The following is a 54224-nucleotide window of genomic DNA, read 5'->3' on the forward strand; positions in this document are numbered from 1 at the left end:
GCGAGCAGGTAGTAGGGCAGGAAGCCCACCACGGAGCCGAGGCTGACCAGCGCCGTCGCCTCCGGCGCGCTCAGGCCGCTGCGGCGCAACGCCAGCGTGTAGCCCGCGGCCAGCCAGGATGCGCTGACGAGCATCGCCGGCCCCGCGAGACCGTCCGCGCCGAGCGCCGGCGGACCCGCCACCAGCAGCACGGAGCATGCCATCAGGCCGAGGCCGAGCCGCTGCGCCGGCGCAGGCGTCGCCGATCCGGCGCGGCCGGCCAGCAGCGATGCCGCGGCCACCCAGAGCGGCATCGTGCCGGGCAGCAGCGCGCCGGCATCCGCGGCGGCGGCTTCGCGCAGCCCGGCGCCGGCCAGCAGCACGAAGGGCGCGCCGCCACCCGCGAGCAGCAGCGCGAGGCGCGGCAGGTCGGCCCGGCGCAGCCGCGCCAGGGCGCGCCACGCCACGGGCAGCAGCAACAGCGCCGGCGCAAGGAAGCGCAGCAGCACGATGTCGTGCGGCCCGAGCGCGGCCGCTTCCGCTGCGACGCCGAGCCGCGTCATGGCCAGCGCGCCGCCCCAGATGGTCGCGGCGGCGAGCCCGGCTGCGAGGCCGAGCGCTCGGTCGCCGGGCAGGCTGAAGGCAAGCCCCGGCCGATGCGCGGATTGCGCGAGATGAGCGAACATGTCGGGTTCTCCCGCCGGCCAGCGCCTTGCGGCGCGGCCGGCCGCGTCAGGCGATCCAGAAGGGTTTGCGCGCCTCGGCGAAGGCGTCGCCCGGGCCGATGCCGATGTCGCGCCATTCGCGATGGCCCATCTCGGCCAGCGCGCGCCGCTCCTCGCTGCGGGCGCGCCAGAGCGCGACGGCATGGCGTAGCCGGCGGCCGATCGGCATCGCGGCGGCAGTCGTGGTGGAGCGGGTCATCCTCGTCGTCCTTGCATCAGGGGTCGCGCCGCCTCTCACGGCGTGTCCCCTTCTGCCCGCGGCGCGATGCGCGCGCTTGGCGAAGGCCTGACGACGATCTTGAGATTGCATGGAAATGCCGCCGCTCGCGCCCCACCTTTCGCAGGGAAGGTTGGACGCGACGCCGCGTGTTGCGGTATCGCGGCATCCGCGAAACAGGCGGGAGGCAGGGCAGGCGCATGCGGCTCGGCTTCGGCGATGTCGAAGTGGATCTGCGGCGGCAGGAGCTGCGCCGCGGCGACGATGTCGTGCATGTCGAGCCCCAGGTCTTCGACCTGCTGGTTCACCTGCTGCGCAACCGCGACCGCGTGGTCGGCAAGGACGAGCTGTTCGACACCATCTGGCAGGGCCGCATCGTCTCCGAGGCGGCGCTGAGCAGCCGGATCAACGCCGCGCGCAAGGCGGTGGGCGACGACGGCGACCGGCAGGAGGTGATCCGCACCGTCCACAAGCGCGGCTTCCGATTCGTCGCTGCCGTGCGCGAACTGGAGGACGCAGCGGCAGCGCCGGACACGCCGGAGGCGGAGCCCGAAGCGCCGCCCGCGCCGGCCGAGGCGCAGCCGTCGCGCCGGCCCTCCATCGTCGTGCTGCCCTTCGCCAATCTCAGCCCGGAGCCGGACACGGAGTATTTCAGCTACGGCCTGACGGAGGACATCATCCGCCTGCTCGCGCGGCACCACTGGCTGGAGGTGCTGAGCCGGCATTCCGGCGCGCCCTACAAGGGCCGCGAGGTGGATGCGCGCGAGATCGGCGTCGCGCTCGGCGTGCGCTACCTCGTGCAGGGCAGCGTGCTGCGGCATGGGGAGCGCGTGCGCATCACCGCCGACCTGGTCTGTGCCGAGAGCGGGCGCCAGCTCTGGTCAGACACGCACGCCTTCACGCTGGACCACCTGCTCGACATCCAGCAAAGCATGGCCGAGCAGATCGCCGCGACGATCGAGCCCGAGCTCGGACGCATCGAGCGCGAGGCCGCGGTGCGCCGCCCGCCACGCAGCTTCGACGCCTGGGATTGCTACCAGCGCGGCCTCTGGCACCTCTGGGGCTTCACCGTGCCGGGGATGGAGGAGGCCGCGGCGATGTTCCGCCGCGCGCTGGAGATCGATCCGGGCTTCGCCCGCGCGCATGGCGCGCTCGCCTATGTGCATCTGCAGAGCGCGGTGCTGCGCCCGCCGGAGGATCGGCCCGCGCTGATCGCGGCGGCGATGGCGGAGGCGCGCACCGCCGTCGCGCTGGACGACCAGGATTGCATGAACCTCTGCGTGCTCGGCCGCGCCCACACCTTCCTGCAGGACTACGAGGAAGGGATCGCCCGGCTGGAGGAGGCGCTGGAGCTGAACCCGAGCTTCGCGCAGGCCTGGTACGCACTCGGCTTCACGCTCACCTGCTGCGGGCGGGAGGAGGAGGCGCTGGCCTGCATCGAGCGCGCGACGGAACTCAGCCCGCGCGATCCGCACATCGCCAGCTTCCACGCCACGCGCGCGCTGGCGCATTTCTTCCTGGGCGACCTCGATGCCGCGGTGGCCTTCGCGCGGCAGGGGATGCGGGTGCCGAATGCGAAGCACTGGCCATTCGCGGTGCTGGCCGCCGCACTCGGGCTGCTGGGACGCAAGGAGGAAGCGGAACGGGCGGTCGCGACGTTGCGCGAACGCCATCCCGGCTACGACATCGCCACCGCGCGCGGGGATTTCTTCTTCTGCCGCGACGCGGCGAAGATCGAGCTCTTCGCGGAGGGTCTGCGGCGGGCGGGCTTGCCGGAAGGCGCGCCCGCCGCCGCGTCGCGCGCCGGTCTCACCCGCAGGGGATGAAGGCCTCGAGCAGGCGCCAGGCGGCGTCCTGCGCCGCGCGCGCCTCCTCCGCCCGCTGCCGTTGCAGCGCGTGCCCGGCGACGTGGCGCATCCACTCGGCACCGTGCCGGTGGCGGAGCACGATCGGGTTATGGATCACGAACATCGTCTGATCTCCTGTGTCGTCGCCGACCCTGTTATCGGCATGGGCAAGCTAGGCTTGGTGCTTCTTCGTCGCTTGGAGGCCGGCTTCGGGCGCGCTTGAGTCTTCCTGGAGATTGCGCAGCGGCGCGGTCCAGGTGACGGCCGTGCCGACCAGGCAGTCCTCGCCGGCCGCGTTGCGCACGGTGGTGCGTAGCGTGCAGATCGGCTTGTCCTCGCGCAGCGCTGTGACCTCCACCTCCGCCTCGATCGTCTCGCCGATGCGCACCGCCTTCACGAAGCGCCATTCGGTGCCGAGGAAGACGCTGCCGGGTCCCGGCAGCTCCTCCGCGACCACTGCGTTGAGCAGGCCGGAGGTGACGCCGCCCTGCACGATCAGCCCGCCGAAGGGCGAGCGCGCGGCGACCGCAGCGTCGAAATGCAGCGGGTTGCGGTCGCCCGTCATCGCGGCAAACAGGTCCACGTCGCGCGCGCTGGTGGTGCGGCGTCGCGCGGCACGCTGGCCGATCCGTGGCCTGCCGGCGAGCGTCATGGCCCAAGGATCGCCGCGATGATCGCCGCGCATCACGCGGCCTCCCGAAGCGCGGGGCCGCGCGCGCCGAGCATGTGCTCGACCTCGCGCTTCATGGCCTGGTTCAGCGCCTTGTGCAGCGCCTGCACGCCTGGCAGGTCCCAGTCGAAGGCGGCGATCGCGTCCGTCGCCTCGAACAGCGGCAGGGAGAGCGCGTCGCGCGTCGCGGCGTAGTCCGCGAAGGCCGCGGGCGTGCCGCGCGCGGCGGCTTCCGCCAGCGCCTCGGCGTCGCGCAGCGCATCGGTCATGCCATGCGCGGTGATCGGATCCTTGAAGTAGCCGGCATCGCCGACCAGCGCCCAGCCGAGCCCCCAGGGCTGCCGCAGGAAGCCGCGCCGTCCGGCGAACACCGACAGCGCGCCGGCGCGCACGCCTTGCTCGGTCCGCGCGGCCAGCGCCGGCGCCACCTCGCGCAGCGTCTCGGCGAAGGCCGGGCCCGGCGCGCCGCGGAAGCGCGCGCGCCATGTGGAGGGCGGGACGGAGACGAAGACGCAATGCAGCCCGGCATTGGTCGGGATGGCGCCGGCGCTGGCGCCCGGCACGTAGTGCCAGTGATAGCCCTCGGTGCCGATGCCGGACCAGTAGCCGAAGACGGTCGCGGTGGCGTGCCGCGCTTCCCGCAGCATCGGCGCCTCGGCGAGCCGCGCGACGGCGGAGCCGATGCCGTCAGCGCCGACCACCAGATCGGCCGCGATCTCCTGTCGGTTGCCCTCGGCGTCGAGCGCGACGACGCCGGTGACGCGCTCGCCGCGCCGGTCCAGCGCGAAGACGATCTCGCCGTGGCGGATCTCGGCGCCGGCCTCGATGGCTGCATCCACCAGCGCCGCGTCCAGGACCGAACGCCGCGGCGCATAGAGCGCGTCCACGCCGGCGCCCGCGCGCAGATCGATGGCGATCTCCTCCGCGCCGTAGTGGAAGCTCGTGCGGCGCACGGCAGGCGTGCCGGCGGCAAGGATGCGCGGCAGCACGCCCCAGCGCGCCAGCTGCAGCACGCCGCCGCGCATCAGCGCGTGGGTGGATAGCGTGTCGGTGCCGTAGGCGCCGCGGTCCAGCACCAGCACCCGCATGCCCTTGCGGGCCATCAGCATGGCCGTGGCGGCGCCGGCGCAGCGCGCGCCGACCACGATGGCGTCGTAGCGTCGTGTCGCGGACATGGCATGTCTCCTCAGGCCGCCCTGCGGCCGCTTTCGCGGAAGGCGTGCTGGGCGAGATGCCCGGCCGCCTGCTGGGCGATCGCCGCCGCATCCGCGCCGACGCCGCCGATGAAGTTGGAGCTGCGCCGGCGCAGGAAGCGCAGGCCGAGCAGGTAGAGGCCGGGCGCGGCCGTGACGCCGCCGCGGTGGCGGACCTCGCCCGCCTCATCGAGCAGCCCGGGGATGCGCAGCCAGGTGTTGTCGCGGCGATAGCCGGTGGCCCAGACGACGCCGCCGATGCGCTCCGTCCTCAGGTCGAGACGCTCGGGCGCCGGGCCGAAGCCGGCGAGCGGCACGGGCCAGTCCTCGCGCGGCGCGTCGAGCGCGTCGGCCACGGGGTCGATCCGCGCGAGCAGGCTGTGCAGCGGCTTCTGGGCGCCCGCGACATTCTCCGCCAGGTCGTCGCAGAACTGCGCGAGCCGTCCCGCGGCGCCGCGCATCCGGCCGACCACCCGCACACCCATCTCGCGCAGCGTACCGAGATCGATGTCGCGTGGCGGCGTGCTGCCGACCAGCTGCAGCGAGGGCTGCGCGCGTGCGCGGGCGAGATCCGCCTGATCCTCCGCGCGGTCCTCCGGCACGCCGGCCCGGTGCATCCACCACCAGATGTCGCGGCCACGATAGCGCCGCGGCAGGCGGGTGTGCCGCCCGGCCGAGAGGATCACCTTCCGCCCGGCGGCGGCGATTTCCTCGGCGATCTGCAGCGCGGAGGCGCCGGCGCCCACCACCAGCACGCCGCCTTCGGGCAACTGCCCCGGATTGCGGTAGCTGGAGGGCGTGAGCTGGCGGATCGCTGGCGGAAGGCTCGCGGCGAAGCGCGGCACCGCGGGCAGGCCGCAATGGCCAGTGGCGACCACGACCACGCGCGCGCGCCAGGTGCCGCGGCTCGTCTCAAGCAGGTACGCGCCGCCGAGGCTGCGCAGCGCGCGCACCTTCGTCTCCGTCTCGACCGGCGCGCTCGCGGCATAGGCGTCGAGGAAGCCGATCACCTCCGGCATGGTCATGAAGCCGTCGGGATCGGGGCCGGCATAGGGCTGGCCGGGCAGGCCGTTCATCCAGTTGGGCGTGAGCAGCCGCAGGCTCTCCCAGCGCTCGCTGCGCCAGCGTTCCGCGACGCGGCCGCGCTCCAGCACGACATGCGCGATGCCGAGGCGCGTGAACTCATGGCTGATGGCGAGGCCGGCCTGGCCCGCGCCGATCACGACGGCGTCGGTGCTGCGCATGGCGATCTGTCCTTGGAAGGGAAGGCGCCGGCCGCCGATGCGGCCGGCGTCGCGTGTCAGGCCTTCGCCGAGACGGTGACCGGCAGGCCGTTGGTCAGCATGTCGAAGACCGCGGAGCGGGCGACGGACTGGCGCACGATCTCCTGCAGCTTCTCCGCCGGCGCATCGCCGGCGATGTCGAAGCTGATGCGGATCTCCTCGAATCCGTTCCGCACCTCGTCGGACAGGCCGAGGATGCCGCGCAGGTCGATGTCGCCCTCGACCGTCGCCTCCACCTTGGTCAGCGTCACGCCGCGCGCGGCGGCGATGTTCGCGATGCCCGCGGTGAGGCAGCCGGCGAGCGCGTGCAGCAGCCACTCCACCGGCGTCGGCCCGGCATCCTCGCCGCAGAGCACGGCGGGATGGTCGCTGTCGGCCACGGTCGGCGCCTTGTGCGCGTGCTCGCCGCCGGCACCGGCGAAGCTCTCCATCGTGCTCCGCATGTGGGTGCCGGACTGCCACGCGCTTTTCGCGCGGAACTGGAACTTGGCGAGCTCGGGCTGGCCCTTCACCACGTTGATGGTGGCGAACAGCGCGGGCGTGTTCACGCCGTGCCGCGGCGGCGGCGGCGCCTTCGCGGTGACGGGAGCGGCGGTTTCGGCGGTGGCGGACATGGAGCGTCTCCTCGCGGGGTTGCAGTCCCGCCCCGCCGCGTTGCCCGGTGCCGCGCACCGGCCCCTCGGCGGGACGTGGCGGCATCCTGGCCATGCGCGGCCGCGCCCGCTTGGAGGCGGCCTTGAGGAGTTCTGGAGAAAGCGTGGATTCAGCGGCCCGCGCGCCGCCGCGCGATCACGGCCCTGCGAGCATCCGCGCAATCGCGGCGTCGCGCGCCGCCGGCGCCGCGCCTGCGTCGAAGGCGTCGCCACGGATCGCGGCAATGAAGGACGCCGCAAAATCCTTGATCCGCCAATGCGCCGCGTTGCCGATCGTGGCGTCCTCGCTGCCGCCGTAGCGCAGTTCCCGCCCGTCGCCGAGCAGCGGACGCAAGCGCGGGATGGCGGCTTCGCCGAGCGAAAGCAGGTTCCGTGCGGCAGGCGTGTCCAGCGCGCCGGGCAGGCCCCACACATTGCCGAGCCGCGCGGCCGCCAGGGCCGCCGCATAGGCTTCCGCCAGCAGCGGCGCCGGTGCGCCCGGCAGCGCGCCGCCTCCGGCGGCCGTCACCTCGGCGGCCAGGAAGCGCGCCTCCGGCTGCGCCGCGGGATCGGCCGCGAGGGCCGCCAGCGCCGCTGGCGCGCCCGGTTCCCGCCACAGCCTGGGTGCTTCCGGCGGCATGCGCAGGAAGAGCCCCTGGTAGCCGAGGCCGGTCAGCCGTGCCGCGAGATCGCCCATCCTGGCGTCACGCGAACTGCGTGTCGCCGCTCGGCATCGGGAAGTCGCCCATGCGGGTGGTCAGTTCCCGCCGCAGCGCCGCTTCCTCGAAATCGAGCGTCTCGGTCGTGCGTGGCTCGCCGAAGCCGAAGGCTGCGACCATGTTGTTCGCGACCGCGTCCCGCCGTTCCTGCGCGATCTGGCGCAGCCGGCTCAGGATCTCGTTCGTCGTCATGTCGCGCGGCAGCTTGCCGCCCGAACTGCCGGCCGCGACCGGAAGCTCCAGCGTGCTGGCGCCGCTGGAGGTCGGGTTCTCGTTCCACAGGTCGGAGGCGATGCGGAAGCTGGCGCTCGGCACGCCGACGCTGATGACGGACAGCGGCAGCAGCGTCGCGTTGTTCGACGCGTCGGATTGCCAGCCCCAGCGCACCGATCCGTAGAAGGTGCCGGCCTGCGTGCCTTCCACCGCCAGTGCGGTCGTCTCGAAGATCTGGCTGGCATTCGGGCCGTGGCCGGGCAGCGCGGGACCATCATAGAGCGTGGCGTCCTGGTGCGCGACGAAGCCGAGGTCGAAGCCGAAGATGGACGGACGATAGTGCCAGCCCCATTGCGCATTGCTCGCCGCCGTGGAGTCGCCGAGCGTCGGGTTGGCGTTCGTCGGGTCGTCCATGCCGTAGACCGGGTTCCGGCGCGACGCCATGCGGTCGATGTGCAGTCCCTCATCGGTCTCGCCCGCCGGGATCGACCGCGCCCCCGCGGTCGCGTTGATCGCCGTCGGGCTGCCATTGTCGCGTGACGTCACGGCCTGGACCAGGCCGATCTTCGTCGCATCCACCGGGTCCTTCGGGGTGAACCGCAGCCGGTTGATCTCGCAGCCGTCATGGTTGCCGGAGCCGTCGAAGGTCAGCGTGTAGCTGTCCGTGTCCCAGGTGCCGCCAAGCGTCTCCACCGCGCGCTGCACGCCGAGCGGCGCGGCGCCCAGCCCGGCGAGGGGCGAGCCGCCGGCCTGCTGCGCCACGTGGGCGAGTTCATGGCCGAGCAGGCGCCGCCCGCTCTCGCTCTCCGGCGCGTAGCGACCGGGGGCGAAGGCGATGTCGCTGCCGAGCGTGTAGGCCGAGGCGCCCATCGCCCGCGCCGTGGCGCCGGCCAGGGGGCCCGCATGCACCCGCACCCCGCCGAAATCCCGGCCCAGCCGTCGCTCGAAATAGGCGCGCGTCGGCGCCGGCAGGGGCTGGCCGGGGCTGCCGAGCGCACCGGCCATCAGGCGCGGTCCCTCGCCGACCGGGCGTGGCGCCGCCTGCTCCGGCTCCGGGCCGGTCAGTGCCTGCTCGGCGGCGCGGTGGGCGCTGTGCTCATGCGAATCATGCGCGGGGCGCACCGGAATGGAGCGCCGGTGACCGGGTGCCGGGCCGGCATGCCGCGGGGCAGGGGACGCGAACATGCGCGAAGCCTACTCCCGCGCCGGGCGGCGGGGCCAGGAAAAGCAGCGGACGGAACGTCTGGCCTCACGCAGGCGTAACTTCGCGACCCGGCCGGGCGAAGAACAGCGCGACCCCGCCGTACGGGACGGCTCGCGCGGAGGCCGGGGATCGGGATAGTCTGCCATGTTAGATGCCGCGCTTCGTTCCTCTGCGGCCGGTTTCCTGCTCGTGAGGGCGGAGCGGGCTTCCGATGCTGCCGACCGCGACGCGCGCGATGCGCGCTGGTCGGAGCTGATGGCGGCTGCCCAGGCGGGCAATGCGCGCGCATACGACATGCTTCTGCGCGAATGCCTGCCGCTGCTGCGCGCCATCTGCCGCGCCCGGCTGCGCGATCCCGCCGATGTCGAGGACGCGGTGCAGGATGCGCTGCTGACCATCCACCGGGTGCGCCACACCTACGACCCCTCGCGCCCCTTCCGTCCCTGGCTGGCGGCCATCGCGGAACGCCGTGCGCTGGATCGCGGCCGCAGCCGCGGCCGCTCCGCGGCGCGCGAGGTCGAGATCGAGGCGGCCGGCGAGGTCGCCGCCCCCGGCCGGGACGCCGAGGCCGAGGTCGCCCTGCGCATGCAGGCCGCGCATCTGCGCGACGCGGTCGGCGAGTTGCCCACGGCGCAGCGCACCGCGCTCGGCCTCACCAAGATCGAGGACCTGTCCCTGGCCGAGGCCAGCGGCCGGTCCGGCATGAGCGTCGGCGCCCTGAAGGTCGCGACGCACCGCGCACTCCGCTCGCTCCGGCGGCGGTTCGGCGTGGAGGAATGACCGGGCCATGCGTACCGAAGACCTGATCGACCAGCTCTCCACCGGCCTGAAGCCGGTCAAGCGTGTCTGGAATCCCGCCTTTGCGGCGATGGTCTGGCTCTGCCTCGCCGCGGCGGTGATCGGCGCGGGCGTCGCCTTCTTCGGCTTCCGCCACGACCTTGCGGCGCGGCTCGCCTCCGGCTTCGACACGCCGCAGCTGCTCAGCGCCGCGGCGACCGGGATCCTGGCCGCCTTCGCCGCCTTCCAACTCGCCCTACCCGACCGCGACAGACGCTGGGCGCTGCTGCCGCTGCCGGCGGCGGCGGCCTGGCTCGCCACCATGGGCTGGGGCTGCCTGGCCGACCTGTTCCGTGCCGGGCCGGAGGCGCTGCGGCTGAGCACGAGCTTTCCCTGCCTCGGCTTCATCGTCGGCTTCGGCGTGCCGCTGACCGTCGGCATGCTGTGGCTGACGCGGCATGCGGCGCTGATCCGGCCGACGCCGGTTGCTGCGCTGGGCGGTCTTTCCGCCGCGGCGCTCGCCAGCGTCGGGCTCAGCCTGGTGCATCACCTGCAGGCGGCGGCGATGGTGCTGGCCTGGCACGGCATGGCGATCGTGATCACCACGCTGATCGCCTCGGCGATCGGGCCGCGGCTGATGCGCGCGGGGCTGTCTGCGCGCGCGGCCTGAGCACGCGCATGCGCCGCTTCTACGGCTGGGCGACGCCGAACTCGCAGCGCGTCTCGATCATGCTCGAGGAACTCGGCCTGACCTATGCGGTCACGCCCGTGAACATCCGTGCGCGCGCGCAATTCGCGCCGGAGATCCTGGCGCTCAATCCCTACGGCAAGATCCCGATCCTGGAGGAGGACGGCGCGCCGCCGCTGTTCGAGAGCGGCGCGATCCTGCTGCACCTGGCCGAGGCGCATGGCCGCTTCCTGCCGGCCGCCGGACCGGCGCGCGGCGCGGCGCTCTCCTGGCTGATGGTGGTGCTGACCTCGCTTGGTCCCTTCACCGGCCAGGCGCATCACTGGACCGAGCTGGCGCCGGAGAAGCCGGAGGCCGCGCGGCGGCATACGGTCGCGTTGGTGGCGCGCGCCTATGCCGTGCTGGAGACGCGGCTTGGCGCGTCGCCTTTCCTTGCCGGCGACGAGTACGGGCTCGCCGACATCGCCGCCTATCCCTGGATCGCACGGCATGGATGGGCGGAGCAGCGGCTGGAGGATTTTCCCGCCCTCGCCCGCTGGTTCGCGATGGTCGGCGCGCGCCCCGCCGTGCAGCGCGGCATGCAGGTGCCCGCGGGCGCCCGGCTGGAGTAGGGGCGAAACCTTCGCCGCGCGCGCGGCGAAGCCCATCCCGCAGGGCCGCGCCATTCCGCGCGCCTGCGGGACGGATGCGATGGACCTGCGAGAGATCGACTACTTCCTGACCGTCGTGCGCACCATGAACTTCACCCGCGCGGCGGAGGCCTGCGGCGTCGCGCAGCCGACGCTGACGCGCGCGATCCAGCGGCTGGAACGCGAGCTCGGCGGCCCGCTGCTGGCGCGCGAGCGCGGGAACACGCACCTCACCGCGCTCGGGCGGCTCGTGCACCCGCAGCTCGAGGAGATCGTCGCGCGCAGCCGCTCGCTCCGCCAGCAGGTCTCGCTGCACAGCCGGCTCGAAGGATCGGACCTGCGGCTCGGCGTGATGTGCTCGATCGGGCCCGCCCGCTTCGGCGGCTTCCTGAGCCGCTTCCGCGCGCGCCGCCCGGGCATCGCCATCACGCTCTCCGACGCAACGCCGGACCAGCTCTGCGAGCGGCTGCTGCGCGGCGAGCTGGACGCCGCGCTGACCTCGCTGCCCGAAGGCCCCGGCGACAGGCTGCGGGCCGAGCCGCTCTACACCGAGAATTTCCGCGTCGCCTGCGCGCCCGGCCATGACTTCGCGGCGCGGCCCGCCATCCGCATGCGGGACATGGACGGGCAGGTCTATCTCTCGCGCATCAACTGCGAGCATCGCGAGGTGTTGGGCGAAGCGCTGCGCGCGGTCGGCGCGAAGCTCGTGCATGCCTGCCGCAGCGAGCGCGAGGACTGGATCCAGAGCCTCGTCGCCGCGGGCATGGGCGTGTGCTTCCTGCCCGAGTTCAGCGCCGCGCAGCCGGGGCTGCTGCTGCGCCCGATCGAGGATTCGCCGCCGGCGCGCAGCGTCTGCCTGGTCAGCGTGGCCGGACGGCGCTGGTCCTCCTCCCTCGGCTGCTTCATCGAGGCCGTTCGGCGGGAGCGCTGGCAGGCGGCGTGACGCGGTGTGCGATGCCGCGCGCGCATCGAAACGATGCGCGCGTCGTCGTGGCGGCCCGGCTGCCGGTTTCAGATACTTTTCCTGCCTGGTGCATGCGTGAGCCGCATCACCGCGGCGAAGCAGAGCTGACATAGAAGCTGCAACAACCCGCTGCGTGCATGGCCGCGACCTGCTGTCGCTTCAGGTGAAGCGCGGTCACGGCCGGCTCATCCAGGCTTGGTCGTAGGAAGGGAAAGTGACGATGTCGAATCCGTTTGGGAAGCTGCTTCTCCTCGCCGCCGTCGCCGGCGGCGCGCTGGCGGTTGCCGCCGGCCCCGCCGCCGCGCAGTCCTACCCGCGCGTGGTCGGCACGGGCGAGAACATGACGGTGGATTACGGCCCGATGGCCCAGGGGAACCTGGTCGGCGGCGGCCGCGTGATGGTCACCGAGCCGACGGGAATGGGGGACATCCGCGTGATGCACCTCGATTCCGTCTTCGCCCAGCAGCCGCGGGAGGGCTTCGTCCCCGTCGTGATCGGCATGGGCCAGAACATGACGACGATCTACGTGCCGCAGGCGATGGCGGAGCGCATGGCACGCGCCGGCACGGGGCGCTGAACCAGGCGGCGGGGCCGGCCTGGCCGGTTCCCGCCATCCCAGTGCGAAGCGCCGGGCGTCCCGTCGGACGCCCGGCGCTGCGCGTTGCAGGGCAGCGGAAGGCGGCGCCCGTCGCGGCGCCGCCTCGGCGTCAGGCGAAACGCTTGCCGATCACCGGCAGGCGCCGCAGCCAGCCCGGGATCTCGTGCCGGTGCAGCACCAGGATCAGCGCCGCCATGCCGAGGGTGAACACGGCTTCCTTGAACAGCACGCCGCCATCGCCATAGGGGTCGATGCCGAGCGGGCTCACCACATGGAAGAAGATCGCGCCCGCCATCGTCGCGAAGGAGAGGGCCGCGCCTGGCACGCGCGTCCATGGCAGCAGCACCAGCACCGCCGCGACGATCTCCTGCGTCGCGACGAACAGGCGGAAGGGCTTCTCCCCGCCCGGCGTGCCGAGCCAGTCGGAGAGGATGGTGAAGAGATGCACCGAGCCTTCGTTGCCGGTCAGCTTGTACTGCTCGTAGTAGCCGAACTCCCAGGCGATCCAGCCCGCGGCGAGCCAGGAGGCGATGCGTGCCGCGCGCGGCATCGCCGCAAGGCCCGCCGCGCCGATCGGTGCGGCCTGCGCCGGTAGCGGCCTGCCGGCGACGGAGGTGACGGTGGCGTTCATCGGGCGAGCTCCTCGCGCCGCCCCGCCAGCGCCCCTTGCGCCCGATGGACGGCCCGATCCTGCTTCGCCGTGCCGGCGCGGAGGTTACGCGCGCGGCGCGGCGGGCAGCGGGCCGCTACAGGATCAGGTTCGCCGCGGTGATGCCGGCCGTGTAGTTGTTCAGCGTCACCATGAACTCGGCGTTGTTCACGTTGCCATCGGTGTTGACGATGATGACCGTGTTGGCGCCGGAGACATACCAGGCGACCTGGTCGTCCGCGTCGAAGTTCGCGCCCGGGTCGGTCTTCAGCGTAAGCCCGCCGAAGGCGCTGAAGTCCAGCAGGTCCGCGCCGCTGCCGAAGTCGGTGATGATGTCGTTGGTGTCGGCCGTGCTGAGGAATACGAAGCGATCGGCGTCGGTGCCGCCGCTGACGCTCCCCGACAGCGTGTCCGCGCCGTAGCCGCCGATCAGGATGTCCTCGCCGCCGCGGCCGCGGATGGAGTCGTTGCCCGAGCCGCCATAGAGCGTGTCGGCGAGGCTGGTCGAGCCGGTCAGCGTGTCGTTGCCCGAACCGCCATAGAGCAGCGGGCTGCCGTTCAGCGAGTCGTGGTCGTTGCCGCCATACAGCGTGCCGCCGCCGGAGGAGCCGGTCAGCGTGTCGTTGCCGTCGCCGCCGATCAGCACGTCGTCGTTGCCGCCGCCGGACATGATGTCGTTGCCCGGCCCGCCGTCGATCCAGTCGTTGCCGTTGTTGCCGGTGATGTTGTCGTTGCCGCCCTCGCCGAAGACGGCGTCGTCGCCGGAGCCCGCCGTGATCGTGTCGTTGCCGTCGCCGGCCCTGATGAGCTCCGACCCCGAGGTGCCGGTGATCGAGTCGCCGCCGTCGCCATAGGTGACGTAGGTGCCGGTGGGGGCGGCCGGTGTGGGCGGGTTGTCGTTCGGGTCGCCGGCGCCGCGGAAGGGGCTCGGCAGGAAGGGCTCGTCGGCGCCGGCGATGTCGATCACGATCGTCGTCGTCCCGCCGTCGAGCGCGGTGACCAGAAGGCTGTCCTGCACCGTCGTGCCGGTGGTCAGCGCCTGCACCGCCAGGTCGCCGTTGCGCAGCGTGTAGGTCCATGCGCCGGTGGCGAGCACGAAGGTGAAGTCGCCATAGCTGCCGGCAAGGCCGCCCGTTTCGAGGAAGCCGGCCTCGCCGGGATCGGGATCCACCACCGTCAGCGTGCCGGACGCCAGCAGCGTGCCGTCCTCGGCGACGTTGCCGGTCGCCTTGCCGGTGAAGCTCGCCGGATCGGCGACCGGGTTGACGGTGATCTCGACGAGCTGCGTGGCCGTGCCGCCCTTGCCGTCGCTGATCGTCACCGTGAAGCTGTCGCTGCCCGAGAAGTTCGACTGCGGCGTGTACCAGAAATTGCCGTTGGAGGAGAGCAGCAGCACGCTGCCATGCGCGGGCCCGTCGCCGTCCAGCACGGTGAAGCTCAGCGCGTCGTTGTCCGGGTCGCTCGCCTGCACGTCGCCGACGATCGAGCTGTCCTCGTCGCCGACGCCGCCGGTGTAGCCTTCCGCCACTGGCGCGTCGCCGACCGGCGCCACGGTGACCTCGACGAGCTGCGTGGTCACCCCGCCGCGGTTGTCGCGGATGGTCACGATGAAGCTGTCGGTGCCGAACCAGTCGGGCTCGGGCGTGTAGGTGAAGGCGCCGGTGTCGGCGTCCACCAGCACGCCTCCGTTGAAGGGCGCGTCGCCGGGCTCGACGGTGAAGACCAGGTCGTCGCCGTCGATGTCGAGCGCGAAGACCTGGCCGAGGATGGCGCTGTCCTCGTCGCCCGACCCGCCCTCGAAGCCCTCGGCCAGCGGGGCGTCGTTCACCGGCGCGACGGTGACCGTGACGGTCTGGACGGTGAAGCCGCCCTGGCCGTCGCCGATCGTCACGACGAAGCTGTCCATGCCGGAGAAGTCCGCATCCGGCGTGTAGGTCACCTCGCCGCTGCCGGCATCGATCTGCACATCGCCATGCGCGGCGCCGTCGCCGGGCGCGATGACGAATTCCAGCGTACCGCCGTCCTTGTCCGCGGCGAGGATGGTGAAGGTGAGCGGCTGCTCCTCGTCGGTGTCGACGGCGCGCGTTGCCGCGGCGTCCGGGCCGTCGTTCACGGATGCGACGGAGATTTGCACCAGCTGGAAGGCGAAGCCGCCCTTGCCGTCGGTGATCGTCACCGTGAAGGCGTCGTCGCCGTGGAAGTCAGCGTCGGGTGTATAGAGGAAGCTGCCATCGGCCTCCAGGGTGACGCTGCCATGTGCCGGACCGTCGCCGGGCGCGACGCTGAACAGCAGCGTGTCGTCGTCGCCGTCGCTCGCCAGCACCTGGCCGGCGATGCCGGTGTCCTCGTCGCCGGTGCCGCCGGTGAAGCCCTCGGCGAGCGGCAGCGCGTTGGACTGCGCCGGATCGTCGGTGGAGAGCACGAGGTCGTCCGCCGACCAGCCGATGCCGCCGCCGACGCGCGAGCCGAGGGTCAGGTCCTTGAAGCCGCCGTCGCTGAAGGCGTCGAAGAAGGCGTCCGTCGCGCCCTCGAAGGCGACGTCATTGATGCTGATGGACCGGGCGAGGTAGTCGATCTTCACCCGCGTGCCGCTGGCCAGGAGGCCGAGGTCGAGCTCGCCCGCCGAGGCGTCCTGCACGAAGCCGCCCTGCAGGTCGCCATTGGTGTCGCGGATCGTCGCCCCGTCGCTGTCGATCACCACGCCGGCGCTGCCGGCATTCGCGACGCGCACGGTGAAGCTCGCCTCCACCAGCACGCGGCCCTGCTTGATCTCGAAGTTGATCGCGTCGCCGTCGTTGAGCCGGGTGGCGCCGCCATTCGGATCGAAGCCGCTGCCGTTCAGGAAGCCGAAGCCCGCATCGTTGGAGAAGACCACGCGGTTGCCGGTCTCGCTGCCCTCCAGGCTGGCGCCCGAGAGCTTCGCGGCGTTGGCCTTGCCAAGGCCGGTGATCGCGATGGGATCGTCGGCGCTGTCGAGCGTGTTCGTCACGTCGAGCAGCCGGCCGCCGCCGCCGATGTCGGCGACGTTGTGCGCGACGACGCCCTCGCCGACGCGCAGGTCGCCGGTGGTGGTCACCTGGCCGGCGAGCGCGGTGTCCACGCCATCCTCGAGGTTGATGCCGAGTGCCGCCTGCTGCTCGACCGTGCCGGTGAAGGCGAGCAGCTGCTGCCACTCGCTGCCCGTGTAGTCATAGGTGCCGCCGGAGACCGTGCGGGAGGCGAAGTCCGCGGCGGAGTCCAGAAGCTCGACTTGCGGCCCGGTGCTCCCGCCGTTCTCGAAGCGCACCGCGCGGGTGCCGAACCAGATCTGCTCGATGGCCATGGGGTTGGTTCCTGGTGGGGCGAGGCATCGCCGATGCGCGATCTATCCGCTGCATCCGTTGTAACCGACCACCAACCGGAAATTGTGGGAACGACGGCAGGCACAACGCTTTGCTCTTGCCCTACAATGCAGCGCCCTTCGTGCAAGGCTGGCGCGCAGAAGCGATCCGCACCGCGGCCGATGGCGTGAAAGGCGGCTTTTTCCGGGCGCTTGCGCCCGCCGGGCCGCGCCGCGCCGGCGCGCGGCCCCTGACGGCGCCCGCGACGCGGCGTAGGGCTGCACCCGGTCTGCGCGGCTCAAAAAATCATCCAATTCCAGACAGTGTGGAAGGCGCCTACCCGCCCAGGTTGGACAGCACGCGGGCCGCGATGAGCAGCAGCGTGGCCACGAACAGGCCGCGCAGCATCCTCTCCGAGAGCCGGCGCGCCAGCCTTGCGCAGTAGGGTGCGACGAGCATCGCCGGCCCGGCCAGCAAGGCGGCGGCAACCATCGCCACGCGCCCGACCGCGTCGCCGGGCAGCCCGTCCGGCGGGCCGGACTCCAGCGCGAACACCAGTGCGGAGGGTAGTGCGACCACCAGGTTGAAGGCGGCGCCCGCGCCCACCGCGCGCAGCAGCGGCACGCCGAACAGCCCGAGCACGGGTCCGCTGAGCGTGCCGGCGCCGATGCCGAGGCCGGCGGCGAGGAAGCCGACCAGCGCCGGCGGCACGAGTCCCAGCAGGCCAGTCGGCAGGTCGGCGCCGATCCGCAGCCGTCGCCCCGCGAGCATTTGCGCCGCCAGCGCCAGCATAAGCGCCGCGAACACGACAAGGGCGAGCGCCGGCGGCACGACATGCGCCGCCAGCAACCCCAGCACGCCGCCTACGGCGAGAGCCGGCAGCCAGGCGCGCAGGATCGGGCGATCGAGCGTGCCCGCGCGCGCATGGCCCCACAGCGCGGGCGCCGCCGCCAGCGCGACGACAAGATGCGCGGTGCCTACGGACACCGGCAGCCGCGCCTCCTCCGCGACGCCGATCGCGGCGAAGACGTCGAGCAGGACCGGCACCGCGATCACGCCGCCGCCGATGCCGAGCAGCCCGCCAACCGCGCCGATCAGTGCACCGGCCACGCCGAGCGCGAGGATGGCCGGAAGCGCGTATCCGGCGATGGTCTCGAACACGCCCCAGGTCTCGCGCCGCGGGCGGTGGCTGGCAAGGGTCAGCGGCGCGGCAAGCCGAACAGCGGGCGCAGCCTGATCCCGATCCAGCAGCCGGGCAGCACGGCCAGGAACCAGACGAAGCCGTGCAGGCTGGCCGAGCCGACGCCGCCGATGAAGGCGCCCACATTGCAGCCGAAAGAGAGCCGCGTGCCGATTCCCATCAACAGACCGCCCAGCGCCGCCCCCACCGCGCCGCGTCGCCCGAGCGGCGCACCGTGCCGGAGGCCGCCGCCCGCCGCTGCGGCCAACAGCGCGCCCAGCAGCAGCCCGATGTCGGCCAGCGACGAGTGCACGGCCAGCAACGGGCCGCGCAGCGCCTCCGCTGCCCAGGGCTCCATCCAGAAGGCGGTGGCCGAGAGCTCGAAGCCGAGCGCCTGGACCACCTTCGCGCCCCACAGCGCCAGCCCGGTGGTGATCCCCCAGGGCATCCCCGACACGAGGAAAAGCAGCGCGACCAGCACCCCGATCAGCACCCCCGCCCGCAGCCGCGCCGCCTCGGGCCGCGCGCCGCGCAGCAGCGCGAGCGCACCGAGCGCGAGCACCGCCTCCACGACGAGAAGGGCGCCCCAGGGGCCGAGCAGGGCGAGCAGGTCCACCGTGCCGAAGCCCGGCAAGGCGAGGCCCATCGGCAGCAGCAGGCTGCCGATCACCCCGCCCAGGCAGAAGAAGGGCAGCGCCACCCACATCCGCCGCGAGCCCTGGCCCGCCGCGACCAGCACGCCGGAGCCGCAGCCATTGGCGATCTGCATGCCGATGCCGAAGACGAAGGCGCCCAGCAGCAGCGGCAGCCCGATCGGCGCGACGAAGCGGCCATGGCCCGGCGCCAGCGCCGCCACGGGCAGGATCACCGCGGCGGCAATGGCGGGAATGACGAAGCTCGCTGCGACGGCGCGCCCGTCGCCCCCTTCGAGCAGCGCGCGGAATCCGCCGGCGAAGCCAAAGTCGAGCCGGACGAAGGCGGCGCCGAGCAGCAGCGCGACGATGAAGACGCCGGGCAGCGCCGGGTCGGGCAGCGCCGGCAGCATCGCCGTGATGCCGATGACAGCGGCGACTCCGAGCGCCAGGACGCCAAGGCTCGCGCGCGCAGGCGGCGCGACGGCGGCGCCGCGCATCCGCCTCAGCCCGCCGCCTGGCGGACGAGGCGATCCAGGAGGGCCTCGGTGCCGGCCTGCTGCTCGGGCGGCACCGCGATCCCATGCCGGGCGAAGACGCGCGCCGCGATGTCGGCGCCGGTGCTGCGGGTGATGAAGACCCGGCCCGCATCGTCCTGCCAGACGAGCACGCGCATCGGCAGGTCCAGCGCCAGCGTCGGCCGCCCGGCCATCGCGCCGGTGCCGGCGCGGGGATTGCCGAACAGGATGACCGTGCGCGGCGCGAGCGAAAGGCCCGCCGCGCGCGCGGCTTCGGCATGGTCGACTTCCGCGAAGACGATCCAGCCCGCTTCGCGCACTGCGGCGGCGAATCGCTCGATGGTCGGCCGCACGGCATGGGCGCTCGGCACGGTGACGAGGCCGTCCTGCTGTGCGGCCGCGGGCAGGCTCGCCAGCAGCGGCGCGAGCCCCGCGGCGGCGAGCAGCGGGCGGCGGCGGATGAGGCCTGGGGGGCGGATGGCTGGGTTGGGCATGGCGCGGCGTCCGGTGATGGTGCGTCTGGCCGGCGCTTCGCCGCGAAGGGCGGAGAGGTTACGCGCCCGGTCCGGCCCGCGCCGCATGCGTGGCGATTTCGCGCTTGCGCCCGGCGGTCGCGCCGCGCTATCCGCGCGCCTGCATCAGGAGTTGGGCCGACGCCCAACGCCAACCGGCCTTCCCGGGCACGGTGGCGCCTCCGCAAGGGGGGATGCGGCCATTCCGGCAAACATTCGGGAAGCGCCGCCGTCGGTCACGCTCCACAGAGGAGGGTGACATGTTCGATACGGCGGGCACCGCCCCGGATCTCTCGCTGCTGCTCGGGCCGCATGATCGCGCGGTCTTCCTCGGCATGGCGGATTGGCGCACGCGCAGCGGGCGGGTGGAGAGCTCGCTGTTCTACGTCGTGCTGCACCGCGCCGGTGCGCAGCACTGGACGCAGGCCTGCCGAATCGTGCCGGATGGCCGGCCAGGCCATCTCAGCGTGCATGTCGAGCGCATCGCGGAGGGCGATCGCTGCGTGGAGCTCGCCGCCTGGTTCGGCGAGCGGCTGCATGCGCAGCGCGGCGGAGCGTAGCAACCGCCGCGCGGACGCGAAGTTCAGCCGGTGACCGGGCCGAATTCGCGCGCGGCGCGCGGCGGCAGGAAGTCGCGGCGGAACACGTCGCCATTCGCCGGCGTGCGCGGCAGGCCGAAGACCTCGACGGCCTGCGCGATCGCACGCGTCAGCCGCGCATCGTCGAGGTCGCCCGCGCCGAGGCGGCGGCCCTCGGGCGTCGCGATCAGCGTGCGCCACGCGAATTCCACGCGGCCGATCTCCATCGGAGCGTTGATCGTCGCATCCACGCGCCGCATCACCTCGGCGGCAAGCGGCGGATTCGCGCCGATTTCCAGCATCGCGCGGTTAATCGCCGCGACCATGCCGCGCACGCCGTTCGGGTTGTCGCGCAGCAGGCGCTGCGAGACCATCGTGCCGTTCGAGTAGAGGTCGATCCCGAAGTCGGAGAACAGGAACCAGCGCAGGTCCTTGTCGGGGTCGAGGCCGAGCGCGCGGAAATTGGTGTGCGCCGTCACGGTGAACACCGCGCCCAGGTCGAACTGGTCGCGCAGCAGCATCGGCTCCTGCAGCGCCGGCGCGATGGAGACGATCGGGTTGCGCGGCAGGTCGATGCCGTTCAGCCGCGCGAACAGCGGAAGCAGTTGCATCGTGGTGGAGCCGGGCGAGCCGCCGATGCGCTTGCCGGCCATGTCGGCCACCGTGCGAATCGGGCCGGAGGCCTTGGCGATCAGCGCGAAGGGCGGCGTGTTGTACATCTGGTAGACCATCACCGGCGCCTCGCCGGGACGGTTCGCCGCCTGCTGGATGATCGCATTCTGGTCGCCGAAGCCCGCATCATAGGCACCGGCCATGATGCGCGTGACGGTCGCGGTGGAGCCCTCGCCCTGATCGATGGTCACGTCGAGCCCGGCTTCGCGGAACCAGCCGCGCTCGCGCGCCAGGTAGAACCACGCATGCACGCCCTGGAAGCGCCAGTCGAGCGTGAAGCGGATGGGTGTCAGTGCCTGGGCGAGGGCAGGGGCGGCGAGGAGCGAAGCGGGCGCGGCGGCCAGCAGGGCGCGGCGGGAGAAGGGCATCGGGACAGTTCCTTGCTCGGATCGCGGCCGGGCGGCCGGGTCCAATCAAGCAACCCCCATGCCAGGAATTACGACCGCGTCATGCGCCGGTCAGGCGAGCCTCATGGCGCCCATGCGTCAGGGCGAGGCCAGCCGAGGGCTTGTCCCGCAGCTCGGCCAACAGGGACCAGACCTTGTGCGGATCCATGCGCGTCTCGGGGTCGTTCAGAAGCCGGTCGAGTTCCGCCAGCTTCGCCTCGATCTCGCGCTCGGTCATTGTTTTCATGTCCTGCGGTCCGGGCAGCCGCCCGCCCATTCGCGGTGCCGACGCCCGGGAACCATGCAGCAGGAACGTGGCGGCTCATCAGCGGTTGCGTGGCGTCCGCGTGATCAATTCGACGACAGGATGGCAGGCGCGAGCGCCGCGGACTTCGAGGCCGGGTGGCTCGGGTTGCGGAAGCGCAGCTCGCCCTCCGCCGCGGCGTCCGGCGGGGCCATGCCGAACAGCTCCATCCGGCTGGCGCAGGTCACGGCCACCACGCGCCGGGCGGTCGCCTCCGTCATCCAGCGCCGCGTCGCGCCTTCCAGCTCCATCCTCTCCCGCAGGCCGCGCCACTCGCCGCGGTCCAGGTCGTCGAGGAAGACCGAGAGGATGCCGGGATGCGCGCCCGACAGGCGCTGCTCGGCGGCTGCCGCCATGCGCCGCGTGGCAGCGGTCGCGATGGCATTCTCCCGCCCGGCCCGCGCCGCCATGACGAAGACCGAGCCGCTGTCGGGCGCCGAGGTCACGGCGAGATGCGCCTCCTCCCCGAACTGCGCGCGCAGCTGCGCGGGCAGGCCGCGCACCGCCACCTGGGCGCCGGCCAGCACGAGCGGGTCGAGCTTGAGCACGGCGTCGGCCCCGGCGTCCTGGCGCTTCTGCTCGGCCAGCAGGCCGCTGATGCGGCGGTGCAGCTCCGCCACCTGGTCGTCCGAGACCATGCCCTCCGGCAGGGTCATCTTCAGCAGGTAGCGGCCGGGATGGGCGGCGAGCCAGGTCTGCAGCTCGGGATTCACGCGGTCCACCAGGGCGCACCAGTCGCCGCGATGCACCTGCCGGCCTTCCTCGGCCGAGACGGTCTCGCACGCCACCTCGGCGGTCGCGCCGTCGCGGCTGATGGTCAGATCCCAGGGCGTCTCCTCGGCGAGCCCCGTGAAGGCGACCGTGAAGCCCATCGCGCGGTGGCGCTCCGCCGTGCGCAGCAGGTGGAACAGCGGCATCAGCGTCGCCTCGCCGCTGAGCCCTGCCTCGATCCGGTCGCGCAGCCGCTTGCGCGGTTCCGGCGGCAGCGCGGCCGAGAGCCGCACCGCCTGGCGCGCGAAGGCGACGATGCGCTGCTCGGCCGGCGTCGCGCGCTCGAGGCTCGGCGTCTCGGCGAGCCGGGCGAGAACGAGTTCCAGCGCATGGCGCTGCTGCGCCGCGCGGCCAGCGAGCGAGGGCGCCGCGGTGCGGCGGCCGAGCTCCGTCAGGCGGCTGGTCCAGCGGCGCGCGCCGCAAAGGGCGCGGAAGCGCGCAAGGTCGGCCGGATCCGGCCTGTGGTCGGCGGAGGAGGACATGCGACGACCCGGTTTGTTGTGGTGTTGCGGCGTTCCTATACGCGGAAGCCCGCCCGCGGCAAGCCGGATCGGCATGGCGACCTGCCCGCGCCGCCGCGGCGCGAGGCCGCGGCGCCCAGGCCGAGCACGCCCGCCAGCATCAGCGGAAAGGCCCCCGGCGTCGGCACCGCGCTCGGTGCGGGGATGGCATAGACATAGCTCGCGCCGTCCTGCAGCGCGGCGAAGCCGAGCACCAGCGACGTCGGCAGGGTGTCAGTGAGCGACGCTTCCGGCGGGCTGTCCGGCCACTGGCAGGTTCCGGCCGGCGTCGGGCAGCTGAAGCTGGTCAGGATCACGCGCGGCACCGGCGAAAGGCCCGACAGCGTTATGTCCAACAGGCCCGCGGGGTCGGCGAGGCGCCGGTCGTGATCGGCGGAGAACCGCACCACGATCTCATAGGGCCCGACATCCACGGCGACGTCGAAGCCGAGGCCTTCGCCGGAATGCATCACCTGCCCGGCGAATCCCGTGCCGATGCGGACCGGCGCCGGCGGGCCGAAGGGCGTCGTGACGGTCAGGCCGCCCCTGGCGGTCAGCGAGGCGGCGGCGGTGTCCTGGAACCAACTCGCCTCGGCCGGCCGCAGCGCGGAAAGCAGGAGAAAGCAGCCCGCGAGAAGCCTCTTCGCCCCGCCGCCCATGCCCGCCTCCCAGCTTCCATTACGCCTTCAGCACAGCATGGCCCGCGGACGATCTCAAGCCGCGAACACGCAGGCGTTACCCCTCCCCGGTGTAGAACAGCGTGACCGTGTGGGTCGCCTCCGCGAACATCAGCCAGCGCTCGACCAGCATCGCCGCCAGCGCGACGGCGGCGGCGGGCAGCAGGGCGAGCGCGGCGGCGGCGCCAGGCAGCGGCAGCGCAGCGAGCGCCAGGACGGTGGCGATGGCGAAGCCGCCGAGCGTCAGCCGCCGCAGCTTCGCCCGATGCGCGCGGGCCACGCGGAAGCCCATCTCCCGCAGCAGCCAGTTCTGCTCGGTGTGCGGCGGATCGAGCGGGCGCGTCCGGCCGATCCGCCCGAGGCCCGTCGCGCTCTCGATGCTCGGCGCATCCGCCGGCTTCGGCGCGTCGATCGCGTCCCAATAGGCGCGCTTGAGCGCGATCGCGCCGCCGCCGAGCAGCGCCGCGAGCACCGCCGGCAGATTCGCCTGGCCCCAGGGCGCCGCCAGCGCGGCGAGCAGTGCGGCGCCGCAGAAGGCGCCGAACAGCAGGTAGCCCCAGGGCACCATCGGCTGGTGCCACTGCCGCACCGGCTTGAGCGAGGCGTAGATCATGCCGGTGCACCAGGTCGTCACGACGGCGCCCGCCGCGGCCAGCACGCCCATCACGGCGATCAGCGCCCCATTGCCGGTGAGGAGGCCGAGGCCGAACAGCAGCGCCGGGACATAGGTCAAGATCGCGGCCACGCCCTCCCGCGACAGCCAGGATGAGCGCCATTGCGACAGCGCGCGCCAGGCGCGCTCCGGCCGGCCGAGATGCTTGAGGGAGGAAAGCAGGCCGGCGGTGATCAGCAGCAGCGCCAGCACCAGCGCCGTCAGACCGAAGGCCGGGGAGGTCGGCGTCAGCCCGAAGGCGCGCAGCAGCCCAAGCCAGAACAGCAGGCCATATCCGGCGCCGGATGCGGTGGTGAAGAAGACGATGCTCGGTGCGGGATTCATGCGCGTGTCCGGTGCCGCGTGGTGCGATCATCCCGGAGAGACCGGCCGACCGTCTGCAGGATCGTGAAGCCGGGGTGCCCCCCGGCGTCAAGATCGCGCGGGCGAGATCGCGCGCTTGATCAGCCGCGGCGGGGCGTGCATGCAGGAGGTGGACGCAAGGCCGGGGACCGGGCGATGTGCGATGCCTGCGAGGATTGGGACGCGCGCGAGAAGCGGGAGCCCGGCTCGCATGACGTTGCGTTGCGCGCCCGCGCGATCGAGCGCGCCATGCCGGGCGATGCGGTTCCGGACGCGGCGTGGCGGATCGCGCTCGGCGAGGCGACCGGCGCCATCGCCTGGGCGGATCAACTGCGGATCATGACCGCGATGCAGGCGGCAGCGAGGGCGCCTGCGCCGCAGCCCTTCGGGCGTCGCCGGCGGAGTGCAAGCTTCGCTTGCGCGGCCGCGGTCTGAGGGCGTCGTCCTACCCGCAGGAGGCGCAGGTCAGCAGGCCGCGCCGCTCGCGCGCCGACTCCACCGCATAGCCGCAGCGCATGCAGTTCGCACCGTCGTCATCCGGGTCGAAGGGATCGGCGACCCGGCGTTCCGCCGCGGGCGGCCGGTTGGCGGTGCCGGGCGGGCGGCCACGGCGGGGGCGGGGCGCCTCGGCCGCGGGCGGCGGCGCTTCGGGTTCGGCGCGGCTGCGCTCCCACATCGGCATGACATGCGCGGTCGGCTCGGCGCGGGCGGGTTCCGGCGCCTCGGGTGCCGGCGCGGCGGGCCGGGCGGACTGGGCCGGGAAGCCATCCTCCCAGGTCGCGGCGCGCATCTGCAGGTCGGCGCGTTGCCGGCCCGGCGTTTCAACGGCGCCCTTCGTCGGCAGGCGCACCACCTCCACCGTCCGGGTGGCGGAAGCGCCGCCCTTGCCGGGGATGCGTCGCAACTCGCGGCGCGCGCTCGGGGCGGATTGCCCTCCGCCAAGGCCTGCGAAGACGCGGTCGATTTCGGACATGCTGCTCCGGAAGTTGCGAGAAAGCTCAGGGCACGCCGCCCGACGGGCCTGCCGGCGGCGCTGGATCGTAGCCGGGGGAGGAGCCGCGGCGTCAGGCCCGGCCTGCGTCGCAACGCGACGCCACCGGGCCAGTTTCCGCCCGACGCCGGGCGTGGTCAATGCGGCGTCGCGATGTCCATATGTCGGGCGGGCCGATTCAGGCCTGAGGGGCTGCGCCCCTCCGGTCATCGGACCGCCTCAGCGGGAGAGGGCGCGATCGAGCCAGCGTAGCAGCGGGTTCTTGATGTCCATCCCCGTCGGCGCCGCCTCCTCGAGCGAATGCGCGCGCATCGGCGGCTTCTCGCGCGGGGGGAGGTATTTGTTCACCGGGGCGTAGCCCATCTCCGGCATCAGGTCGTAGCCGCCGCGCTCCGCGACCAGGCGCGAGACCTTGCTGGTCGGGTCGCCGAGATCGCCGAAATGCCGCGCGCCGACCGGGCAAGTGATGACGCAGGCGGGCTGGCGCTGCGGCTCCGGAATGGTCTCGTTGTAGATGCGGTCCACGCAGAGGGTGCATTTCTTCATCACCCCCTCGTCCTCGTCCAGTTCGCGCGCGCCGTACGGGCACGCCCAGGCGCAGAGGCCGCAGCCGATGCAGGTGTCGGTGTTCACCAGCACGATGCCGTCCTCGGCGCGCTTGTAGCTTGCACCGGTCGGGCAGACGGTGACGCAGGAAGGCGTCTCGCAATGCAGGCAGGAGCGGGGGAAGTGGACCGTGCGGCCTTCCTCGCCCTCGCCCGCCTCGTAGGAATGCACGCGGTTGAACCACACGCCCTCCGCGCCGGCGGAATAGGCGTTGAAGTCGGGCAGGGGGCCGAGATGGCCGCCCGTGTTCCACTCCTTGCAGTTCGTCGCGCAGGCATGGCAGCCGACGCAGGTGTCGAGGTCGATGACGAGGCCCAGCTTCTTGGCGGCGGGCGGAGGCAGTTCGGTCACTTGCCGGGCTCCCTCACCAGGTCGGGGGCCGGTTTCAGCCCTGGCGGCCTCTCCAACGCCGCCGGATGCGGGTCCGTCAGCGGGATCTCGTCGGCCGCGCATTTCGTCACGCGCACGCGGAGGTCGTACCACGCCGCCTGGCCGGTCACGGGATCGCTGTTCGCGAAGCGCTGGCCGTCCGCGACCTGCGCGGGCAGCCATTCGCTGATGACATGATTGAGGAGAAAACCCCGCGTCGCCTCCGGGCTGTCGGGCGAGAGGTTCCAGGCACCGGCGCGCTTGCCCACCGCGTTCCAGGTCCAGACGGTGTCGGGGTTCACGCCTTCCATCAGCGCGAGCTGGCCCTTCACGCGGCCGTTGCGGCTTTCCACCCAGACCCAGTCGTCCTGAGCCAGGCCAAGCCGGTGCGCGGTGAGCCGGTTCATGTAGAGCTTGTTGGCGCCGCGGATCTGCCGCAGCCAGGCGTTCTGGCTGCCCCAGGAATGGTAGTGGTCCATCGGCCGCTGCGTGATGGCGGAGAGCGGGAAGGGCTCGGTGTCGTGCTGCTGCTGCTCGAGCGGCGCGTACCAGATCGGCAGCGGGTCGCAATAGGTCGCGATGCGCGCGCGCGTCGCTTCGTCCGGCGGCTGCTTCGCACCATGGCCCTGCGCGGCGAGGCGGAATTTCTGCAAGGGCTCGGAGTAGATCTGCAGGACGATCTGATCGGACTTGCCGATCAGTCCCATCGCCTTGCTGTCCTCCAGATAGGCCTTGTTCGCGTGCTTGAAGTAGAGCTGCTCGGGCGGCAGGTGGTGGCGCCAGAAGCAGCCATTCTCGATGTATTTCTGCAGTTGGTTCGGGTTCGGCTCGCCGACGCCCTTCTTCGTGCCGTCCTCGCCGCGGAAGCCGGCCAGCGGACCGACGCCCGGCATCCGCTGGTGGTTCATGATGTAGTCCGGGTAGTCCTTGAACTTCGGCGAGCCATCCTCCTTCACGAAGGCGGGCAGGCCGAGGCGCGCGCCCAGTTCGATCAACACCTCCTGGAAGCCGCGCACGTCGCGGTCGGGCTGGATCACCGGCTGGCGGATGGCGTCGCCCGGGCCATGCGCGCTGCCGATCGGGCGATCGAGCAGGGAGATCGCGTCCCAGCGTTCCAGATAGGTGGTGTCCGGCAGGATCAGGTCGGCATAGGGCACCGTCTCGGAGAAATAGGCGTCCGAGTAGATGACGTGCGGGATGCGGTATTCGCCGTCCTCGCGCGTCTCCGTCAGGATGCGGATGACCTCGCCGGGGTTCATCGCGCTGTTCCAGGCCATGTTCGCCATGAACATGAACAGCGTGTCGATCTCATAGGGATCGGCCTTGCCCGCATTGCCGATCACCATGTGCATCATCCCGTGCAGCGCCAGCGGCGCGTGCCAGGAGAAGGCCTTGTCGATGCGGATCGGGCTGCCGTCGTCATGCACGAGCAGGTCATCCGGCCCATGCGGGAAGGAGAGAATATTGCCCGCGAGCGGCGTGTTCGGCTTGGCCCCCTTGCCGGCCGGCCCCGGCCCGGGCGGGATCGGCCGCGGGAAGGGCGACTTGTAGCGCCAGGACCCCGGCACATCGATCGCGCCCAAAATCATCTGCAGCAGGTGCAGTGCGCGGCACGTATGGAAGCCGTTGCTGTGCGCGGAGATGCCGCGCATCGCGTGGAACGATACGGGCCGCCCCACCATCGTCTCGTGCCGGCGGCCGAGGCTGTCGGTCCAGGGCACGTCGAGGGTGATGGTGTGGTTGAAAGCGATGTCGGCGATCTCGGCGGCCAGGCGCCGTATGCGGTCCGCGGAGACGCCGCAGGTCGCGGCCACCTTGTCCGGCGCGTAGTCCGGCGAGAGGTAGCGCTGCGCCATCAGCTGGAAGACCGGCACGGCCTTGCGGCCATCGGGCAGGTCGTATTCGCCGACGATCTGCGGCGAAAGCCCGGCGCTGCCGGCATCCATCGCGCCGCGCGCGCGGTCCCAGGCGAGGGGCTTGCCATCCGCGTCGCGCGCGAACAGCCCGTCATCGGCGCCGCCGGGGTTCTTCACCACCAGCCAATGCGCGTTGGTGTAGCGGACGAGGAAGTCGAGATCGACGCGGTCGGTGCGCAGCAACTCGTGGATCAGCGCCATCACGAACAACCCGTCGGTGCCCGGCCTGATGCCGACCCACTCGTCGGCGATGGCGGAATAGCCGGTGCGCACCGGGTTCACGCTGACGAATTTCGCGCCGCGCGCCTTCAGCTTGCCGAGGCCGATCTTGATCGGGTTCGAATCATGGTCTTCGGCCACGCCGAACATCACGAAATACTTCGCGTGCTCCCAGTCCGGCTCGCCGAATTCCCAAAAACTGCCGCCGATGGTGTAGAGGCCGGCCGCGGCCATGTTCACGGAACAGAAGCCGCCATGCGCGGCGAAGTTCGGTGTGCCGAACTGCGCGGCCCAGAAGCCGGTCAGGCTCTGCGACTGGTCGCGACCCGTGAAGAAGGCCAGCTTGCGGGGATCCGTGGCGCGCACGTTGCGCAGCCAGCCGGTGGCGATCTCCATCGCTTCGTCCCAGGAGATCTCGGCGAACTCGCCCGATCCGCGCGGGCCGACGCGCTTCAGCGGCGCGCGCAGGCGCGACGGCGCATACTGCGTCATGATGCCCGCCGAGCCCTTGCCGCAGAGCACGCCGCGGTTCACCGGGTGGTCCGGGTTGCCCTCGATGTAGCGGACGCGCCCGTCCTTCAGATGGACTTTGATCCCGCAGCGGCAGGCGCACATGTAGCAGGTGGTGGTCTTTACCGTGTCGCCGATGGGCGCGGAGGTCTCGATGACCTCGCCATTCCCGGTCATTCGTCGCGGCAGGGCCGCGCGGTCGTCTCGCGGCAGGTTGGTATCCGGCATCACGCTCTCCCGAAGCCCCGATTATCGGGGCGCAGGCGAGCGCCGAAAAGCCCCGCAGGGGAAAAGATGGTGGCTAGGCGCTGCCGGCCTCGCCATCGAGCCCGCCGGGGCGGAGCTGCTTCTCGCGGAACACGCGTTCCAGCCCGTCGGACAGGCTGCGCGCGCGATAGGTACGGTCCAGGTCGTCGCCGGGCATGGCGCGGGTGATGGTGTAGACCCCGCGCGGGATGTTGGCGTCCCAGGGACCGGGCTGGAATTCGACATGCTGTCCGACGGCGAATTTGTGCGGCGCCATGACGGGCCTCCTCTGCCGTGGTCGGGACGGTGGGCGGGCGCGGCCCCTGAAGGAGCCGCGCCCTGCGTGCCTCAGGCGCGCTGCAGCCGCGTGGCCGAGCTCTTGCCGCCCTGGCCTGCCTGCAGTTCGTAGTCGATCTTGTCGCCTTCGCGCAGGTCCTGCATGCCGGAGCGCTGCACTTCGGAGATGTGGACGAAAACGTCCTTGGAGCCGTCATCCGGCTGGATGAAGCCGTAGCCCTTGGTGGCGTTGAACCACTTGACGGTGCCGATGGCCATGGGTGTTGGTCTTCCGATACGCACGAGTGTGCCGGCGCGCGAACGTCACGCGACGGGCCAGCCGACCGAAGGGGGCGGACACCGGGCTCGGCACCCCGGAACGGAGATTGGAGAACAGGCCGAGCCAGACGGAAAGCGTGACCCAGCCTACATGGGCCCGCCGGGCCGAGGATGCGAGCAAAATCGGGTGACGGTTGCGTGTGCGGCCGCTTTTTTCGCTCCAGACGCCAGGAACGCCTCAGTTCCGCGGCAGCCTGGCCTGGCTGGGCGCATCCGGGTTCTGGGCGCGGTGGCGCAGCAGGTGGTCGGCCAGCACCAGCGCCATCATCGCCTCGCCCACCGGCACGGCGCGGATGCCGACGCAGGGATCGTGCCTTCCCTTTGTCAGAACCTCGACCTCCGCCCCGAAGCGGTCCACCGACCGGCGGGGCGTCAGGATGGAGCTCGTCGGCTTCACCGCGAATCGCGCGACCACCGGCTGGCCGGTGCTGATGCCGCCGAGGATCCCGCCGGCGTGGTTGCTTTCGAACAGCACCTCGCCATGCGGGCCCATGCGCATCTCGTCGGCATTCTCCTCGCCGGTGAAGCCCGCGGCTGCGAAGCCCGCGCCGATCTCGACGCCCTTCACCGCATTGATGGACATCAGCGCCGCCGCCAGGTCGGAGTCGAGCTTGCCATAGACCGGCGCGCCGAGGCCGGGGGGCACGCCCTCCGCCACCACCTCCACCACGGCGCCGAGGCTGCTGCCCGACTTTCGCGCGGCCGTCAGCGTCTCCTCCCACCGCGCCGCCGCCTGCGCATCCGGGCAGAAGAAGGGATTTTCGTTCACCTGCGCCCAGTCGAAATTGGCGACGTCGATCCAGTCGCCGCCCATGCAGACCAGCGCGGCGCGGATCGTCACGCCCTCCAGCACCTTGCGGGCGACGGCACCCGCGGCGACACGCATCGCCGTCTCCCGCGCGGAGGAACGCCCGCCGCCGCGATAGTCGCGCACGCCGTATTTCAGCTCATAGGTCAGGTCGGCATGGCCCGGGCGGAAGCGGTCCTTGATCTCGCCGTAGTCCTTGCTCCGCTGGTCCTGGTTCTCGATCACCAGCGAGATCGGCGTGCCGGTGGTGACGCCCTCGAAGGTGCCGGACAGGATCTTCACCTGATCCGGCTCCTGCCGCTGCGTCACGAACTTGCTCTGGCCGGGGCGGCGGCGGTCGAGGAAAGGCTGGATGTCGGCTTCCGTCAGCGGAATGCGGGGCGGGCACCCGTCCACGACGCAGCCGATCGCGGTGCCGTGGGACTCGCCCCAGGTGGTGAAGCGGAACAGGTGGCCGAAGGAGTTGTGGGACATGGTCAGCGGTGTCCTGGCCCCCACCCCGACCCTCCCCCGCATGCAGGGGAGGGAGAAGGGCGGTCAGACCGTCGCGATGTCGGGGGCGTCGGGGTTCTTCATGCCGACGATGTGGTAGCCGCAATCCACGTGGTGCACCTCACCCGTCACGCCGGAGGAGAGCGCGGACAGCAGGTAGAGCCCCGCGCCGCCCACATCCTCGATGGTGACGTTGCGCTCCATCGGCGCGTTGTACTGGTTCCACTTCAGGATGTAGCGGAAATCGCCGATGCCGCTGGCGGCCAGCGTCTTGATCGGGCCCGCGCTGATCGCGTTCACCCGGATCCCTGCCTTGCCGAGATCGGCCGCCATGTAGCGCACGGACGCCTCCAGCGCGGCCTTGGCCACGCCCATGACGTTGTAGTGCGGCGTCACGCGCTCTGCGCCAAGATAGCTCATCGTCAGCAGCGACCCGCCCGGCTTCATCAGCGGCACCGCGCGCTGCGCGACCGAGACGAAGGAATAGACGGAAATGTCCATCGCCTGCAGGAAGGCCTCCCGCGGCGTGTCCATGTAGCGGCCGCGCAGATACTGCTTGTCGGCGAAGCCGATGGCATGGACCAGGAAGTCCAGCCCGCCCCACTCCGCCTTCACCCGCTCGAACACCGCGTCCACGCTGGCGTCGTCCGTCACGTCGCAGGGCAGCACCAGCTTCGACCCCGCCTGCTCCGCCAGCGGCCGCACCCGCTTCTCCAGCGCCTCGCCCTGATAGGTGAAGCAGAGCTCGGCCCCCTGCGCCGCGACGGCCTGCGCGATGCCCCAGGCGATGGAGCGGTCATTCGCCACCCCCATCACCACGCCGCGCCGCCCGGCCATCAGCGTGCCGGCCGGAATCGCAACGGTGGGTTCGGAAGCTTCCGATGGGGGCATTGCGGCGGACCGGCGGCTGGTTGCGGGGGTGCGGGCGGGATGGCACATGCCCCAGGCCGGGGCAAGCCACCCGGCCGCCATGCACCCCCGGGAGCCCCCCTTGGACCAGCCCGCCCGCACGCAGGCCACCGAAGACCCGATCGCCCTGTTCGGCGCCTGGATGGCGGAGGCGGCGAAATCCGAGCCGAACGACCCCAACGCCGTCTGCCTCGCCACCGCGACGCCGGATGGCCGGCCCTCCGCGCGCATGGTGCTGCTGAAGGAGGTGGATGCCCGCGGCTTCGTCTTCTACACCAACCTCGAAAGCCGCAAGGGGCGGGAGTTGGCCCAGAACCCCTTCGCTGCCATGACCTTCCACTGGAAGTCGCTGCAGCGCAGCGTGCGCGTGGAAGGCGCCGTCGAGCCGGTGACCGCGGAGGAGGCGGATGCCTACTATGCCTCCCGCGCCCGCGGCAGCCGGATCGGCGCCTGGGCCAGCCGGCAGTCCCGCCCGCTGGAAGGCCGCTTCGCGCTGGAGAGGGCGGTGGCCGAATACACGATGAAGTTCGGCATCGGCGAGATCCCGCGCCCCGAGTTCTGGTCGGGCTTCCGCCTGGTGCCCGACCGTATCGAGTTCTGGCGCGACATGCCCTTCCGCCTGCATGAGCGCCGCGTCTTCCACCGGCATGATGGCGGGTGGGAGATCGAGATGCTCTACCCGTGACCCTCCCGGCGGAGCAGGCGGAGGTCGCCGCGCTGCTCGCGCGCCTGACCGGCGCGGCGCCGATCGAGACGCATATCTCGGCCGTCTTCGTCGGGCGCGACGACGCCTTCAAGCTCAAGAAGGCGGTGAAGCTCCCCTTCCTGGATTTCTCGCCCCTTTCCGCGCGCGAGCACTTCTGCCGCCGCGAGCTTGAGATCAACCGCCCCAACGCGCCCGGCATCTATCGGGATGTGGTGCCGATCACCCGCGAACAGGGCGGCGCGCTCGCGCTTGGCGGTGCAGGCCCGGTCGTGGACTGGGTGCTGCGCATGGCGCCGGTGCCGGCCGCGGACTTCCTGGACGCCGTCGCGGCGCGCGGCGCGCTGGATGCGCGGCTGCTGGACGCGCTGGCCGATGCGACCGCCGCGCTGCTGGCCGCGGCCCCGGCCGCACCCGGCGTGGACAGCGCCGGGCGCATGGCGCTGGTGCTGCAGGGCAATGTCGAAGGCTGCGTCGCGGCCGGGCTCGATCCCGAACGCGTCGCCGCGGTGGCCACGACCATGCGCGCCCGCCTGGAGGCAATCCGCCCGCTACTCGCCGCGCGCGCGGCGCAGGGTCTTGTCCGGCGCTGCCATGGCGACCTGCACCTGGCGAATCTCTGCCTCTGGGAAGGCCGGCCCGTCGCCTTCGACGCGATCGAGTTCGACGAGGCGATCGCGCGCATCGACGTGGGCTACGACCTCGCCTTCCTGCTGATGGACCTGGATGTGCGGGTCGGCCGGGCGGCGGCGAACCGGGTGATGAACCGGGTGCTGGCGCGCAGCTTCGACATCGCCATGCTCGGCGCGCTGCCTTTCTGGCTGGCGCAGCGCGCCCTGGTGCGCGCCAAGCTGGAGCCGGCGCGCGGCCGCGACGGCCTGCCCTATCTCGCCGCGGCGGAAGGCTATCTGCGCCCCGTGCCGCCGCGCCTGGTCGCCATCGGCGGGCTTCAGGGCACGGGCAAGACCTACATCGCGCGCGCCCTCGCCCCCGCGCTCGGCGTCGCGCCGGGCGCCCTGCACCTGCGGACGGATGAAATCCGCAAGCGCCGCGCCGGCCTCGCGCCTGAACAGCGCCTGCCCGAGGCCGCCTATGCGCCGGCGGAAAGCGCCGCCGTGCATGCCGAGATGTTCGACGCTGCCCGCGCCGCGCTCGCGGCAGGCCATTCCGTGGTGCTGGACGCGGTCTTCCTCGACCCGGCGATGCGACGCGCGGCGCGTGATGCGGCCGGCCCGCATCCCTTCACCGGCTTCTGGCTGGAGGCGCCGCTGGCGGTGCTGCGCGAACGTGTCGCCGGGCGCCGCGACGATGCGTCCGACGCCACGGTCGCCGTGCTGGAACGCGCGGCGCAGGCCGATCCCGGTCCACTCGACTGGCGGAAGCTTGACGCGGCCGGCGATGCGCGCAGGGCCGCCTTCGCGGCTCTGGCCTTGAACGGCGAAACCGAGGCATAAAGTTTCACAGGGAAGGTTTCGGGAAGGGAGAGCCGCAATGGCCTACCGTCGTCTGCTGCTGCCTCTGACGGGGACGGCCGCCGGGGAAGCCGCGCTCGCCACGGCGCTCGATGTCGCGCGGATCTGGCACGCGCATCTGCATTGCCTGCATGTGCGCGTGGATGCCCGCGACGTCGCGCCGCTCGCCGGCGAGGGCCTCTCGGGCGCCATGATCGAGGAGATGATGGCCGCGACCGAGCGCGAGAGCGGGGAGCGCGCCAACCGCGTGCGCGACCTGTTCGACCGCTTCGCCGCCACCCATGGCGACCTGGTGCTGGCCAGCGACCCCAACACCGCCGCCAAGAGCCAGGGCGTGACCATCAGCTTCGAGACCATGGCCGGCCGCGAGGAGGACATCGTCGCGCAGCAGTCGCGCCTGTTCGACATGGCCGTGGTGCCGCACCCGGAGGCCGGGGAGGACGTCTCCTCCTCCGACGCGCTGCATGCGGTGCTGTTCGATTCCGGCCGCCCGGTGCTGATCGCGCCCCGCACGCCGCCCGCGACCATCGGCACCCGCGTCGCTGTCGCGTGGAACGGCAGTGCGGAGAGCGCCGCCGCCGTCGCCGCCGCGCTGCCCTGGCTGCATCGCGCCCAGGCGGTGCGGATCCTCTGCTCCGACGACTACCAGCGCCGCGGCCCGGGGGCGGAGGGCATCCGCGCCTATCTGCGCTGGCACGGCATCGAGGCCGAGCTGGTGCCCTTCAAGCCGGCGACGCGCGAAGTGGGCGCCGGCCTGCTCGGCGCCGCGCGGGATTTCGGCGCGGACCTGATGTGCCAGGGCGCCTACAGCCATTCGCGCCTGCGCCAGCTCATCCTGGGCGGCGTGACGCGCCACGTGCTGGAGAATGCGGACCTGCCCGTGCTGATGTGCCGGTAGCCGCCACGCGCCTGCTGCGCCCGGCGGCCGATCTGGCGCCGGGCTATGCGGACGCGCTGCGGCGCGGGTTCGAGCCCTCCACCTTCCTCGGCCCGGCCTTGGCCGAGCGGCATCTGGCGGCGATCGCGGAGGACGCGGCGGCGTTCTGCGCCTCGCTGGAGGACCCGGTGGGGGAAGGCAGCATCACGCTGCCGGATGGGCGGCAGGTGCCGCGCCTGCCCGGCTTCACCCGCTGGATCGAGGCGGACGGCTTCTGCGGCGTGGTGCATTTCCGCCGGCAGAAGGGCACCGCCGAGTTGCCGTCGCATGTGCTCGGTCACATCGGATACCTGGTGGTGCCGTGGCGCCAGCGCGAAGGCCATGCGACCCGCGCGCTGGGCCTGCTTCTGAAGGAGGTCGCGCCGCTCGGCCTGCCCTGGGTGGAGCTGTCGACCGACCCGGACAACATCGCCTCGATCCGCGTGATCGCCGCCAATGGCGGCCGGCTGGTCGAGCGATTCACGCGGCCCGCAAGCTTCGGCGGCGGCGAGGCGCTGCGCTTCCGCATCGCCCTCGCGCCGTGAACCGCCTCCCCCGCGATGCGGGGGAGGCAGCAGGGCTCAGTTCCCCGGGCCGACCAGCGTGATCTCGATGCGCCGGTTCTGCGCCCGGCCCTCGGGCGTGCTGTTGGAGGCGATCGGGTTCGCATCGCCCCGCCCGTCGGCCGAGATGATGCCGCGCGGCGTGCCGAGGCGGATCAACTCGTCCGCCACCGTGTCCGCCCGGCGGGAAGAGAGGTCGAGGTTGGTGGTGATCCCCTCGCGCCGCAGCTCCGGCCCGACCGGCGTGGTGTCGGTGTAGCCCTCCACGATCACGCGCGTCTGCCGCAGCCCCTGCAGCGTGGGGACCATCTTCGCCAGCTCGCGCCGGGCGCTTTCCGTGATGCGGTAGCCGCCCGAGGGGAACAGGATGCGGTCCGTCATCGTCACCTTCAGCCGCCCTTCCAGCATGCGGATGGTGGCCTGGTCGGCCGTGTATTGTGCCTGCAGCTGGGTGTAGGCCTGCTGCAGCTCGTCGTAGCGCTGCTCGGAGACGCAGGCGGCGAGGCCCACCACGGCCGGGGCGAGGGCGAGCTTCAGGAACGTGCGACGCATGGGGGAATCCTTCCTCGGGCGCGCCGCGCGGATGTAGGCCTCGCGACGGCGCTGAGGGCAGTGTGGCGCCGGGGCGGCGGGCCGGGCAGGGCCGGACCGTATCCGGTTCAGGCGGATTCCAGCCCGGCCGCCGCATCCAGCCCGTGCTTGGCCATGCGGTAGCGCATCGTGTCCCGGCTGATCCCGAGCAGCCGTGCCGCCTGGGAGACGTTGCCGCCCGTGCGGTCCAGCATCTGCACCAGCGTGTCGCGCTCCATCTGCCGCAGCGTCGGGCCGGGTGAGGGCAGGTCGGCGCCGGGCGCGGGCGCGAGCGCAACATGGGCGGCGCCGAGCTCCCGCGCCTCGCCCGCGGCCAGCGCCGCCTGCTCCATCGCGTTGCGCAGCTCCCGCACATTGCCAGGCCAGGGGTGGCGGGCGACGAGGTCCAGCGCCGCGGCGTCCAGCCGCAGCCCCGGCCGGCCGTAGCGCCTGCCATGCAGGGCCAGGAAATGCGCGGCCAGCATCGCCGCATCGCCGGCACGCTCGCGCAGCGGCGGCACGACAAGCTGCACCACCGACAGGCGGTAGTAGAGGTCGGCGCGGAACCGGCCTTCCTTCACCAGCGCCTCCAGCGGGCGATGCGTGGCGGCGACGAAGCGCACATCCACCCGCCGCTCCCGCACGGCACCCAGGCGGCGCACGGTGCGGTCCTCCAGCACCTTCAGCAGCTTCGCCTGCACGGCCGGCTCCAGCTCGCCGATCTCATCCAGGAACAGCGTGCCGCCATGCGCGGCCTCCACCAGGCCGATGCGGCGCTCCCGCGCATCGGTGAAGGCGCCGCGCTCATGGCCGAACAGCTCGCCCTCCACGAGCTGCGCGGGCAGGGTGGCGCAGTTCACCTCGATGAAGGGCGCCTCGGCGCGGCGGCCGTCGTAATGCAGCGCGCGGGCCACCAGCTCCTTGCCGCTGCCGGTCTCGCCGCGGATCAGCACCGGGGGCGGCGCGTCGCCTTCGGCCATCGCGCGCTCGGCCTGCAGCAGGCCCGCGATGCGCGCCTTGAGATCGGTGATTGCGGGCGAGGCGCCGAGCATCGCCTCCAGCCCGCCCTGCCGGGCATCGCGGCCGCGATAGTAGGAGAGCGTCTCCTCCATCCGGCCCTGGCCGAGCGCCTTGTCCACCAGCAGCTTGAGCTCGCCGAGCGCGATCGGCTTCGCCAGGTAGTCCCAGGCGCCCGATTTCATCGCCTCCACCGCCGTCTGCACGCTGCCATGGCCGGTCAGGATGATGACCTTCGCCTGGCGGTCCGCGGCGCGGATGCGCGCCAGCAGGTCGAGGCCGCTGCCATCCGGGAGGTTGAGGTCCAGCAGCACGACATCGGGGCGGAATTCCTCGAAGTCGCGCCAGCCGGCGCGCATCGTCGCGGCGATGCGCAGCTCGAAGCCGTCGCGCTCCAGGTAGCGCTGCACGTTGCGCGCCAGCGTCGCCTCGTCCTCGACCAGCAGGATGCCGTGGCCCATCGTCAGCCGCCAGTGACCGGCAGGCGGATCACCGCCCGCGTGCCGATGCCGCCGCGGCTTTCCAGCAGCAGCGCGCCGTCATGCCGGGCGAGGATGCGCCGCGTCAGCATCAGGCCAAGGCCCGTGCCGCGCGCCTTGGTCGAGAAGAAGGGCTGGCCGTCGCGAAGGCCCTTGGGCAGCCCGCCGCCGGTGTCGGCGACGACGATCTCCACCTGCCGCCCGTCCGGCGCGACGCCGGTGGAAAGATCGAGCGCGCCGCCCTCCGGCATGGCCTCGATCGCATTGGCGAGGAGGTTGTCGAGCGCCTGGCCGAGCGCGCCGGCCTCGCCGCGCGCCGGCGGCACCGAGGCGGTCGCCAGGCGCAGCGCGACGCCCTGCCGCGCCGCGGCGGATTGGAAGGTGCGTGCGCTTTCCTCCAGCACCGCGTTCACGTCCACCGCCGCCGGCGCCACCGCTTCGCCGCGCGCCTGCAGCAGCAGGTCACGCACCCACCCCTCCATGCGGTCCGCCTCCCGCTGGATGTCGGCGAGGCACTGCCGCGCGCCCTCCACGTCCTCCACCGCCGCGAGCTCCGCCGAGGACCGGATGGAGGAGAGCGGGTTGCGGATGCCATGCGCCACCGCCGAGGCCACGGCGCCGATCGCGCCCAGCGCCTCGGCCTCGAGCAGCGCCTGCTGCTGGCGCGCCATCAGCGCCTGCGCCCGCAGCGCGAGGCCGAACAGCGCGACGTAGAGCAGCAGCATGCCCAGCCCGGCCGCGATCCAGACGCGGCGCACGCCGCCGTCGATCGCCGCGAACAACGCATCGGGCAGGCGGTAGATCTCGACCACGCCGATGACGCGGCGATGCGCCTCGTCCCAGACCGGCAGATAGGCTTCGGTGAAGCGGTGGCCGCCCGCATCCCGATCCAGCGCGACATGCTCCGTCTTCGGCACCGTGCCAGCCTCGACCGCGATGCGGCCGCCGAGCGCGGCGGCGAGTTCGTCGTTGTCGTCGAAGCGCCGGCCGATCATCTCGGCGTTGCTCGACCAGAGCACGGTGCCGTCGGCGGCGAAGACATTGGCGCGGACCACACCCGGCAGCTGCGCGACATGGTTGAAGAAGCTCTCGAGCGGCAGGCGCGCGGCGGTGGAGGCGGGATCGGAGAACCAGGACCAGGTGCGCTCCGCCTGCACGATGCTCTGCAGGAACTCCGCGCTGACCTCGGCGTCGCGGTCGAGCATCTGGCTCGTCAGGAAGCGGCTCAGCACGATCGCCGTGCCGGTGCCGAACAGCACGACGCAGGCGAGGCTCAGCACCGCGAACCAGCGCAGCAGGTTGAAGCCGCGCCGGCCCTCCGTCGCGGCGGAAGCGAGCCCGCCGGGCTGCGCCAGGCCGTCCATCATCGCGACAGCCTATCAAGCCCCAGGCTGACACGGTAGGCGAGGCGGAGCCCGACGCTGAAGGCCGCGCCGCCACCCGCCGCCCCGTGCCAGGCGACGAGACCAAGGGTGAGGTCGGGCGCGACCGCGCGCTCCACGAAGGCGCCGAGGTCGAGCAGCGGCGCTTCCGTGTAGGACTGCCGGTCCTGCGCCTCCAGCATCAGCCCGGCGGTCCAGCGTTCGTCGAGTTCGACCGAGAGCACCCCGGCGGCACTCCAGTAGTCGCTGCCGCGCAGCGCGACCGCCGCGAGCGGCGCGATTCGCCGCCCGGCGGAGACATCGAGCGTCACGCGCTCGCCCATCGGCACGGAGGCGTCGAGCCGCAGCAGATGCTCCGTCACGCCGCTGGCCATGGCGGGTGTCGAGGCCGAGGGCAGCCGGGTGCGCAGCGCAACCTCCAGCAGGATGCCCTCCTCCGATTCGTAGAGTCGATGGCCGAGCGTGAGCCGCGCATCGCCGAGGCCGCCTCGGTCCTCGCGGACCGCCGGCGCATCGAAGGGCAGGGTGCCGGCCGGCGGGGCCATCGCCGGCAGGCGCAGCGTGGCATAGGCGCCGCCGCCCGAGAGGGTGGCTTGCAGCGGCACGAGGGACGCGCCGCTCGCCGTGCCGTCGCGGCCATCGGCGAATTCGCGCGCGGCGGTCAGGCGCAGTTCCGCGGCGCCCGCCGGCCAGGCGAGCAGCAGCGCGAGCAGCGCCGCCAGGCCGCCTTGCCGGCGAGGCCGCACGGGTCAGCGACCCGTCCGGCCGCCGTTGCGGCGCTGCCTTCCACCGCCGCTGGAGCCCTCGCGGACGAGCATGATGAAGCCGTCATCCATGGTGTCGAGCGCGGCGCCGCGGCGATCCTCGCGCCGATCGTTGCGGCGGTCGTTGCGGCGATCCTGCCGCCGGTCCTCGCGCCGCGGGCCTTCGGAGGCCTCGCGGGCCAGCAGCAGCTGCAGATCGGCCGGCGCCTCGCTGCTGCGGCGATCCTCGCGCCGCGGGCCTTCGGAGGCCTCGCGGGCCGGGGTGAGCGTGACCGACTCCTCGCCGATGGCAGGGGCGGACAGGCGGCTGGCCGCGTCGGCTGGCGGGACGGACAGGGCCAGGGCGGAGACGCCGAGCAGGGCGGCGGCGAGAAGGCGGCTGGACATGGCGGGAACTCCTTCGACACCGGCGGGATGCCGGATGCCAGGGGAGTTGCACCGCGCGTGCCAGCCGGGCGGCTGGGTGCAAACAATTGAAAATAAATGATTCGGATTGGGGGTTTGAAGCACCGCTGGGGGATATGCCCCACCCGGCTTCCCCCAACTCTCATTGCCGCGGTGAATGGTCCCGATCCGTCCCGCCCTGCTGCGTCGGCCGCGGCGCACCCCCATCTTGCGTCCCGAACGACAGGGCCCCACCCGGTGGCCAAGAGGAGATCCAGGCGATGATCGACATCCGACCCTTCGGCAGCCTCGGCGGCGCCGACCATGGCTGGCTCAAGGCCCGCCACCACTTCTCCTTCGCGCACTATAACGACCCCGCGCGGATGAACTGGGGCCGGCTGCGCGTGTGGAACGACGACGAGATCGCGCCCGGCACCGGCTTCGATCCCCATCCGCACCGCGACATGGAGATCATCACCTATGTCCGGGAGGGGGCGATCACCCACAAGGACAACATGGGCAACGAAGGCCGCACCGAGGCCGGCGACGTGCAGATCATGAGCGCGGGCACCGGCGTGGTGCATGCCGAGTACAACCTGGAGCCGGAGACGACGAAGATCTTCCAGATCTGGATCATCCCCGACCGCCGCGGCGCCAAGCCGAACTGGGGCGCCAAGCAGTTCCCGAAGGCCGCGCGCGAGGCGGGGTTCGAGGTGCTGGCCTCCGGCCGGCCGCAGGATGCGGGCAACGGCGCGCTGCCGCTCAACGTCAACGGCGCGGTGCTCGCCACCACGCTGAAGGCGGGCCAGACGCTGGTGCAGGCCCTCGGCGCCGACCGCGCCGCCTACCTCGTGCCGGCGAAGGGTGCGGTGACGGTGAACGGCGCGAAGCTCGGCGCGCGCGACGGCGCGGGCATCGTGGACGAGCCCGAGATCCGCATCACCGCGGAGGAGGATGCGGAACTGGTTCTGGTGGAGGTGGCGAAGGAATAGCCACGCCGAGGAGCGCGGCGAGCTCCGCGCGCAGGAAGGCCACCGGGTCGCGCCCCGCCCCGGTGGCCACCAGCGCGCGATGCCCGCCCGGGAACACCGCGTGCCGCGCCCCGGGCAGGCGGGTGGAGGAGACGGGGACCAGGCCGTCATTCGGGCCCGCGCCCTTCTCCTCCATCCAGCGCGCCAGTGGCAGGTAGGCGCGGTCGCGCCAGGGGCAGGGATCCGTCAGCGCGGTGGCGAGGCTCGCCACCGGCAGCCGCGCCGTCAGCGCCGCGATCCCGGCCTCATGCGCCGCCATCCAGGGCTCCCGCACGGCGCAGGTGAGGTCCGCGAGGCCCTGCCCGTCGCCGAGCCGCGCGAGCCGCAGCGCGTGATCCGCCAGATCGCGCAGCGGGCCGTAGCCGAGCGCGGCATCGGCCACGGGCGAGCCGCGGAAGGGCGATTGCAGCGCGAGGAAGCCGCGGCAGCGCGCCGCGATGCCCGGCATCAGCAGCGCCGACAGCGCCTCCAGCCCGCCCTTGGAATGGCCGATCAGGATGATCGGCGCGTCGTCGCCCTCGACGATGGTCGCTATGCGCGCCGCGTTCTCCGCGATGGGCGCGGCGGTCGGCGTCGGCGCGCGCGCCACCGCCAGGCCGAGCCCGCGCAGCCAGTCGAGCTGGGTGGACATGTAGTCCATGTGCAGCCCGGCGATCACCTCGCCGAGCAGGCCGTTGCACAGCAGCAGGCGATGCCCGTCGAGCCGCGCGGCGAGTGCGACGTCCGCCGGATCAGTCGAGGGCGACAAGCAGCTTGCCGAAATTGCGGCCCTGCAGCAGGCCGATGAAGGCGTCCGGTGCGGCGTCCAGCCCCTGCACGATGTCCTCGCGGTAGCGCAGCCGGCCGGCGGCGATGTGGCCGAGCAACTCCGCGCGGAACTCCGCGTAGCGCTTCCAGCCGGTGTCGCCGACGATGAAGCCCTGGATCCGCAGCCGCTTGCGCACCACCGGGCCGAGATTGGGCCCCGGCGCGGCGCCGACCGCATCCGCACCGGCAGCCGTGTTGTACTGCGCGATCATGCCGCACATCACCATGCGGCCGAAATTGTTGAAGCGCGGGAAGACCGCCGCCTGCACGGCGCCGCCGACATTCTCCCAGTAGACATCCACGCCGCCGGGGCAGGCGGCGTCGAGCTGCGCGCCTAGGTCGCCCTTGTGGTCCACCGCCGCGTCGAAGCCGAGCTCGTCCATCAGATACGCGCATTTCCGCGCGCCGCCCGCGATGCCCACCACGCGGCAGCCCGCGATCTTCCCGAGCTGTCCCACCACCTGCCCGACCGCGCCGGAGGCCGCCGAGACGACCAGCGTCTCGCCCTGCTTCGGCTCGCCGATGTCCTTCAGCCCCACCCAGGCCGTCAGCCCCGGCATGCCGAGCACGCCGAGTGCCGTGGAGGGCGCCGCGTCCTGCGGGTCTATCGCGATCAGCGCCTTGCCCGGCCGCGCCGAATGCGTCTGCCAGCCGAAGCCGCCGAGCACCCAGTCGCCGTCCTTGAAGCGCGCGTCTCGGCTGGCCGCGACCTGGCCGACCGCCTGGCATTCCATCACGCCGCCGATCTCCACCGGCTTCGCATAGGACCGCGCATCGTCCATGCGCCCGCGCTGGTAGGGATCGAGCGAGAGGAAGCGATGCCGCACCAGCACCTCGCCCTCCGCGAGTTCCGGCAGCGGCGCCTCTTCGAAGCGGAAATCCTCGGGCACGGGCGCGCCCTTCGGGCGGCGGGCGAGCAGGATTCGGCGGTTGGTCTCGGGCATGCGGTCTCCTTTGCCGGCATTATTGCCGGGAATGTCGGCGCTGCGTAAATCGCAGCGCGTGCTTCGGCACAGGGGGGAAGGTTCCATGACGACACGACGCATCCTGCTGGGTGCGGCCTTCGCCGCGCCGGCCTTGGGCGGTGCCGCGGCCCAGGGCGCCTGGCCGGAACGCCAGGTGCGCTTCGTCGTCGCCTTCGCGCCCGGCGGCTTCACCGATGTGATCGCGCGCATGCTGGCCGAGCGGCTCGGCCCGGCCTGGGGCCACACCGTCGTGGTGGAGAACCGCGGCGGCGCCGGCGGCAACCTCGCCGCGCGGCAGATCGCCCGCGTGGCGCCCGACGGCTACACCGCGCTCGTCACCACCGGCGCCTTCGCGATCAACCTCAGCCTGTCGCGCAACCCGGGCTATCGCGCGGAGGAATTCGACGTCGCGGCCGTCGTCGCCGGAACGCCCAACATCTTCGCGGTGCGCGCCGAGAGCCCGGTGCGCACGCTGGCCGACCTTGTCGAGCTCAGCCGGCGCCGGCCGTTGAACTACGGCACGGCCGGCGTCGGCGTGGCGGCGCATCTCTCGGCCGAGCTGCTGTTCAAGCGCGCCGGCGGCACGGATGTGCAGCATGTTCCCTACACTGGCGCCGGCCCCGCGATGCTCGCGCTGCTCGCGGGCAACATCGACATGGTCGCCGCTTCCCTTCCTTCTGCCATCAACCAGATCCGCGACGGCAAGGCGCGTGGCCTGGCGGTGACGAGCGCCACGCGCAACTCCGCGCTGCCCGACGTCCCCACCGTGGCGGAGGCCGGCCTGCCGCCGATCGTGGATGTGGCCTGGGTGGCGGTGATGTTCCCCGCCGGCACGCCGCGCCCGGTGCTGGAACGCGCGAATGTCGACATCAACCGGGTGATGGCCGAGCCGGCGTTCCAGCAGCGCCTGCGCGACGGCGGCTTCGAGCCGATCGGCGGGAGCCTCGACCAGGCGACGCGCTATGTCGCGGAGGAGGTCGCGAACTGGCGCGAGGTGGTGCGCACCGTGAACGTGCAGATCGACTGACCATGCTGCTGAGCCGCGACGGAAGGCTCCTCCATGCCGACCTGCTCGGCCCGCGCGGGCGGCCGGCGGTCTGCCTGGTGCATGCGCTGGCGGCCGATTCCGGCCTCTGGGCGGAGCAGGTGCCGGCGCTGCTGGATGCCGGCTTCTGCGTGCTGCGCGTGGATCTGCGCGGGCATGGCGGCAGCACGGCGACGCCGGGACCCTATCGCATGGCGGAACTCGGCGACGACCTCGCCTTCGTGCTGCGCGCGCTCGATCTCGGCCCCGCGCATTATGTCGGGCTGTCGCTCGGGGGGATGAGCGGGCAGGCGCTTGCGCTGGATCATCCGGGCCTGCTGCGGTCCATCGTGATCTGCGACGCGCTGCCGGAATCGCTGCCCAACGCCGCCGAGGTGTGGGGGCCGCGCATCCGCGCGGTGCGTGCGGCGGGAAGCTGCGCGCCGATCGCCGAGGCGACGCTGGAGCGCTGGCTCACGCCCGGCTTCCGCGCCGCCAACCCCGCGCGCTGGCAGGAGATTCTGGCGACCGTCGCTGCCACGCCGGCCGAAGGCTATGCCGGCTGCGCCGAGGCGATCAGCGATTTTTCGCATGTGTCGCGCCTGCCTGGTCTGGCGATCCTCGCGCTGGTGGTCTGCGGCGAGGACGACCACGCCGTGCCGCCCGCGGAGGGCGAGCGCATCGCGCGGCTGGTGCCCGATGGCCGCTTCGTCGCGATTTCCGGCGCACGGCACCTGCCGAATGTCGAGAAGCCGGAGGTCTTCAACCGGCTGCTGCTGGACTGGCTGGCGCGGCAGCCGGCATAGCGCGCGCCGCCGTCAGCCTTCCTCCGCCGCGCGCTTCGCCCGCTCCGCCTCGCGCAGATAATCCTCGGTGGTCTTGGTGATCGGGCGCGGCGGGCCGGCATAGGGGTCCATCGCGCGCTCCGTCGCCTCGAAGACGCGGCAATCCTCGCAGAGGCGCAGCACGCGCAGCCGCGCCGGGTCGGCGAACATCCAATGGCCCTGCGCCTGCAGCTTCTGGGTCACGCGCTCGATCTGGCTCTTCACGCCGAAGGGTTTTGCGCAGCGCTCGCAGCAGAAGGGCTCTTCTTCCTTGACCACGCGGGGCTGCGCAGCCTCGGGCGCCAGGTTCAGGCGCGGAACCAGCGTGATCACCTTCTCCGGGCAGGTCGCGGCGCAGAGGCCGCACTGCACGCAGGCGTCCTCCAGGAAGCTCAGCTGCGGCTTCTCCGGGTTCGCGCTCAGCGCGCCGGTCGGGCAGACGCTGGTGCAGGCGACGCAGAGCGTGCAGCCCGAGACCTCCACGCGCGCCTCGCCGAAGGGCGCGAGCGCCGGCATCGCGATCTCACCGCCGCGACGCCCCGCGCCATCGGCCAGCGCGCGCGCCGCCTGGCGCAGCATCTCCCGCGGCGCGCCCATCGCCAGATGCGTGGAAGGCGGGAAGGGCAGGCCGCGGCGCGGCACCGCGCGCAGCGCCTCGCCGAGCGTGAAGGGGTCGTCGGTCTCGATCGCCGCGGCACGCGGCGCGCCATGGTCCGGCACGCCGAGGCCCGCCAGCACATGCTGCGCATAGTCGAGGTTGCGGAACACGCCCTCCGTGCCATGCGCGCGCTTCGCCTTCATCAGCAGGCGAAGCTGCGCCGCCCCCCAGGCGAAGGCACTCAGCAGGAAGCCGAGATCGAGCTGCGAGATCTCGTTCACGCGCAGCGGCAGCACGCGCGCGGGCAGGCCTTCGCCGTGGCGGGCCAGCGCCTCGATCATCGCCTCGCCGGTCTCGTCATGCACGAGCACCAGTGGCGTCTCCCCACCGGCCTCGCGGTATGTCAGCAGCAGCGTGCGCAGCCGCTTCAGCAGCGCCTGCGCCGGCGGCAGGGCGTAGCTGGCCGCGCCCGTCGGGCACACCGCCGCGCAGGCGCCGCAGCCCGCGCAGATCTCGGCGCTGATCTGCACGGAATCCTTCCCCGGCGTGATCGCGCCTGTGGGGCACAGGTCGAGGCAGCGCGTGCAGCCGGTGCGGCGGTTGCGGCTATGCGCGCAGAGCGATGCGTCGAAGGTCACGAAGCGCGGCTTGTCGAAGCTGCCGACAAGTTCCCGCGCCGCCGCCACCGCGCGCTCGACTGCGGCTTCATCGGCCGGGTCGGCGCGCAGATAGCCCTGGCGCAGCTCATGCGTCGGGAACAGCGGCGCGCCGCCGGTCAGGTCCAGGATCACGTCGCAGCGGCTGACCGCGCCGTCCTTCCGTGGCCCCCATTCATAGGCGGCGCGGGAGGAGGGGCGGGGCATGGCATAGCCGTCCACCGTCACCTCGAAATTGCCCAGCCAGCCGGTGGCGGCGCGGGCGCGGCCGCGCGCCACGGGGAACTCGGCCGCGCGCAGCGGCTCAACCGCCCCGGCGCCGGTCAGCAGCACGGTGATGTCGAGCGTCTCCGTCAGCTTCCGCGCCGCCTCCAGGGCCGTCGCGTCGCGGCCCAGCACCAGGGTCACGCCCTCGCTCGCCAGCGGCACCAGCGGAACCGCCGGCATCTCCACCGCGGCGGCGGCCAGCAGCGCGGCCATCTTGGGGCCGGCCGCCTTCGCCTCCTCCGACCAGCCGGCGGCCTCCCGGATGTTCACGAAGTTCAGCGCCTGGCCGAAGCCGGCCTCCTCGGCCTCCTGGCGGAACAGCGGCGCCTGGGCGGTGCAGGCGACGGTGAGCGGCCTGCCCTCGGCCAGCGCGGCCTGGAAACGATCCAGCTGCGCCTGGCACAGCTGCTCGGCCATGCGCGGCTCCTTCCCGCCGCAGCCGCGCGCAATGGCGCGGCCGTCCAGCGGCATGGTGTCCTCGCAGCTGCAGACGAAGGTGGTCATCCCGGCCCGGCGCGCCCCCGATCTTCCCCGACCACTAGGCTCGGGGATTGCCGGCGCATATATCGCCCCGGACCCGCCGTTGCGAGGGAGGGGAGGGGAGCATTCCGGCCGTTTCGACCAGCACCGATCTGCCCGAGCTGCCCTCGGTCTTCTCGCCGGTGGTCCCGCTGCGCGAGGCAGGCGACGCGATGGCCCGCGCCGTCGCGCTCGCGCCGCAGCACGGGGCCGGCACCCTTGCCTGGGTCCGCTCCGCCGCCCGGATCGAGGCCGCGGTGGTGCTGGAGCCCGAATGGACGCTGGCCGCCGCGCGGCCCGCGCTCTACGCCGCCGCCTCGGCCCTGGCCGATGCGCTGGCCGCCTTCGGCCCGCCGGAGGTGCCGCTGACCTTCCGCTGGCCCGCCCGCGTCGCCATCAATGGTGGCGAGATCGGCGGCGCGCGGATCGCCTGGCCGAAGGGCTGCGCCGAGGATGCGGTGCCCGACTGGCTGGTGGTGGGCGTTGCGGCGCGGGTCAGCTTCCCGCAGGGCTGGGAGCCGGGCCACGGGCTGCAGCAGACCGCGCTTGACGAGGAAGGCTGGGACCCGACCGAGGTCTCGGCCGCCGAGCTCACCGCCGCCTGGGCGCGTCACCTGATGGCGGGGCTTGCGGAATGGCAGCGCGGCGGCCCGACCGGCGGCTTCCGGCGCATGGCCGAGCGGTTCCTGGCGAGGCTGGAGCAGGACGAGGCGGCCGGCCGTCACGGGCTCGACCCCGCCACCGGCGACCTGGTGACCGAGCGCGACGGGGCGCGGCGCCAGCACAGCCTGCTGGAGGCGCTGGCCGGATGACGAAGTTGCCCCGCACTCTGCGGCTCGACCGCTCGGACACGCTGATCTTCGACCCCGCGGCCGAGCCCGGCGAATGGGCCGTGCCCGGCGGCTTCGCCTTCTGGGACGAGGACCCCGCGACGATGCCGGGCAAGCGCCGCCAGGCCTTCCGGGGCGGGTTCCTCGGCCTCGGCTCCTTCGGCTGGTCCACCCTGGTGGAGGTGGCGGAGGCCGGCGCTGACGAGCGGGAGGCGGCGGTGGCCGCGCTCGCCGCCCATCTCCGCGCTGCCCATGGCGCCCCGGACGAGCCCGCGGCCCGGGCCGCGGCGGAGGAGGAGATCGCCTTCGCCGAGAGCCTCTGCGACCACCCGCCCGGCACCATCCTCGCGCTGACGCGCAGCATCGAGGACGGTGAACAGCGCGAGCGCTTCCGCACGCTGCACCGGCGCGACACGCCGCATCAGGCCTTCGACCGGCTGCCGGTGTTCGGCGTGGCGGTGGTGGAAGGCGAGGAGGAGCCGTTGGAGCGGCCGGACCTGACCGCCCTTGGACGCGGCGCATGAGCCATCATCACCACCATCACCACCATCACCACCATCATCCCGCCCCGCCACCGGGCCTCGCGCCCGGCGATTTCTGGGTCGCCTGCGGGCATCACCTCTGCGATCGCGACGCGGAGGGGCGGATCCACGCCACCCCCGATCTCTGGCGCGCCTTCTGCGCCCGGCCGGAGCTGCTGCCCCCGCCCGAGGCCTGCGAGGCCGAGCGCACGCTGCACGCCGCGCTGCTGGCCGAGCCGCTGCGCGCCGTGCCGCCGGCGGAGCTCGCCGCGCTGGCCGACGCCGATGCGCGGGAGAACTGGCAGGTCTTTCTTTCGTTCCGCGACCGCGTGGCGGCGGCGCCGAATCTCGAAGCGGCGTGGCTGCGCCTCTACCAGCAGGGCGTCGCCGGCATCCCGCCGCTCTTCCTGCAGATGCTCACGCATCTCGTGGTGCGCTCCGCCATGGAGGGCGTGGGCGATCCCTTCGTGCTGCGCGCGGCCGAATGCCTGTTCCGGCCGCAGCGCGCCGGCATTCACCAGGGCTCCACCCTGCTCGCCGACGAGGAGCTGCTGGACATGAAATCGGCCGAGGGCGATCTCGGCCCGCTCGGCAACCTGCTGATCGAAGCCGGCGCGCCGCCGCGCGAGATCGAGATCGACGTGCTGACGGACGCCAACGCGCCCGCCTACTTCGCCCGCTCCGACGCGCATGACTTTGCGCTCGACATCGTCGAGGGCAGCGCGGGCCAGAAGGCGCTCGGCCGCGCCATCGAGATCTTCCTGCGGCACATGCTGGGCGAGGAGGTCGCTATTCGCCCGGTGCCGGTGATCGAGGATGCGAACTGGACCTGGCATGTCGGGCTGGACGCCGAGGCGACCGCGATCGCCAACGACCTCTGGCACGGCAAGAAGGTGAAGCAGGAAAGGCTGGCGCGCATCCTCTGGCTCGGCGTGCTGGACTTCGCCGACCCCTCGCGCGTGCTGCCGCGCATGCGCGGCCGGCCGGTCTACCTGGCGCTGGCGATGGACGTGGCGCGCAAGGTGCGGCTGAAGCCGCAGAACCTCATCGCCGGGCTGCCGCTGACCCCGCGGGAGGCGGCGGCATGAACGCCCCCGATGATCGCAGGGCGCAGGTGCCGCACGCGCCGAGCACCGGAGGTCTGAATCGGGTGCGCAGCACATGAACCCCGACAGTCTCGCCGTCCCCGTCGCGGTGCTGGCGGAGCGCCGGCCTGGCGTCACGCGGTGGGCCGAGCATGTCTGGCAGGTGGTGGAGGTGCTGGAGGATGCGCCCCCCGTCCCGCCCTGGACCCTGCTGCGCGAGGAGGCGGGCCGCTCCCTGTTCTTCGCCGGCGCGGCGGAGGTGGCGCTGCACCCGACAGACACCGACAACTACAAGCACAATCTGGAAGCCGCCGAGCCGCTGGTCTGGGTGGCGCTGCGCCCGGCCGAGACGCCCTCGGGCTTCCTGTTGCAGGCGGTGACGGTCGATCCCGGCGAGGCGCATCTCTACGCCGATGTCGGCGCCGACCTGCTCGAGGCCCTGCCCATGCCGCCCGGCCTGCGCGCCGTCACGGCCGAGTTCGTCGCCCGCCACCACAAGGAACGCGAGTTCCACAAGCGGCGCCGCGACCGTGCGGACCCCGAGGCGCTCGGCCGGCGCCGACCCGGGACGGCGGAGCCATGAGCGGGGAGGCGCCCGGGCCGGGCTTTCTCGCCCGCTGGTCGCGCCGCAAGCGCGAGGCGCTGGCGGAGCCGGATTCGCCCCCTTCGGAAGCCCCGCCCGCCGCGGAAGCGCTGCCTGAGCCGGCGGCCGAAACCGCGGCGGAAAGGGCGGTGGAAACTGGGGCCGGATCGCAGGTCGAGCGGCCGGCCTGCCCGATCCCGAGCCTTCCCGCCATCGACCCCGCTAGCCTGCCACCGATCGAGGAGCTGACGGCCGAGAGCGACTTCGCGCTGTTCCTGCGCCCCGGCGTTCCGGCAGGGCTGCGCAACGCGGCGCTGCGGCGGATGTGGAGCCTCGATCCGGCGATTCGCGACTACATCGGCCCGGTCGAATACCAATGGGACTTCAATGCGCCGGGCGGACTGCCCGTGGGCTTTGCGTCCGAGCTGGTCGGCGACGTGAAGAAGCTGCTCGCGCAGGCGATCGGCGAGGTTCCGGCAGAGCCGCGGGAAGCCGAGGCGCAGCCCGCCTTGGACGACGGGGCGCCGCAGGAGCCGCAGGTCGAGCTTGCCGCCGGAGAGCCCGGCCCCGACGAACCGGTCGCGGCAACGCCGGAGCCCGCCCTGCCCGAGCCCGAGCCGGCCCCGACCCCGCGCCGCCGCCATGGCTCGGCCCTGCCGGCATGAACCGGAATTTTCCGCTGGCTGCCTATGCGAGGGCCTTGCGAAATTCCGACGGGTGCGGTTGGTTGGAATTTCCTGGAAGGCTCTGGGTTGTTACGTAACATACTGGGCAAACAAGAAGCCGTGGCCTCTGGTGGGATGACGGAAAGAAAACAGACCGCGCAGGATCCTCTGGATGTCGAGCGCGCGCGGCTTTTCGCCTTGCTGGGACGCCTCATGGGCGGTGCGCCGGATGCTGCGCTGCTGGGTCAGCTGCGCCGTCTCTGCCCGATGCCCGGCGAACTCGGCGCCGCCTATGCGGCCCTGGCCGCGGCCGCATCCTCCGCCACGCCCGAGAGCACCGAGCGCGAGTATTTCGACCTCTTCATTGGGGTCGGACGCGGCGAGATCCTGCCCTACGCCTCCTACTACCTGACCGGCTTCCTGCATGAGCGGCCGCTTGCCGACCTGCGCGGCGACCTGCTGCGCCTCGGCATCGAGCGCGCCGAGGGCGTGGCGGAGCCCGAGGACCACATTGCCTTCCTGTGCGAGACCTATGCGGGGCTGATCGCGGGCGCCTTCCTGGCCGGCCCGGAGGAGGCGCCCGCCTTTTTCTCCCGCCACATCCGCCCGTGGGCCGCGCGACTCTTCGCGGACCTGGAGAAGGCGCAGGCGGCATCCTTCTATCGCGGCGTCGGCCATCTGGGGCGCGTTGCCGTGGAACTCGAGGCGGCGGCGGCAGACCTGCCCGCCTGAACATGTCAACCCGAACAAGGGGAGCTGGGGAAATGGCTGCAAACGGGGAGGAGAGGTCGGTGCGCCGCGGATTCCTGAAGGCGCTCGGCCTGGGCACGGCGGCGGCCGCTGCCGCGCCGGCCATGGCGCAGCGGGCGGACAGCGTGCCGGCCGGCCAGGCCCGCAAGGAGAACGAGCAGCAGCGCCTGGCGCCCCGCTACAAGGCCGACAGCGCCGACGTGCAGGCCTTCTACCGCACCAACCGCTACGAATAAGAACCGGGAGACAGCGCCGATGCTGATCAAGCGCTCCGAAGGCAAGGCGGCGAAGCAGCGCCTTGCCCAGGCCTATGCGGGCCTCTCTTCCGGCGGGCTCGACCGCCGTGCCTTCCTCCGCCAGGCGGGCTTCGCCGGCGCGGGCCTCGCCGCCCTCGGCACGCTGGCCCCGTCGCGCGTGCAGGCCTCCGGCGCCGCGACCGGCGTGGCCGACCATTCGCGCCCGATCCAGCGGATCAAGAACATCTGCACCCATTGCTCGGTCGGCTGCACGGTCACCGCCGAGGTGCAGAACGGCGTGTGGGTCGGCCAGGAGCCGACCTGGGCCAGCCCCATCAACCGCGGCACGCATTGCGCCAAGGGCGCGGCGGTGCGCGAGCTGGTGCATGGCGATCGCCGCCTGAAGTATCCGATGAAGCTCGTCGGCGGGCAGTGGCAGCGGATCAGCTGGGACGTCGCCTACGCCGAGATCGCCGAGAAGCTGATGAAGGTGCGCGCCGAGAGCGGGCCCGACAGCGTGTTCTGGCTCGGCAGCGCCAAGTTCTCGAACGAGGGCGCGTATCTGTACCGGAAGTTCGCCGCCTTCTGGGGCACGAACAACGTGGACCACCAGGCGCGCATCTGCCACTCCACCACGGTGGCCGGCGTGGCGAACACCTGGGGTTACGGCGCGCAGACCAACTCCTACAACGACATCCGCAATTCCAAGACCATGATCATCATGGGCGGGAACCCGGCGGAGGCGCATCCGGTCAGCCTGCAGCACCTGCTGTCGGGCAAGGAGCGGAACCGCGCGAACATGATCGTCATCGATCCGCGCTTCACCCGCACCGCGGCGCATGCGACCGAATACGTGCGCATCCGTCCCGGCACCGACATCCCCGTCATCTGGGGCATGCTGCACCACATCTTCGCCAATGGCTGGGAGGACAAGGAGTTCATCCGTCAGCGCGTCTACGGCATGGACGAGATCCGCGCCGAGGTGGCGAAGTGGACGCCGGCCGAGGTCGAGCGCGTCACCGGCGTGCCGGGCGAGCAGCTGAAGAAGGTCGCGCAGACCTTCGCGACCGAGAAGCCCGCGACGCTGATCTGGTGCATGGGCGCCACGCAGAAGACGGTCGGCACCGCCAATGTGCGCGCCTTCTCGATCCTGCTGCTGGCCACCGGCAATGTCGGCGCCGACGGCACCGGCGCGAACATCTTCCGCGGCCACTGCAACGTGCAGGGCGCGACGGATTTCGGCCTCGATGTCGGCACGTTGCCCGCCTATTACGGCCTCGAGGAAGGCGCCTGGCGCCACTGGGGCCGCGTCTGGGGCGTGCCCTTCGAGAACCTGCGCGACCGCTTCGAGAATGTGCAGATGATGGGCGCGCCGGGCATCCCGACCACGCGCTACTTCGACGCCGCGACGCTGCCGAAGGACCAGATCCAGCAGCGCGACCGGCTGAAGGCCATGATGGTGTTCGGCCATGGCGGCAACACCGTCACCCGCATGCCGGAGGCGGTGAAGGGCCTTGAGGCGATGGAACTGCTGGTCGTCGCCGACCCGCATCCCACCACCTTCGCCGTACTGTCCGGGCGCCGCGACAACACCTATCTGCTGCCGATCTGCACGCAGTTCGAATGCGACGGCAGCCGCACCGCCTCCAACCGGTCCGTCCAGTGGGGCCACAAGATCGTCAACCCGATCTTCGAGTCCAAGACCGACTACGAGGTGATGTACCGCCTGGCCGGCGCGCTCGACGCCGCGGCGGAGAAGAGCGGCCAGGCGATCCGCTTTCAGCAGGACATGTTCAAGCCGTACGAGATCAAGGACGGCGCGCCGACGGCGGAGAGCATCCTGCGGGAGATCAACCGCGGCTCGCTGTCGACCGGCTACACCGGCCAGTCGCCGGAACGCCTCAAGCTGCACATGGAGCACCAGGACAAGTTCGACCTGGTGACGCTGCGCGGCCGCGAGGGCACGCCGGTGGCCAACGAGTTCTACGGCATGCCCTGGCCGTGCTGGGGCCCGGCGGAGTGGAAGCATCCGGGCAGCCACATCCTCTACAACACGAACCTGCACGTGAAGGACGGCGGCGGCACCTTCCGCCCGCGCTTCGGCACGGAGCGCAACGGCGTGACGCTGCTGGCCGAAGGCTCATGGTCGAAGGGCTCGGAGATCCAGGACGGCTATCCGGAGTTCACCACGGCGGTGCTGAAGCGCCTCGGCTGGTACGACGAGCTGACCGCCGAGGAGAAGGCCTGGATCGAGGGCAATGGCGGCACCTTCTCCTGGGCCACCGACCTCAGCTTCGGCGTGATGCGCGTGGCGATGGGGCATGGTTGCGTGCCGTACGGCAACGGCAAGGCGCGCGCCGTGGCGTGGAACCTGCCGGACCCGGTGCCGGTGCACCGCGAGCCGATCTACACGCCGCGCCTGGATCTGCTCGCGCAATACCCGACGCTGCCGGATCGCCGCGGCTTCCGCCTGCCGCATCTCGGCCAGTCGGTGCAGGCGCGCTCCAACCAGGTCGCACGCGACTTCCCGATCATCCTCACCTCCGGCCGCCTGGTGGAATACGAGGGCGGCGGCGAGGAGACGCGGTCCAACAAGTGGCTCGCCGAGCTGCAGCAGGACATGTTCGTCGAGATCAACCCGGGCGACGCGGCGGAGCGGAACATCCGCGACGGCCAGTGGGTCTGGGTGAGCGGGCCGGAGAACAACGCGCGCACCCGCGTGAAGGCGCTGGTGACGGAGCGCGTGGGCAAGGGCGTGGCCTTCATGCCCTTCCACTTCGCCGGCTGGTTCATGGGAACCGACCAGCGGAGCAAGTATCCGCAGGGCACCGACCCGATCGTGCTGGGCGAGTCGGTGAACGCGGTGACCACCTATGGCTA

The 54224-nt window shown here is 72.4% G+C and carries 57 protein-coding genes and 1 riboswitch (2 of these 58 only partly in view); of the genes, 23 read left to right on the forward strand and 34 right to left on the reverse strand.

Features of this window, described 5'->3' with window-relative positions:
- A protein-coding gene (locus DFH01_RS18745; RefSeq protein ID WP_146217092.1) for an EamA family transporter crosses the window boundary here: on the reverse strand, positions 1-665 show its 5' portion. Its footprint begins 295 nt before the window's first position; the window shows 665 of its 960 coding nt (coding positions 1-665); its start codon is at positions 663-665; its stop codon lies off the left edge, out of view.
- A 46-nt stretch (positions 666-711) separates the two neighbouring features.
- Positions 712-903: a DUF1127 domain-containing protein gene (locus DFH01_RS28270; protein WP_158287816.1), complete on the reverse strand. Its 192-nt coding sequence runs from the start codon at positions 901-903 to the stop codon at positions 712-714.
- A gap of 218 nt (positions 904-1121) precedes the next feature.
- Here DFH01_RS28270 and DFH01_RS18755 point away from each other — a divergent pair, with 218 nt between their 5' ends.
- Positions 1122-2747 carry a winged helix-turn-helix domain-containing tetratricopeptide repeat protein gene (locus DFH01_RS18755; protein ID WP_109872002.1) on the forward strand — a complete coding sequence of 542 codons (1626 nt, stop codon included), beginning with the start codon at positions 1122-1124 and terminating at the stop codon, positions 2745-2747.
- Here DFH01_RS18755 and DFH01_RS28275 read toward each other — a convergent pair.
- From DFH01_RS28275 to DFH01_RS18785, 7 genes are all read right to left on the reverse strand, one after another.
- Positions 2731-2892: a hypothetical protein gene (locus DFH01_RS28275; protein WP_158287817.1), complete on the reverse strand. Its 162-nt coding sequence runs from the start codon at positions 2890-2892 to the stop codon at positions 2731-2733. The two genes, DFH01_RS18755 and DFH01_RS28275, sit on opposite strands and share 17 nt — an antisense overlap.
- Before the next feature lie 48 nt (positions 2893-2940).
- Positions 2941-3420, reverse strand: coding sequence for a MaoC family dehydratase (locus DFH01_RS18760; RefSeq protein WP_109872389.1), 480 nt, complete (start codon positions 3418-3420; stop codon positions 2941-2943).
- Between the two features lie 32 nt (positions 3421-3452).
- Positions 3453-4613, reverse strand: a complete 1161-nt coding sequence (locus DFH01_RS18765) for an NAD(P)/FAD-dependent oxidoreductase (protein WP_109872003.1) — start codon at positions 4611-4613, stop codon at positions 3453-3455.
- An 11-nt stretch (positions 4614-4624) separates the two neighbouring features.
- Entirely contained in the window at positions 4625-5875 is a 1251-nt protein-coding gene (locus DFH01_RS18770) for a flavin-containing monooxygenase (RefSeq protein WP_109872004.1), read from the reverse strand.
- A gap of 56 nt (positions 5876-5931) precedes the next feature.
- Positions 5932-6528, reverse strand: a complete 597-nt coding sequence (locus DFH01_RS18775; protein ID WP_109872005.1) for an OsmC family protein — start codon at positions 6526-6528, stop codon at positions 5932-5934.
- A 175-nt stretch (positions 6529-6703) separates the two neighbouring features.
- A complete protein-coding gene (locus tag DFH01_RS18780) occupies positions 6704-7243 on the reverse strand; it encodes a hypothetical protein (RefSeq protein WP_109872006.1) in 540 nt (179 codons plus the stop codon).
- Positions 7244-7250: 7 nt separating this feature from the next.
- A complete protein-coding gene (locus DFH01_RS18785) occupies positions 7251-8663 on the reverse strand; it encodes an eCIS core domain-containing protein (RefSeq protein WP_109872007.1) in 1413 nt (470 codons plus the stop codon).
- 163 nt (positions 8664-8826) lie between these two features.
- Here DFH01_RS18785 and DFH01_RS18790 point away from each other — a divergent pair, with 163 nt between their 5' ends.
- The 5 genes from DFH01_RS18790 (at position 8827) to DFH01_RS18810 (ending at position 12317) form a co-directional block, all read left to right on the forward strand.
- Positions 8827-9462 carry an RNA polymerase sigma factor gene (locus tag DFH01_RS18790; protein WP_109872008.1) on the forward strand — a complete coding sequence of 212 codons (636 nt, stop codon included), beginning with the start codon at positions 8827-8829 and terminating at the stop codon, positions 9460-9462.
- Between the two features lie 7 nt (positions 9463-9469).
- Entirely contained in the window at positions 9470-10129 is a 660-nt protein-coding gene (locus DFH01_RS18795) for an NrsF family protein (RefSeq protein WP_109872009.1), read from the forward strand.
- A gap of 8 nt (positions 10130-10137) precedes the next feature.
- A complete protein-coding gene (locus DFH01_RS18800; RefSeq protein ID WP_109872010.1) occupies positions 10138-10758 on the forward strand; it encodes a glutathione S-transferase family protein in 621 nt (206 codons plus the stop codon).
- A 79-nt stretch (positions 10759-10837) separates the two neighbouring features.
- Positions 10838-11719, forward strand: a complete 882-nt coding sequence (locus DFH01_RS18805) for a LysR family transcriptional regulator (RefSeq protein ID WP_158287818.1) — start codon at positions 10838-10840, stop codon at positions 11717-11719.
- Between the two features lie 241 nt (positions 11720-11960).
- Positions 11961-12317: a hypothetical protein gene (locus DFH01_RS18810; protein WP_109872012.1), complete on the forward strand. Its 357-nt coding sequence runs from the start codon at positions 11961-11963 to the stop codon at positions 12315-12317.
- A 130-nt stretch (positions 12318-12447) separates the two neighbouring features.
- Here the strand turns inward: DFH01_RS18810 and DFH01_RS18815 are convergent, their stop codons facing one another.
- From DFH01_RS18815 to DFH01_RS18835, 5 genes are all read right to left on the reverse strand, one after another.
- Positions 12448-12969 carry a DoxX family protein gene (locus tag DFH01_RS18815; RefSeq protein ID WP_109872013.1) on the reverse strand — a complete coding sequence of 174 codons (522 nt, stop codon included), beginning with the start codon at positions 12967-12969 and terminating at the stop codon, positions 12448-12450.
- A gap of 115 nt (positions 12970-13084) precedes the next feature.
- The gene (locus DFH01_RS18820) at positions 13085-16309 is read right to left on the reverse strand and encodes a tandem-95 repeat protein (RefSeq protein ID WP_109872014.1); all 3225 of its coding nucleotides are present in this window, start codon (positions 16307-16309) and stop codon (positions 13085-13087) included.
- A 334-nt stretch (positions 16310-16643) separates the two neighbouring features.
- Positions 16644-17468, reverse strand: coding sequence for a sulfite exporter TauE/SafE family protein (locus tag DFH01_RS18825; RefSeq protein ID WP_158287819.1), 825 nt, complete (start codon positions 17466-17468; stop codon positions 16644-16646).
- 38 nt (positions 17469-17506) lie between these two features.
- Positions 17507-18619 (reverse strand): YeeE/YedE thiosulfate transporter family protein, encoded by a 1113-nt coding sequence (locus DFH01_RS18830; protein WP_109872016.1) that lies wholly within the window; start codon positions 18617-18619, stop codon positions 17507-17509.
- A 5-nt stretch (positions 18620-18624) separates the two neighbouring features.
- On the reverse strand, positions 18625-19131 hold the full coding sequence (locus DFH01_RS18835) for a DUF302 domain-containing protein (protein ID WP_158287820.1): 507 nt from the start codon (positions 19129-19131) through the stop codon (positions 18625-18627).
- Positions 19132-19267: 136 nt separating this feature from the next.
- A riboswitch (SAM-I-IV-variant riboswitch) is annotated at positions 19268-19375 on the forward strand.
- 34 nt (positions 19376-19409) lie between these two features.
- Between DFH01_RS18835 and DFH01_RS18840 the strand changes: the two genes are divergently transcribed.
- Positions 19410-19709 (forward strand): hypothetical protein, encoded by a 300-nt coding sequence (locus DFH01_RS18840; protein ID WP_109872018.1) that lies wholly within the window; start codon positions 19410-19412, stop codon positions 19707-19709.
- A 23-nt stretch (positions 19710-19732) separates the two neighbouring features.
- On the opposite strand, the gene DFH01_RS18845 is transcribed toward DFH01_RS18840, so the two are convergent.
- From DFH01_RS18845 to DFH01_RS18865, 5 genes are all read right to left on the reverse strand, one after another.
- A complete protein-coding gene (locus DFH01_RS18845; RefSeq protein WP_109872019.1) occupies positions 19733-20767 on the reverse strand; it encodes an ABC transporter substrate-binding protein in 1035 nt (344 codons plus the stop codon).
- A gap of 79 nt (positions 20768-20846) precedes the next feature.
- Positions 20847-21023: a hypothetical protein gene (locus DFH01_RS28830; protein ID WP_233256180.1), complete on the reverse strand. Its 177-nt coding sequence runs from the start codon at positions 21021-21023 to the stop codon at positions 20847-20849.
- Positions 21024-21136: 113 nt separating this feature from the next.
- Positions 21137-22342: a hypothetical protein gene (locus tag DFH01_RS18855; protein WP_109872020.1), complete on the reverse strand. Its 1206-nt coding sequence runs from the start codon at positions 22340-22342 to the stop codon at positions 21137-21139.
- Between the two features lie 35 nt (positions 22343-22377).
- Positions 22378-23019, reverse strand: coding sequence for a hypothetical protein (locus tag DFH01_RS18860; RefSeq protein ID WP_109872021.1), 642 nt, complete (start codon positions 23017-23019; stop codon positions 22378-22380).
- A 76-nt stretch (positions 23020-23095) separates the two neighbouring features.
- Positions 23096-24034, reverse strand: coding sequence for a dimethyl sulfoxide reductase anchor subunit family protein (locus DFH01_RS18865; protein ID WP_109872022.1), 939 nt, complete (start codon positions 24032-24034; stop codon positions 23096-23098).
- 174 nt (positions 24035-24208) lie between these two features.
- Here DFH01_RS18865 and DFH01_RS18870 point away from each other — a divergent pair, with 174 nt between their 5' ends.
- Positions 24209-24487: a hypothetical protein gene (locus tag DFH01_RS18870; RefSeq protein ID WP_109872023.1), complete on the forward strand. Its 279-nt coding sequence runs from the start codon at positions 24209-24211 to the stop codon at positions 24485-24487.
- 10 nt (positions 24488-24497) lie between these two features.
- Here the strand turns inward: DFH01_RS18870 and DFH01_RS18875 are convergent, their stop codons facing one another.
- The 7 genes from DFH01_RS18875 to fabI all read right to left on the reverse strand — a co-directional run bounded on the left by DFH01_RS18875 (position 24498) and on the right by fabI (position 31715).
- Positions 24498-25025, reverse strand: a complete 528-nt coding sequence (locus tag DFH01_RS18875; protein WP_109872024.1) for a hypothetical protein — start codon at positions 25023-25025, stop codon at positions 24498-24500.
- Between the two features lie 237 nt (positions 25026-25262).
- On the reverse strand, positions 25263-26000 hold the full coding sequence (locus DFH01_RS18880) for a 4Fe-4S dicluster domain-containing protein (protein WP_269846269.1): 738 nt from the start codon (positions 25998-26000) through the stop codon (positions 25263-25265).
- Entirely contained in the window at positions 25997-28891 is a 2895-nt protein-coding gene (locus DFH01_RS18885) for a molybdopterin oxidoreductase family protein (RefSeq protein WP_109872026.1), read from the reverse strand. The genes DFH01_RS18880 and DFH01_RS18885 overlap by 4 nt, the downstream gene beginning before the upstream one ends.
- A gap of 73 nt (positions 28892-28964) precedes the next feature.
- Positions 28965-29186 carry a hypothetical protein gene (locus DFH01_RS18890; RefSeq protein WP_109872027.1) on the reverse strand — a complete coding sequence of 74 codons (222 nt, stop codon included), beginning with the start codon at positions 29184-29186 and terminating at the stop codon, positions 28965-28967.
- A gap of 71 nt (positions 29187-29257) precedes the next feature.
- Complete coding sequence (locus DFH01_RS18895) at positions 29258-29464, reverse strand: cold-shock protein (RefSeq protein WP_109872028.1); 207 nt, start codon at positions 29462-29464, stop codon at positions 29258-29260.
- A 238-nt stretch (positions 29465-29702) separates the two neighbouring features.
- On the reverse strand, positions 29703-30806 hold the full coding sequence (gene aroC, locus DFH01_RS18900) for a chorismate synthase (protein ID WP_109872029.1): 1104 nt from the start codon (positions 30804-30806) through the stop codon (positions 29703-29705).
- 63 nt (positions 30807-30869) lie between these two features.
- Entirely contained in the window at positions 30870-31715 is an 846-nt protein-coding gene (gene fabI, locus DFH01_RS18905; protein ID WP_109872030.1) for an enoyl-ACP reductase FabI, read from the reverse strand.
- 79 nt (positions 31716-31794) lie between these two features.
- On the opposite strand from fabI, the gene pdxH reads away from it, so the two are divergent.
- The 4 genes from pdxH to DFH01_RS18925 are packed head-to-tail and all read left to right on the forward strand — an operon-like array spanning position 31795 to position 35369.
- Complete coding sequence (gene pdxH, locus DFH01_RS18910) at positions 31795-32418, forward strand: pyridoxamine 5'-phosphate oxidase (protein ID WP_109872390.1); 624 nt, start codon at positions 31795-31797, stop codon at positions 32416-32418.
- Positions 32415-33890, forward strand: coding sequence for a bifunctional aminoglycoside phosphotransferase/ATP-binding protein (locus tag DFH01_RS18915; protein ID WP_109872031.1), 1476 nt, complete (start codon positions 32415-32417; stop codon positions 33888-33890). The genes pdxH and DFH01_RS18915 overlap by 4 nt, the downstream gene beginning before the upstream one ends.
- Before the next feature lie 37 nt (positions 33891-33927).
- A complete protein-coding gene (locus tag DFH01_RS18920) occupies positions 33928-34806 on the forward strand; it encodes a universal stress protein (RefSeq protein ID WP_109872032.1) in 879 nt (292 codons plus the stop codon).
- On the forward strand, positions 34797-35369 hold the full coding sequence (locus DFH01_RS18925; RefSeq protein ID WP_199231295.1) for a GNAT family N-acetyltransferase: 573 nt from the start codon (positions 34797-34799) through the stop codon (positions 35367-35369). Before DFH01_RS18920 ends, DFH01_RS18925 begins: the two co-directional genes overlap by 10 nt.
- A 36-nt stretch (positions 35370-35405) precedes the next feature.
- Here DFH01_RS18925 and DFH01_RS18930 read toward each other — a convergent pair whose 3' ends face one another.
- From DFH01_RS18930 to DFH01_RS18950, 5 genes are all read right to left on the reverse strand, one after another.
- Complete coding sequence (locus DFH01_RS18930) at positions 35406-35939, reverse strand: OmpA/MotB family protein (protein WP_109872033.1); 534 nt, start codon at positions 35937-35939, stop codon at positions 35406-35408.
- A 107-nt stretch (positions 35940-36046) separates the two neighbouring features.
- Complete coding sequence (locus tag DFH01_RS18935) at positions 36047-37435, reverse strand: sigma-54-dependent transcriptional regulator (protein ID WP_109872034.1); 1389 nt, start codon at positions 37433-37435, stop codon at positions 36047-36049.
- A 2-nt stretch (positions 37436-37437) separates the two neighbouring features.
- Positions 37438-38820 carry an ATP-binding protein gene (locus DFH01_RS18940; RefSeq protein WP_109872035.1) on the reverse strand — a complete coding sequence of 461 codons (1383 nt, stop codon included), beginning with the start codon at positions 38818-38820 and terminating at the stop codon, positions 37438-37440.
- Positions 38817-39581 (reverse strand): hypothetical protein, encoded by a 765-nt coding sequence (locus DFH01_RS18945; RefSeq protein ID WP_109872036.1) that lies wholly within the window; start codon positions 39579-39581, stop codon positions 38817-38819. Before DFH01_RS18945 ends, DFH01_RS18940 begins: the two co-directional genes overlap by 4 nt.
- A gap of 3 nt (positions 39582-39584) precedes the next feature.
- Entirely contained in the window at positions 39585-39986 is a 402-nt protein-coding gene (locus tag DFH01_RS18950; protein ID WP_109872037.1) for a hypothetical protein, read from the reverse strand.
- 278 nt (positions 39987-40264) lie between these two features.
- Between DFH01_RS18950 and DFH01_RS18955 the strand changes: the two genes are divergently transcribed.
- Positions 40265-40975 (forward strand): pirin family protein, encoded by a 711-nt coding sequence (locus DFH01_RS18955; RefSeq protein WP_109872038.1) that lies wholly within the window; start codon positions 40265-40267, stop codon positions 40973-40975.
- Here the strand turns inward: DFH01_RS18955 and DFH01_RS18960 are convergent.
- Both DFH01_RS18960 and curA read right to left on the reverse strand, forming a co-directional pair.
- The gene (locus tag DFH01_RS18960; RefSeq protein ID WP_109872039.1) at positions 40923-41762 is read right to left on the reverse strand and encodes a lipase family protein; all 840 of its coding nucleotides are present in this window, start codon (positions 41760-41762) and stop codon (positions 40923-40925) included. The two genes, DFH01_RS18955 and DFH01_RS18960, sit on opposite strands and share 53 nt — an antisense overlap.
- Positions 41746-42765, reverse strand: a complete 1020-nt coding sequence (gene curA, locus DFH01_RS18965) for an NADPH-dependent curcumin/dihydrocurcumin reductase (RefSeq protein ID WP_109872040.1) — start codon at positions 42763-42765, stop codon at positions 41746-41748. Before curA ends, DFH01_RS18960 begins: the two co-directional genes overlap by 17 nt.
- Before the next feature lie 85 nt (positions 42766-42850).
- On the opposite strand from curA, the gene DFH01_RS18970 reads away from it, so the two are divergent.
- Positions 42851-43813 carry a tripartite tricarboxylate transporter substrate binding protein gene (locus DFH01_RS18970; protein ID WP_158287821.1) on the forward strand — a complete coding sequence of 321 codons (963 nt, stop codon included), beginning with the start codon at positions 42851-42853 and terminating at the stop codon, positions 43811-43813.
- Between the two features lie 2 nt (positions 43814-43815).
- Positions 43816-44616 carry an alpha/beta fold hydrolase gene (locus tag DFH01_RS18975; protein WP_109872042.1) on the forward strand — a complete coding sequence of 267 codons (801 nt, stop codon included), beginning with the start codon at positions 43816-43818 and terminating at the stop codon, positions 44614-44616.
- 12 nt (positions 44617-44628) lie between these two features.
- Here DFH01_RS18975 and DFH01_RS18980 read toward each other — a convergent pair whose 3' ends face one another.
- A complete protein-coding gene (locus DFH01_RS18980; RefSeq protein WP_199231296.1) occupies positions 44629-46659 on the reverse strand; it encodes a 4Fe-4S binding protein in 2031 nt (676 codons plus the stop codon).
- 158 nt (positions 46660-46817) lie between these two features.
- Here DFH01_RS18980 and DFH01_RS18985 point away from each other — a divergent pair, with 158 nt between their 5' ends.
- The 8 genes from DFH01_RS18985 to DFH01_RS19020 all read left to right on the forward strand — a co-directional run.
- Positions 46818-47486, forward strand: a complete 669-nt coding sequence (locus tag DFH01_RS18985; protein WP_233256181.1) for a biotin/lipoate--protein ligase family protein — start codon at positions 46818-46820, stop codon at positions 47484-47486.
- The gene (locus DFH01_RS18990; protein WP_109872044.1) at positions 47483-48028 is read left to right on the forward strand and encodes a DUF6505 family protein; all 546 of its coding nucleotides are present in this window, start codon (positions 47483-47485) and stop codon (positions 48026-48028) included. The genes DFH01_RS18985 and DFH01_RS18990 overlap by 4 nt, the downstream gene beginning before the upstream one ends.
- Positions 48025-49113, forward strand: coding sequence for a DUF6352 family protein (locus tag DFH01_RS18995; RefSeq protein ID WP_233256182.1), 1089 nt, complete (start codon positions 48025-48027; stop codon positions 49111-49113). Before DFH01_RS18990 ends, DFH01_RS18995 begins: the two co-directional genes overlap by 4 nt.
- 73 nt (positions 49114-49186) lie before the next feature.
- On the forward strand, positions 49187-49693 hold the full coding sequence (locus DFH01_RS19000; protein WP_109872045.1) for a DUF3305 domain-containing protein: 507 nt from the start codon (positions 49187-49189) through the stop codon (positions 49691-49693).
- On the forward strand, positions 49690-50358 hold the full coding sequence (locus DFH01_RS19005) for a DUF3306 domain-containing protein (protein WP_109872046.1): 669 nt from the start codon (positions 49690-49692) through the stop codon (positions 50356-50358). The genes DFH01_RS19000 and DFH01_RS19005 overlap by 4 nt, the downstream gene beginning before the upstream one ends.
- Positions 50359-50493: 135 nt before the next feature.
- Positions 50494-51090 carry a TorD/DmsD family molecular chaperone gene (locus tag DFH01_RS19010; RefSeq protein WP_109872047.1) on the forward strand — a complete coding sequence of 199 codons (597 nt, stop codon included), beginning with the start codon at positions 50494-50496 and terminating at the stop codon, positions 51088-51090.
- Positions 51091-51149: 59 nt separating this feature from the next.
- Entirely contained in the window at positions 51150-51344 is a 195-nt protein-coding gene (locus DFH01_RS19015; RefSeq protein ID WP_158287822.1) for a twin-arginine translocation signal domain-containing protein, read from the forward strand.
- A 19-nt stretch (positions 51345-51363) separates the two neighbouring features.
- Positions 51364-54224: the 5' portion of a formate dehydrogenase subunit alpha gene (locus DFH01_RS19020; protein ID WP_109872049.1), read on the forward strand. The gene runs 61 nt beyond the window's last position; the window shows 2861 of its 2922 coding nt (coding positions 1-2861); the start codon lies at positions 51364-51366; its stop codon lies beyond the right edge, outside the window.

This window comes from Falsiroseomonas bella (assembly GCF_003173615.1).
Classification (GTDB): Bacteria; Pseudomonadota; Alphaproteobacteria; order Acetobacterales; family Acetobacteraceae; genus Falsiroseomonas; species Falsiroseomonas bella.

Bases quoted from the DNA above. Each gene is read 5' to 3' on its own strand.
- DFH01_RS18975 (WP_109872042.1), top strand. From the start codon at position 43,816: ATGCTGCTGAGCCGCGACGGAAGGCTCCTCCATGCCGACCTGCTCGGC.
- DFH01_RS18795 (WP_109872009.1), top strand. From the start codon at position 9,470: ATGCGTACCGAAGACCTGATCGACCAGCTCTCCACCGGCCTGAAGCCG.
- DFH01_RS18845 (WP_109872019.1), bottom strand. From the start codon at position 20,767: ATGCCCTTCTCCCGCCGCGCCCTGCTGGCCGCCGCGCCCGCTTCGCTC.
- DFH01_RS28270 (WP_158287816.1), bottom strand. From the start codon at position 903: ATGACCCGCTCCACCACGACTGCCGCCGCGATGCCGATCGGCCGCCGG.
- DFH01_RS18920 (WP_109872032.1), top strand. From the start codon at position 33,928: ATGGCCTACCGTCGTCTGCTGCTGCCTCTGACGGGGACGGCCGCCGGG.
- DFH01_RS18995 (WP_233256182.1), top strand. From the start codon at position 48,025: ATGAGCCATCATCACCACCATCACCACCATCACCACCATCATCCCGCC.
- DFH01_RS18955 (WP_109872038.1), top strand. From the start codon at position 40,265: ATGATCGACATCCGACCCTTCGGCAGCCTCGGCGGCGCCGACCATGGC.
- DFH01_RS18860 (WP_109872021.1), bottom strand. From the start codon at position 23,019: ATGGGCGGCGGGGCGAAGAGGCTTCTCGCGGGCTGCTTTCTCCTGCTT.
- DFH01_RS18870 (WP_109872023.1), top strand. From the start codon at position 24,209: ATGTGCGATGCCTGCGAGGATTGGGACGCGCGCGAGAAGCGGGAGCCC.
- DFH01_RS18755 (WP_109872002.1), top strand. From the start codon at position 1,122: ATGCGGCTCGGCTTCGGCGATGTCGAAGTGGATCTGCGGCGGCAGGAG.
- DFH01_RS19000 (WP_109872045.1), top strand. From the start codon at position 49,187: ATGAACCCCGACAGTCTCGCCGTCCCCGTCGCGGTGCTGGCGGAGCGC.
- DFH01_RS18895 (WP_109872028.1), bottom strand. From the start codon at position 29,464: ATGGCCATCGGCACCGTCAAGTGGTTCAACGCCACCAAGGGCTACGGC.
- DFH01_RS18805 (WP_158287818.1), top strand. From the start codon at position 10,838: ATGGACCTGCGAGAGATCGACTACTTCCTGACCGTCGTGCGCACCATG.
- DFH01_RS18770 (WP_109872004.1), bottom strand. From the start codon at position 5,875: ATGCGCAGCACCGACGCCGTCGTGATCGGCGCGGGCCAGGCCGGCCTC.
- DFH01_RS18885 (WP_109872026.1), bottom strand. From the start codon at position 28,891: ATGCCGGATACCAACCTGCCGCGAGACGACCGCGCGGCCCTGCCGCGA.
- DFH01_RS18810 (WP_109872012.1), top strand. From the start codon at position 11,961: ATGTCGAATCCGTTTGGGAAGCTGCTTCTCCTCGCCGCCGTCGCCGGC.
- DFH01_RS18785 (WP_109872007.1), bottom strand. From the start codon at position 8,663: ATGTTCGCGTCCCCTGCCCCGCGGCATGCCGGCCCGGCACCCGGTCAC.
- DFH01_RS18970 (WP_158287821.1), top strand. From the start codon at position 42,851: ATGACGACACGACGCATCCTGCTGGGTGCGGCCTTCGCCGCGCCGGCC.
- DFH01_RS18890 (WP_109872027.1), bottom strand. From the start codon at position 29,186: ATGGCGCCGCACAAATTCGCCGTCGGACAGCATGTCGAATTCCAGCCC.
- DFH01_RS18930 (WP_109872033.1), bottom strand. From the start codon at position 35,939: ATGCGTCGCACGTTCCTGAAGCTCGCCCTCGCCCCGGCCGTGGTGGGC.
- DFH01_RS19005 (WP_109872046.1), top strand. From the start codon at position 49,690: ATGAGCGGGGAGGCGCCCGGGCCGGGCTTTCTCGCCCGCTGGTCGCGC.
- DFH01_RS18800 (WP_109872010.1), top strand. From the start codon at position 10,138: ATGCGCCGCTTCTACGGCTGGGCGACGCCGAACTCGCAGCGCGTCTCG.
- DFH01_RS18950 (WP_109872037.1), bottom strand. From the start codon at position 39,986: ATGTCCAGCCGCCTTCTCGCCGCCGCCCTGCTCGGCGTCTCCGCCCTG.
- fabI (WP_109872030.1), bottom strand. From the start codon at position 31,715: ATGCCCCCATCGGAAGCTTCCGAACCCACCGTTGCGATTCCGGCCGGC.
- DFH01_RS18835 (WP_158287820.1), bottom strand. From the start codon at position 19,131: ATGCCCAACCCAGCCATCCGCCCCCCAGGCCTCATCCGCCGCCGCCCG.
- DFH01_RS18990 (WP_109872044.1), top strand. From the start codon at position 47,483: ATGACGAAGTTGCCCCGCACTCTGCGGCTCGACCGCTCGGACACGCTG.
- DFH01_RS18980 (WP_199231296.1), bottom strand. From the start codon at position 46,659: ATGACCACCTTCGTCTGCAGCTGCGAGGACACCATGCCGCTGGACGGC.
- DFH01_RS18815 (WP_109872013.1), bottom strand. From the start codon at position 12,969: ATGAACGCCACCGTCACCTCCGTCGCCGGCAGGCCGCTACCGGCGCAG.
- DFH01_RS18940 (WP_109872035.1), bottom strand. From the start codon at position 38,820: ATGATGGACGGCCTGGCGCAGCCCGGCGGGCTCGCTTCCGCCGCGACG.
- pdxH (WP_109872390.1), top strand. From the start codon at position 31,795: ATGCACCCCCGGGAGCCCCCCTTGGACCAGCCCGCCCGCACGCAGGCC.
- DFH01_RS19010 (WP_109872047.1), top strand. From the start codon at position 50,494: ATGACGGAAAGAAAACAGACCGCGCAGGATCCTCTGGATGTCGAGCGC.
- DFH01_RS28275 (WP_158287817.1), bottom strand. From the start codon at position 2,892: ATGTTCGTGATCCATAACCCGATCGTGCTCCGCCACCGGCACGGTGCC.
- DFH01_RS18765 (WP_109872003.1), bottom strand. From the start codon at position 4,613: ATGTCCGCGACACGACGCTACGACGCCATCGTGGTCGGCGCGCGCTGC.
- DFH01_RS18840 (WP_109872018.1), top strand. From the start codon at position 19,410: ATGTTCGATACGGCGGGCACCGCCCCGGATCTCTCGCTGCTGCTCGGG.
- curA (WP_109872040.1), bottom strand. From the start codon at position 42,765: ATGCCCGAGACCAACCGCCGAATCCTGCTCGCCCGCCGCCCGAAGGGC.
- DFH01_RS18790 (WP_109872008.1), top strand. From the start codon at position 8,827: ATGTTAGATGCCGCGCTTCGTTCCTCTGCGGCCGGTTTCCTGCTCGTG.
- DFH01_RS18875 (WP_109872024.1), bottom strand. From the start codon at position 25,025: ATGTCCGAAATCGACCGCGTCTTCGCAGGCCTTGGCGGAGGGCAATCC.
- DFH01_RS18780 (WP_109872006.1), bottom strand. From the start codon at position 7,243: ATGGGCGATCTCGCGGCACGGCTGACCGGCCTCGGCTACCAGGGGCTC.
- DFH01_RS18760 (WP_109872389.1), bottom strand. From the start codon at position 3,420: ATGACGCTCGCCGGCAGGCCACGGATCGGCCAGCGTGCCGCGCGACGC.
- DFH01_RS18865 (WP_109872022.1), bottom strand. From the start codon at position 24,034: ATGAATCCCGCACCGAGCATCGTCTTCTTCACCACCGCATCCGGCGCC.
- DFH01_RS18775 (WP_109872005.1), bottom strand. From the start codon at position 6,528: ATGTCCGCCACCGCCGAAACCGCCGCTCCCGTCACCGCGAAGGCGCCG.
- DFH01_RS18820 (WP_109872014.1), bottom strand. From the start codon at position 16,309: ATGGCCATCGAGCAGATCTGGTTCGGCACCCGCGCGGTGCGCTTCGAG.
- DFH01_RS28830 (WP_233256180.1), bottom strand. From the start codon at position 21,023: ATGACCGAGCGCGAGATCGAGGCGAAGCTGGCGGAACTCGACCGGCTT.
- aroC (WP_109872029.1), bottom strand. From the start codon at position 30,806: ATGTCCCACAACTCCTTCGGCCACCTGTTCCGCTTCACCACCTGGGGC.
- DFH01_RS18830 (WP_109872016.1), bottom strand. From the start codon at position 18,619: ATGCGCGGCGCCGCCGTCGCGCCGCCTGCGCGCGCGAGCCTTGGCGTC.
- DFH01_RS18935 (WP_109872034.1), bottom strand. From the start codon at position 37,435: ATGGGCCACGGCATCCTGCTGGTCGAGGACGAGGCGACGCTGGCGCGC.
- DFH01_RS18855 (WP_109872020.1), bottom strand. From the start codon at position 22,342: ATGTCCTCCTCCGCCGACCACAGGCCGGATCCGGCCGACCTTGCGCGC.